Consider the following 52627-nt stretch of genomic DNA (forward strand, 5'->3'; position numbering starts at 1 on the left):
CACCGGCGGGCCGTCGATGGCGGCGCCGGTGCCGTCCAGCCAGTCGGCCACGCGCTGCGCGACACCGCCCGACATCACACCGCCGAGCGCGCAGGCGAGGAGCACGACCGCCGGCCCGCCGAGTCCGCGCATCGCCGCACGCGGATCAGGGGCCGAGCGGTGCAGCAGGTGTGCCACCACAGCGAGCAGGACGGCCAGCAGGCCCTGGACGAGGGCGAGGCCCGCGAAGGCGGTGTCGCCGGGCAGGCGACCGGAGGAGTGCCATCCCGGCCGGGACCAGCCGGCGTACAGCATGACGAGGCCGAGCAGGAGGAGGGCGCCGAGCGGCAGCCGTCGTACGAGGTGCTCGTCGAGTTCCTGGTCGAGGCGGTTCTCGCTGCGGCCCCGACGGCACACCACGGCCACGGTGACGGCCGCCCAGGCGAGCAGCGCCACCGCCAGCAGCCGGCCCAGGGTGTCCAGGGCGGCGGGTCCGCCGGGCCGGCGGTCGAAGCCGGCCGCCGGGCTCAGCACCGCCGCGGCGACCGTGAGCAGGCCCGCGGCGGTGTGGGCGGCGCGCAGCCGGGCCACCAGGCGGCGGCCGTACCAGAAGCCGGGGCGGCCCAGCGAGGTGGGGCCGGTCTCCTCGTCGGGCTCGGGCGCGCGCTCGAGGGGCTTCTGGGACTCGTACGCGCTCCAGGTGCGGTGCGAGAGGTACCAGAGGAGGGCGGTGAGGGCGGCCGGGACCAGGGCGGCCACGGCGAGCCGCCGCCCGGGCCGGCTCCACCAGCCGGCGCCGGAGACGGCGGGCGAGAGGAAGCCCAGCCAGGAGTGCCGCCGGGCGCAGGGGCCGGTGCCCGCGCACTGCCAGGCCGCCAGGTCGAGGGCCACCTCGCAGGCCGCCGCGACCAGCAGCACGGTCAGGGTGAGCCCGGCCAGCCGCACCAGCAGCCCGTACAGCCGCACCGCGCGGGGCCGGCCGGGGGCGGCGGGGCGCATCCAGTGGGCGAGGTTGACGACCATGAACGGCAGCAGCAACAGCCACAAGGCGCGGGCGCCGTTGCCGGAGGTCAGGTTGCACCAGACGTACGCCTCCGGCACGGGTCCGGCCCGGTGGCCGCCGGGTCTCTCCCCGTCGGCGGCGTCGTCGGCGTCGGCGTCCTCCGCGCGCCGGAACACGGCCGCCGTGTCGTCGCCGGTGACCCGTACCGTGCGCGGGTCGCCGAGCATCTTCTCCGGCGTGGTGCCCCCGACTCCGTGGACCAGGAGTTCCAGGGCGGCGCCGGTGTCCTCGGGCCGCGCGGCGAGGCCGTTCGCCCCGCCCGCGGCGGCACGTTCCTGTGCACGTTCCACTGTTCGCACTTCCCCCGTGACGCGCCGATGGCTTGTGTCCGTGCATGCACCAGGATCACCCGTTGCACTGTGAGGTACACCACTCATCACGGAATCTCCCCGATCCATGTGAAGAGCGGCGGTACATGTGATGTCCGAATGACATGTGCGCGTCGATGCGGCAGTGGCGCCACCGGGGCCTTCCCGTGACAAGATGGGACGCCGCGCACCGGGGACGGACGGAACGTCCTGGTCGGAGCAGGTGCGAAGGCGAGGCGGACGGCTGAGGCGAAAGGACCGGAGCGTACGTGAGCGAGAATCAGAACCTCCTCGCGGAGCAGCGGCGCGCCCTGATCCTCGATGAGGTCCGGCGCCGCGGCGGCGTGCGGGTCAACGAACTGACCCGCAAGCTCGGCGTGTCGGACATGACCGTGCGCCGCGACCTGGACGCCCTGGCCCGCCAGGGCGTACTGGAAAAGGTGCACGGCGGCGCGGTTCCGGTGGTCGAGGCGAGCACGCACGAACCCGGCTTCGAGGCCAAGTCGGGTCTGGAGCTGACCGCCAAGGAGGACATCGCGCGGTCCGCCGCGGAGCTGGTCACGCCGGGCACGGCGATCGCGCTGTCGGGCGGTACGACGACGTATGCGCTGGCCCACCACCTGGTGGAGGTGCCCGACCTGACCGTGGTGACGAACTCGGTGCGGGTCGCGGACGTCTTCCACGCGGCGCAGCGCTCCTCGGGCCAGCGGCAGGGCGCGGCCACGGTGGTGCTGACCGGCGGCGTGCGGACCCCGTCCGACTCCCTGGTGGGGCCGGTCGCCGACCAGGCGATCGCGGCGCTCCACTTCGACATGCTGTTCCTCGGGGTGCACGGGATATCGGTGGAGGCCGGGCTGTCGACGCCGAACCTGGCGGAGGCGGAGACCAACCGCCGGCTGGTGCAGTCCGCACGGCGCGTCGTCGTGGTCGCCGACCACACCAAGTGGGGAACCGTGGGCCTGAGCTCCTTCGCCGCGCTGGAGCAGGTCGACACGCTGGTGACGGACGCGGGTCTGCCCGCCGAGGCGCGGACGGAGATCGCCGAGCACCTGCGACGGCTGGTGGTGGCGGGCGAGCCCGGCGAGAGTGCAGACATCTGACACGCCGTCAGCTAGGGTGACCGGCCGAGTGTCCGCTGCCCGCCGGGATCCCACGAGGGGGTCTGTGACCCATGGCTCACCGTCTGCGCCCGGTGGGGATCGACTTCACCGAGACCGCCCCCGTCCGGCTCGTGTTCGCGCGGGAGACGGCCGCGGCACCGGAGGCGGTCTTCCACGCGCTCGCCGAGGACGTGCCCGGCTGGCGGCAGTGGTTCTCGGCGGTGGCGTCCGCCCGGCCGACCGAGGGCGGACGGGAGATCCGGCTGCGGGGCGGTGTCCGCTTCGAGGAGTCGGTCCTGCTCGCGAAGGCGCCGGAGGTGTACGCCTACCGCGTCGACGTGACGAACGTTCCCGGCGCCCGGGCGTGGGCCGAGGAGTGGCACCTCACACCCGCCGGCACCGGGACCCGGGTGCGGATGACCTTCGCACTCGACGGAACGGCCCCCTTCCGCCTGGCATGGCCCCTGGCCCGCCCGGGCGTGGGCCAGGCGTTCCGCAGGGCGGTGACGGCGCTGGACCGGCGACTGGCCGGCCAGGGCCGGCCGTAGGGCTGGCTCCTCCTGGTCCTCGGCGACGCCGTGAGCGGGCGGGTCAGGCCGGCCACACGCCCGTCAGCAGCAGCGAGTCGATCGCCGCGGTGTACGGCATGATGTCCAGCCCCTGTTCCGCCAGCCACGCGTCGGAGTAGTACTTGTCGAGGTAGCGGTCGCCGGGGTCGCACAGCAGGGTGACCACGCTGCCCGTGCGCCCCTCGGCCACCATCTCGGAGACGATCTTCAGGGCGCTCCACAGGCCGGTACCGGTGGAGCCGCCCGCCTTGCGGCCGATGGACCGCTCCAGGGCGCGTACCGCGGCGACGCTGGCGGCGTCCGGGACCTTCATCATGCGGTCGATGGCGCCGGGCACGAAGCTGGGCTCCATGCGGGGACGGCCGATGCCCTCGATGCGCGAACCGCAGTCGCAGGTGACGTCCGGATCGCCGGTGGTCCAGCCCTCGAAGAAACACGAGTTCTCCGGATCGGCGACACAAATGCGGGTGTCATATTGCATGTAGTGGACGTAGCGCGCGAGGGTCGCGGAGGTGCCGCCCGTGCCCGCCGTGGCGACGATCCACGCCGGCTCCGGGTACCGCTCCAACCGGAGCTGTCTGAAGATGGATTCGGCGATGTTGTTGTTGCCGCGCCAGTCCGTGGCCCGTTCGGCGTAGGTGAACTGGTCCATGTAGTGGCCGCCGGTCTCCACCGCGAGGCGGGCGGACTCCTCGTACATCTTCCGGGAGTCGTCCACGAAGTGGCACCGGCCGCCGTGGAACTCGATGAGGCGGCACTTCTCGGCGCTCGTCGTGCGGGGCATCACCGCGATGAAGGGCACACCGATCAGCTTGGCGAAGTACGCCTCGGAGACGGCCGTCGAGCCGCTGGACGCCTCGATCACCGGGCGGTCCGGACGGATCCAGCCATTGCACAGGCCGTAGAGGAACAGGGAGCGGGCGAGGCGGTGCTTGAGGCTGCCGGTCGGGTGGGTCGACTCGTCCTTCAGGTAAAGGTCGATGCCCCACTGCTCGGGCAGCGGGAATCGCAGCAGGTGCGTGTCGGCCGAGCGGTTGGCGTCGGCCTGCACTTTACGGACGGCCTCTTTCAGCCAGTCGCGGTACGCGGTGTCACCGCGGTCGACGTCGAGGGTGGTGCCGGTCCGGGTCTGTGGGGTGGTGCTCACGGCGGGGCTCCTTACGCTTCGCTCCGACGGCGCCTCGCGCGGCCGACAATTCGATGATAGGCAGCTTCCGCACCGCTTCCCACCTGCATAAACGCATCTTTGAGTCACCCAAAGACGCCCCTGGGGCAAGCAGGTGCGGACCAAGCGCGGACCGCAGGGGGCGCATTCATGCGAGTGCTCCTGGCGCCGGTCGCACGCGCCCCGTGCGGACTGGTGCTCGGCGGCACACGCGGGCAGACTGCACCGACGGGACGGGGGCGCACACTGGATCACACGGATGCACGAAGGGCAGGGCCGGATCACGACCCGGAAGGGCTCGGGTCCGGCGAGCGACGCGCAAGGGGGCGGCGAGGGATGGCGGAGCCGGAGTTCACGGCCATGGGCGTGCGGATCGGAAAGCGGCTGCGTTCGCTCACGCGGGCCGGACAGGTCCGGATCAGCGACGGCAGGCTGGAGTTGCTCACCAGCTACGGCAGCGAGATCGACAGCGCGCCGGTGCAGGCGGTGCGCGCCTCCAAGCCCTGGTTCGCCCCGGAGGACCGGGCTCTGGCCGACCTCAACGGCAAGCGGTACCTGCTCACCCTGGGCGAGCACGACCCCGCTCCGGGCGAGCCGGGGCCGCCCGCGGCGCGCCGGTTCATCGACGCCGTACGCCGGGCCGCCGGACACGAAGGCTGAGCGCGGCGAGTTGCGGGACCGCACCCCTTGCGTCACTCTGGTTCCACGTCACTCTGGGTTTACCGGCGATAACGCTGCGAACCAGCCCGCCGGCCACAACAGCAGGCGGACGTTTGGACGCAAGCCCCCTGCTGGATCTGTTCTCCGTGTTCTCCGTGTTCTTCCGGGATCGACCGGACCTCACATCGGGGAGTCGCAGCCGTGATCAGTCATCCAAAGCACTGCACGGTGGAGCTCCAAGCCCTGCCGTCGCGGATCGGCCAGGTCCGCAGAATCGTATCTGCGCAGTTGCGCTACTGGCATCTGGACGCGTTGATAGACCGTGCCTCGCTCGGTGTGACCGAGCTGCTGAGCAATGTTCACCGGCACGCCCAGCCGGACAAGTTGTGCACGGTGGAGATGGAGCTGGTCCTCGGCCGGCTCATGGTGTCGGTGCGCGACCACGATCCGCGCCTCCCCGTGGCCGGGGACATCGCGGATCTCGGTCCGCTGGCCACCTGCGGGCGGGGGCTCGCGATGGTGGCCGCGGTGAGCGAGAGCTGGGGCGCACGGCCGGACGGCGACCAGGGCAAGGTCGTGTGGTTCACGCTGCCCGCGCCCTCGGCGACCGACCGGCAGCCGGCCCGTCCCCCGCGGCGCGCGACCGCCGAGGCACCCGTACGCCGTTTCGAGCCGGTCGCCGTGGAACCCGCGGCCTGTGCTCCCGTCCCGGCGCACACTCCGGCCCCGGTCCACACTCCCACCCCCGTCCGCGCTGCCGCGCCGGTGCACGCTTCCGCCCGGTCGACCGTCGCCGGTTGACCGGGCGGGGGAGCCCGGGCGGACTGACGGGGGGACGGTGGGACGGTTCGCGCCCTCAGCGTTGAGCCGTGGTGCTCGCCCCGTCCAGTGCCTCCCGGATGATGTCCGCGTGCCCGGCGTGCTGGGCCGTCTCCCTGATCAGGTGCAGCACGATCCGGCGCGCCGACCAGTGGACGGTCTCCGGCGGGGACCAGGGCGTCCTGGGGAGAGGCACGGTCGTACTCAGGTCCGGCAAAGCGGTCACGGCCTCTTCCAGCGTCCGCGCCGTGACCGCGTACAGATCCAGCAGCCCCGCGAGCGTCTCGCCGTCGGCCATGCGGTACTGGCCCGTGTCGAGCATGCCCTCCGGCAGCTCCCCGTCCCCCTCGGCGAGGATCCGCGCCCACACCCGCTGGCCCTGGGCCATGTGCTTGACGATGCCGCCCAGGGTGAGCTCACTGACAGTGGTGCGCCGCACGGCCTGCGCGTCGGTGATGCCGAGGACGGTGATGAGCAGGAGCTCCCGCTGCTCGGCGAGGGCCCCCAGCAGTTCACCGTGCTCGGTGGGACGGGGCGAGACGTTCTCCGGAGAAGTGGACATGGGCTGACCGTAGAAGACATGTAGGTCAGCCCATGACCTCGATCGGCCTCTACTCGTCGCGCGGCTGCACCTCGAGGCTGCCGAACCGCGCGGTCACCGCAGGGACCGCCGCCTTGCCCGCGTCCGGGCTCACACCGGACCTGAAGGTCACGGCGAGGAGGGGGTGAGCCGGGGCTCATGGTCGCTTTGAGCGAGGCGGTCGTCCAGCCCGCCGAGGCCGGTGTCGCCGACGTATGCGGCGCGTCGCCGCGGCCGTTCGCACGGTGGTGGCCATGGTCATGCCGCACCGCCCTTGCGGCCGAACTGCTCGTCCAGGACCGACAGCCGGCGCCAGTACTCGTCCTCGTCGATCTCGCCGGAGGCGAAGCGGCGGCCGAGGACGGCGAGGGGCGAGTCGCCGGAGGGGCGGGGGTCGTCGACCATGCGCCACGGTCCGCGGCGGCCGCGCCACACCGTGCGTCGCAGGACGCCGGCGACGCCGATCACGACGGCCGCCCAGATCAGCGGGAAGAAGAGGATCCAGGGGCCGGGGCCGCCGTTCCAGGCTGCGAGGGTGTGCATCTCGGGTCATCTCCTGAGTGGGTCCGGTGGTGATGTCCCGAGACTCGCGCCGGAGAGGGGTCCGGGTCGTCGTACGGCCAGCGGCACTGCGCGTACCTCCTGGGGAGTACGGGCGCCCCTCCGCGCTGCTCCGAACAAGACCTCGACTTCTGTAACTACCAGTATGTACAGTGGGCGCATGAGCACTTCGGACCGACTCATCGAGTCCACCCGTGAGCTGTTGTGGGAGCGCGGTTACGTGGGCACCAGCCCGAAGGCGATCCTGGAGCGCGCGGGCGCCGGACAGGGCAGCATGTACCACCACTTCAAAGGGAAGCCCGACCTCGCGCTGGCGGCGATCCGGCGGACGGCCGAGGAGTTGCGGGCTACCGCCGAGGGAGTACTCACCGGGCCGGGAACGCCGTACGAGCGCATCGAGGCGTATCTGCGCCGCGAGCGCGACGTGCTGCGCGGCTGCCCGGTCGGGCGGCTGACGATGGACCCGGACGTCATCGCGAGCGACGAGCTGCGCGCTCCGGTCGACGAGACCCTCGACGCGATCCGCGAGCTGGTCGCCGCAATCGTCGAGGAGGGCAAGGAGCAGGGCCAGTTCCCGCCTTGGCTGGACGGCGAGGAGATCGCGGCGACGGTCCTGGCCACCGTGCAGGGCGGTTACGTCCTCGCCCGCGCCTCCGGCTCCCCCACCGCCTTCGACGCCGGTGTCCGAGGACTGCTGTCCCTGCTCGCCCCGCGATAGGAGCGCACGCACGTGCACATCACGAGGAAACGCCCCGACACACAGCAGGGCCCGGCCGAGAACTTCACCGGCACGGTGTGGCTCGACGAGGTGGCCGCGCCCGAACCCCCTTCCCGGCTGCGGATGTTCAACGTGCACTTCGCACCCGGTGCGCACACCGCCTGGCACCGGCACCCCCACGGCCAGGTGCTGCACGTCCTGGAGGGTGAGGGACTGGTCCGGCGCAGGGGCGGCCCCGTCGAGGCGATCCGGGCCGGAGACACGGTGTGGATCGAGCCCGGCGAATGGCACTGGCACGGCGCGGCCCCCCGCACCTTCATGACCCATCTCGCGGTCGTCGAGGCCGCCGAGGACGGCACCACCACCGAGTGGGACGCCCACGTGACCCCCGACGACTACCCGGCCTGAGGAAGGATCCCGGATGCACGCGCTCCAGTACGAGCTGACGTTCCCCGCCGACTACGACATGGAGATCATCCGTGAGCGGGTGGCCCGCATCGGGCACCGGCTCGACGACTGGGAGGGCCTCGGCCTCAAGGCGTATCTGATGCGTGAACGCGGCACGCACGGATCCCCGGTCAACCAGTACGCGCCGTTCTACCTGTGGAACACCGTGGAGGGCATGAACCGCTTCCTGTGGGGCGGCGCCTTCCAGGGGCTCGTCGACGATTTCGGGCGCCCGGCGGCACGGCGGTGGACGGGGCTGGCGTACGAGGAGGGGGCCGCCGCGGGCTCCCGGGCCGCCGTCGCCGTGCGCCGGCACGAACCGGTGCCGGACGGGGCCGAGTTGTCCGGTGTGATGGCGGAGGCGGTGCGCGAGACCGGACGGCTGGCCGCCGAGGACGGTGCCGTGCTGGCGGCGGCCGCCGTGGACACGCACCACTGGGAACTGGTCCACTTCTCGCTCTGGGCGCACGACACCCCCAAGGCGCCCGGGGACGTCTTCCAGGTGCTGCACCTGTCGGCCCCCGGAAGGGAACGGCTGCCGCGCGGACGGCAGTGGTGACGGCGATGGGGAACGCCGCGGTCCGCACGGTGCTCGGCGACATACGCCCCGAGGACCTGGGCGTGTGCGACGCGCACGACCACCTCTTCCTGTCCAGCCCCCAGCTGCCCGGCCAGGAGCTGAACGACGCCGCCGCCGCGCGCGCCGAACTGGAGGCGTTCCGCGCGGCGGGCGGGGCGAGCGTGGTGCAGTGGACGCCGTACGGGATGGGCCGCCGGGCCGCGGGCCTGCCGCCGCTGTCCCGGGCCACCGGGGTGCACCTGGTGTGCGCGACGGGACTGCACCAAGCGGCCCACTACACACCGGAGGCGCTCGGTGCGCTGCGCGGCCGGCTCGCCGCCGTCTTCGTCGCCGAACTGACCGAGGGCATCGGCACGTCCGGGGTCCGCGCCGGGCTGATCAAGGTGGCGGGCGGCTTCCACGCCCTCGACGCGCACACCCGCTGGACGATGACCGCCGCGGCCGAGGCGCACCACGCGACGGGCGCGCCGATCGCCGTGCACCTGGAGCTGGGCACCGGCGCGCTCGACGTACTGGACCTGCTGTGCGGCGAGTTGGAGGTAGCGCCGCACCGGGTGATCCTCGGGCACCTCAACCGCTCCCCCGACCCCGTGGTGCAGCGGCAGGCCGCGGACACCGGCTGCTGGCTGGCGTTCGACGGCCCGTCCCGCGCCCATCACGCCACCGACTGGCGGATGCCGGACGCCGTACAGGCCCTGGCCGAGGCCGGGTTCGGGCATCGGCTGCTGCTCGGCGGGGACACGGTGGTCGCCGGGGCCCGGTCGGCCGACGGCGGGCCGGGGATGCCGTATCTGCTGCGCCGGGTGCGGCCGCGACTTGAGGCCGTACTCGGCACGGAGCCGGTACGGGCGATCCTCACCGACAACCCGGGGCGGGCGTTCGCCGTCGACTGGCGGTGAGCCGCCTTGACCCGACGGATCTAGGCCCTGCCGTTTGGATCATCCCGGCGTCGCGGGGTCTGGCACGCACATCTGCGGCGTTGTCGTCGGTTGCCAACTCCCCCACTCTCGGCTTCGCTCGAGCGGGGGGACCCCCATCGCGTCGGCGCCCTCCTCCGCCTTGCAGCTGCACGCACCAGACCCCGCTCGGGTCGGCTGGAAGGCGCCGTGACCTACGGCCGGCCTGATCCAAACGACAGAGCCTAGGCGCTCGGCTCCGCCAAGTGCCGGACGACCGGCTCCAGATAGTCGACGTGCGGGCCGTCCAACGCGGCCAGTTCGTCCGGTGAGCGGATCAGCGCGATCCGGTCGAACTCGGGGCCGTGTCCCTCGGCCTTCTCCACGGCGGCCAGGGCCGTGTACCGCTCGTGCAGCACCGAGGCGGGGCACGGTGGGGCGAGGAACAGGACACCGACGGCACCGTTGCGGCCACGGGTGACGAGCCGCAGGGTCAGCGCGTCCGGCCCGGTGTCCGACCCGGTCTCCTCGGCCAGCTCGCGGGCCGCGTGCCGGCGCAGGGCGGCCAGGTCCAAGTCCTCACCGGGGTACGGTGGTTCGACATTGCCGCCCGGCAGCTGCCAGCGGCCCGGGGCGGCGGTCCACGGTGCCATCCGGCCCACCAGCAGGCCCCTGTCGTCGGTCGGCTGCGCGACGGACACGAACAGGGAGGGCAGCCAGGCGGTGGCTCCGGGGACCCGGCGCAGCGCGCGCGACCGGTAGGTGGTGCGGGTCCAGGACAGGACCAGGCCGTGCGGCTTCTCCACTGCCAGTCCGGTGAGGGCGGCCATGGGCCCGTCGAACAGGGTCGGGTTGGCCAGGACCGCCTCCTCCCACACGCGGTCCATCGCCGAGCGTTCCCCCGGGGACAGCTCGGGCGGTGGCGTCTCGACGAGCCGGACGTCCCGCGCCGGCAGGAGTTCGACGGCGGGCGGCTCGGTCACCGCAGCGCCCCCAGTGGATCGTCGAGCACCGGCTGCCAGGCCAGTTCGGCGGCGCCGACCAGGCTGCTGTGGTCGAGGGTGCAGGGCAGGATGGGGACGCCGCCGCTCTGGCCCCACAGGCTGCGGTCGGCGACGACCGCGCGCAGCCGGTCGGGGTCGGCGTCGAGCAGGGTGCGGTGCAGGCCGCCGAGGATGATGCGGTCGGGGTTGAGGATGTTCACCAGGCCCGCCAGGCCCAGGCCGAGGCGGTCGATCAGCGCCTCGGCGGCGGTGCGGACCGTCGGGTCGGCGTAGTGGTGGCGGATCAGGTCGATGGCCTGCTGGAGCAGGGACACCTCGGGGCCCGGGTCGCGGCCTGCCTCGATGAGCAGGGCCAGCGGGTCCGCCTCGACGTCGAGGCAGCCGCGGCTGCCGCAGTGGCAGGGGCGGCCCTCGGGGTTGACGGTGAGATGGCCGACTTCCAGGGCGAGACCCGAACTGCCCGTGTGCAGGCGGCCGTCCAGCACCAGGGCGCCGCCGACGCCCCGGTGCCCGGTGGCCACGCACAGCAGGTCCCGGGCGCCCCGGCCCGCCCCGTGCCGGTGCTCGGCGAGCGCGACGAGGTTGACGTCGTTGCCGGCGAAGGCCGGCCCGGTGATCCCGGCCGCGCGCACGCACTCGGCGAAGATCCGGCGCACCGGCGCGCCCACGGGCCAGGCCAGGTGCAGCGGGTTGAGGGCCAGGCCCTCCGGTTCGGCCACCGCCGACGGCACGGCGAGCCCGGCGCCGACACAGCGCCGGCCGGTGCGGCGAAGCAGCTCGGCGCCCGCCTGCACGACGGAGCCGAGCACCTTCGCCGGGTCGGCGTCGACGGTCTCGCAGCCGGGCGCGGTCGCCACGATCCGGCCGCCGAGCCCGACCAGCGCGGCCCGGAACCCGTCGGCGTGCACCTGCGCGGCCAGCGCGACTGGACCGTCCTCGGCGACCTCCAGCCGGTGCGAGGGGCGCCCCTGGGAACCGGCTGCCGCACCGGGGCGGGCGTCGACCCGGATCAGGCCGAGCGCCTCCAGTTCGGCGGCGACCGCACCGGCCGTCGCCCGGGTGACGCCCAGTTCGGTGGTGAGGACGGCTCGGGTGGGCGCCCGCCCGGTGTGCACGAGCTCCAACGCGGGCCCGAGCGCACCGCGCCCCCGGTCCAGCCGCGTCCTCGAGGTGGTCCCATCCCCCGCTGTCCGGGGGTCCGCCTTGCCGCTCATGAGGGCGAGTCTCCCATGATCCGCTCACGGGGCGTCCGGCGCCGCGACCTGGAAACCGCTCACCCGCAAAGTGATGTTCAGCCGCCCGGTCAGCCCGAGCGCGGGCGGTGCGGTGCCGGCGTGCACCCGGGGGACGCCGTGGTAGGCGAGCCGGGAAGGCCCGCCGAAGACGAACAGGTCGCCGCTGCGCAGCTCGACGTCGGTGTAGGGCCTGGCCCGGGTCTCGGTGTTGCCGAAGCGGAAGACGCAGGTGTCGCCGAGGCTGAGCGAGACCACCGGTGCGCCGGACTTCTCGTCGCTGTCGCGGTGCATGCCCATGCGGGCGTCGCCGTCGTAGAAGTTGATCAGGGCGATGTCGTACGCCGCCCCCGTGGCCGCATCCGGGCCGAGGGCGTCGGCGACCGCGCGGCGGCCCAGGTCGCCCAGCCAGGCCGGGAAGGGCTTCACAGGGGTGCCGTCGCCGTCGACGACCGTGCGGGCGTAGGAGTACGGGTACCAGTGCCAGCCCAGACAGACCTGCCGGGCGGTCATCGTGCCGCCGCCGGGCGTGCGGACGCTGCGCAGACCGGCCGGCGGGCGAGCCCATTCCCGGCAGGCGGCCAGCAGTTCGCGCTGTGCGCCGGCGTCCAGCCAGTCCGGGACGTGCACGGCGCCCGGCACGACGTGGGTGCGCCCCCTGGGAAACAGCTCCGCCTCCATACCCCCATCCTGCCCGACAGGCCCTGAGCTGCGGCTCGGCTAGCCTGGACGCACGATGAACGACCGTATGACGACTCCGTGGGGCGAACTCGAACTGTCCCGCTTCCCCGAGGATCCGCGCGACAGGCTGCGGGCCTGGGACGCCTCCGACGCGTACCTGCTCCGGCATCTGGCCGAGGAGCGGATCCCCCTGTCCGGCACGGTCGTGGTCGTCGGTGACCGCTGGGGCGCCCTGGTCACGGCGCTCGCGGCGCACCGGCCGACACAGATCACCGACTCGTACCTCAGCCAGGAGGCGACCCGCGCGAACCTCGCCCGGGCCGGTGTGGAGGCCGGCGCGGTGCGCCTGCTGACCACCCAGGATCCACCGCCCGGGCGCATCGACGTCCTGCTGGTCCGGGTGCCGAAGAGCCTGGCGCTCCTGGAGGACCAGCTGCTGCGGCTGGCGCCCGCCGTGCACGAGGGCACGGTCGTCGTCGGCACCGGCATGGTGAAGGAGATCCACACCTCGACCCTGCGGCTGTTCGAGCGGATCATCGGTCCCACAAGGACCTCACTGGCGCAGCAGAAGGCCCGGCTGGTCCTCTGCACCCCGGACCCGGCGCTGGAGCGCCCGGCCAACCCGTGGCCGTACAGCTACGACCTGCCCGACGGCATCGGCGCGGCCTCCGGACGCACGGTCGTCAACCACGCGGGCGTGTTCTGCGCGGACCGGCTCGACATCGGCACCCGGTTCTTCCTCCAGCACCTGCCGGGCACCGACGGCTCGCGCCGGGTGGTGGACCTCGGCTGCGGCAACGGCGTCGTCGGTACGGCGGTGGCGCTGGCCGACCCGGCCGCCGAGGTGCTGTTCGTCGACGAGTCGTTCCAGGCGGTGGCGTCGGCGGAGGCCACGTACAGGGCCAACGGGGTGCCCGGGCACGCCGAGTTCCGCGTCGGGGACGGGCTGGCCGGGGTGGCTCCCGGCAGTGTGGACGTCGTCCTCAACAACCCCCCGTTCCACTCCCACCAGGCGACGACGGACGCGACCGCCCGGCGCATGTTCACCGGGGCACGGCGCGCCCTGCGGCCGGGCGGCGAGCTGTGGGTGATCGGCAACCGGCACCTCGGCTACCACGTGCAGCTGCGCCGCCTGTTCGGCAACAGCCGGCTGATCGCGAGCGACCCCAAGTTCGTGGTGCTCAAGGCCGTGAAACGGGGCTGACCCGAGCGGCGGGTACGGACGAGCCACACTTGCACTTTCTTGCAACTTAATGCCACCTTTTGAGCACAATCAAGCATCGAGTTTCGGCCAGGGTGCGCTAGGGTCGCGGCATGTCGGGAAACGGAGGCCGCTGATGTCGCGCGACGCCCGCTGGAAGGCGCTGCTGGAACTGCTCGTCGAACGCGGCCGTCTGGACGTCGAGGAGGCGGCGGCCGAGCTGGAGGTGTCGCCCGCGACGATCCGCCGGGACTTCGACCGGCTCGCCGAGCAGCAGATGCTGGTGCGCACACGGGGCGGCGCGGTGGTGCACGGGGTGTCGTACGAACTGCCGTTGCGCTACAAGACGGCCCGCCACGCCCCGGAGAAGCAGCGCATCGCCGAGGCGGTCGCGGATCTCGTCGCGCCGGGCGAGGCGGTGGGCCTGACCGGTGGCACGACCACCACCGAGGTGGCCCGCGCCCTCGCTGTGCGCGGCGACCTCGCCTCGGGCTCACCCGCGCTGACCGTCGTCACCAACGCGCTCAACATCGCCAACGAGCTCGCCGTGCGGCCCCAGTTCAAGATTGTGGTGACCGGCGGGGTCGCCCGCCCGCAGTCGTACGAACTCGTCGGCCCGCTCGCCGACGGCGTGCTCGGCCAGATCACCCTCGACGTAGCGGTGATCGGAGTGGTCGCCTTCGACGCCGTGCACGGCGCGGCGGCACACGACGAGGCGGAGGCCGCGATCAACCGGCTGCTGTGCGAGCGCGCCGAGCGGGTGGTCGTCGCTGCGGATTCCAGCAAGCTGGGTCAGCGGGCCTTCGCCCGGATCTGCGCGGCCGATTCGGTGGACACGCTGGTCACGGACACGGCGGTGGGCCAGGACACCGTGCGCCGGTTCGAGGAGGCGGGGGTGCGGGTCGTCGCGGTGTGACCGCGGGCCCGGAGGTGGGACGCGGGACGAGCCGATCCGCCGTCAGATCCCGCCGGGAGCCGCTCGCACGAACCCGGCACCGCGCTGGTCGTTGCAGCCGAGCGTCGGCCGGTCGCCCGGGTCGGGCCAGGTCTGCTGGGCCTGGAGGGCGACGCTCACCAGCGTCAGCAGCAGGTCCACGTCGCTCGCGGCGTCGAGACGGATGGTCACCCACTGTGAACCCGGGACGATGCGGATCGCCCCCGAGCCGTTGAGGTTCTTGGCGAAGTGGCGGATGGCGCGGGCCGTCAGCCGGAGGTCGACATCCCGGTCCGAGTGGAAGTGGGCGATCTCGCCCCCGGCCGAACTCACCGCCTGCCCCAGGCCGCAGCTCGGCGCCGCCTGTCTCAGGTCCGGCCAGGTCGCCAGTTGCGCGAGCGCGCGCGAGGCCAACGTCATGGGCCCATCATGGCGCGCTCACTCTCCCGCAACCAGCGCGTGAGCGAGTATTAACCGATCCACATCGGCGACTTGTCCGCACTTGCGCCTTCTATACCCCGGAAAAATCCGACGACAATGCCGATCAAGTGGGCGATCGCCGGTCGCAGCCCGACAGGCGCGCCGAGAAGCGCAGTTGACACCTGGACACCCGGGGGGAGCGGGGCCTCGCCCTGCGCGTCTCGTCACCTCCCGTACCTCGTTCGTGTCATGGATCTTCGACTGCGCCCTCGCGTCCGGCTCACAACGGCTACATTCGCCCGTCACCTGAGCAAGCGTCACCAAGGGGGCGAAATGAGCCAGCAGTACCCGCACCAGCCCGGAGGAGCCCCACCACAACAGCAGTGGGACGCAGCACCGCCACCGCAGCCGAAGAAGAAGGGCAGGGCGGGCAAGATCGTGGGCTTCGGCTGCCTCGGCGTGGTTGCCCTGTTCGTCATCATCGCCATCGCCGCCGCCGGGGGATCCGGCAAGAGCGGCAGCGGCGCAACCGCCACGTCACAGAAGAACAGCGGCAGTCACGCCAAGTCCGGCGGCTCCCAGGCGGACAAGACGGCGGACACCGTCGTCTTCAAGGTGTGGGGAACCGCACCGAGCGGCGCGGCCGGCCCCCTCGACATCACCTACGGCTCGGACAGCGACAACCGGCAAGGGCACTGGAAACAGGACGGGTTCACCGCGACCCTGCCGCTGCACAAGGGGGCCCTGTACTACAGCCTGACGGCGCAGCTGGCGGGCTCCGGGGACATTCACTGCTCCGTCACCATCGGAGGGACGACGAAGAGCGGGCACGCCTCCGGGGGCTACAACATCTGCTCCGCCCAGCTGAACTCCGGATTCGACGGCGACTGGGCGGGATGACGGGACATCCATGAGGTCCGCCCCGCCGACCACACGATCGACGGGGCGGAAGAGCCGGACTGTCAGGGCTTCACGGGCTTCCCGCGGCCCCAGCCCCAGGCGAGCCGGTCGGCGCCGGACTGGTTGGTGGTCTCCAGCCAGGGCCGGGAGGCGTCGCCGACCAGCTTCTGCATCGAGTAGATGTCGTCGGTGCGCAGGCCGGGCCAGTACACGGACCCCATCCCGAGCTTGCGGAAGGTGTCGGTGTCGGCCTGGATGAAGTTGACGTAGTTGTTGTCGGCGGCCGGGTGGTCGTAGTCGAGGCCCGTGGTCATCGGGGCGCCGAACTCGTCGGCGACGGTGCGGTTCGCGCAGTCGCCGAGGCGCTCCTTGAGGTCGGACACCCACTGGTCGTAGGTGGCGTAGTCCTTCCAGAACCCGTAGTGGTGCAGCGACAGGTAGGTGCCCTTCAGCCGCGGGTCGGCGCAGACCGAGGTGACGTGGTCGTTGTAGCCGGCGCCGCTGACGAACACCCGGTCGCGCGGGACGGAGGGGTAGGTGGCCAGCCACTTCGCGGCTATGTCGGCCCACGCGGTGTCGGTGTAGCCGTGGGGCTCGTTCATCGGCTCGAAGTAGACGTGCCTGTCGTTCTTGTAGGCCTTCACCACCGTGTTCCACATGGGCCAGTAGGTGGCCTCGTCGTCGATGAAGCCGTCCTTCTTGTCTCCCGTGCCCTCCCAGTAGGACACGATCACCTTGAAGCCCTTGTCCGAGGCCGCGTCGATGACTCCGCGGTACGACTTCCAGTACGCGCCGTTGACGGTGTACGGGTTGATGGGCAGCCGGACGGTGTTGGCGCCGAGATTGGCGCGGAACGCCGAGATGATCCGGCTCGCCTTGGCGTAGGTCCGGGCGTAGTTGTCGGAGGTCGACAGGCCGGACAGCTGGAGGTAGTCGTCGGCGAAGTTGTCACGCGGATCCGCCCAGTTGACGCCCCTGAACTGGCTCGTTCCGGTCGGCGCGCCGGAGCTGGCGGACGCGGCGGGGCTGCCGGCCAGGGTCGCACCGCTGACCGCGGCGATCGCGACCGCCACGCAGGCGGCACGCAGTCGGGGGGTGAGGCGGTTGCTGGCGGGGGTCTTGCTCATCGACGTGCCCTTTCCAGAGGTGGCGACTCGGCGCCTCGCATGTTTACGTAAACATGACCTCCCGTCCTGCGGGATGTTTACGTAAACTCGGCGGCGCCGGAATCGTGGCATCCGCCCCAACGGGCGTCAAGGTTCCTCACGCGTAACATCTGGTGGATCGCGTAACAGGACCCGGGACCGGGTCGAGGGAGGCACGAGTGGTGGAGCGGGGCGGCTCGGGCGTGCCCGGCGGACGTCGCAAGCAGCGCGTCTCCATGGCCGACGTCGCCAAACTCGCGGGTGTCTCGTCCCAGACGGTCTCCCGGGTCTCCAACGGCCACCCGGGGGTGGTCAGTTCGACCCGGGAGCAGGTGCTCGCGGCGATGCGGGAACTGGGCTACCGGCCCAACAGCGCCGCGCGTGCCCTCAGGTACGGCCAGTTCAACACCATCGGCGTGATCCTCTTCAGCCTGTCCTCGACGGGCAACAGCCGCACGGTGGAGGCGATCGCCACGCACGCGGCGGCCGAGGGGTACGCGATCACGCTGATCCCCATCGACGTCCCGACCCAGGACAACGTGCGGGGGGCGTTCACCCGGATGGGAGAGCTGGCCGTCGACGCCGTCATCGTCATCATGGAGATCCACCTCCTCGACACCGGCACGGTGCGGCTGCCGCCTGGCGTGCACGTCGTCGTCGTGGACTCCGACGCCGGAGACCGCTACAGCGTGGTCGACACCGACCAGGCGGACGGCGCCCGGAAGGCCGTCCGGCATCTGCTCGACCTGGGCCACCGGACCGTGTGGCACCTGACGGGCCCCCCGACGTCCTTCGCCGCCCAGCGCCGCACCCAGGCCTGGCGTACGGTGCTGGAGCAGGCCGGGCGCCCGGTGCCGCCGCCCCTGCACGGCGACTGGTCGGCCGAGTCGGGCTACGCGGCCGGCCTCGCGCTCGCCCGGGAGCCGGACTGCACCGCCGTGTTCGCCTCCAACGACCAGATGGCCCTCGGTCTGCTGCGCGCCTTCCACGAACTCGGCCGCTCCGTGCCCGGGGACATCAGCGTCGTCGGCTTCGACGACATCCCCGACGCCGCGTTCTTCGTCCCGCCCCTGACCACCGTCCACCAGGACTTCGCGGAGGTGGGCCGCCGCTGCGTCGGCAAGGCGCTGGAGCAGATCCGGACCGGCGGAGGGGCGCGGGCCGGGACGGACCTCGTGCCGACGAGTCTGGTGGTGCGGCGGAGCACGGGGGCGCCGCGGGGGTGAGTTCGAGGCGGTCCGAGCCGTCGGTCACATGCGTGCCACCGTCGCAGGACGTCGTCGCACGACACCCGTCGCAGGACGTCGGCGCAGGACGTCGTCACAGGACGTCGGCGAGGCGGTCCCCCTGGTCCGGGTCGAGGCCGTAGCAGTAGAGCATGACCTCGTCGGCGCCGAGGTCGTCGAAGCAGCGCCCCGCGTCGGCGCGCCGGGCCCAGGTGAGCAGGGCGCCGGGGTCGCCGATCGGCAGACCGATGCCGACCTGCGTGATCAGCCGTCCACCTCGTACTGCCCGACCTCCAGGAAGTAGCGCATCTCTTCCGGCGTGCCGTCGACGGCCTTCTCGGCCGCCGCCCGCAGGGCATCGCTGATCCCGGGCTTGGCCAGGATCTTGAAGATGGCGACCCGGTCGTCCTCGGCCTGGGCGAGCCGGCGGCCCGTCTGCAGGAAGCGGCTCCTGTCCTCGGCCGTACCGTCGAGGGCCTTCTGCGCCTCCCGGCGCACGGCCTTGCCGGTTGCCGGGTCGGCCAGGATCTTGAAGATGGCGGCGGAATTGTCCTCGTCCTGCGCGATCCAGCGGCCCGTCTCGAGGAAGTAGCGCATGTCCTCCGCGGTACCGTCGAGGGCCTTCTGCGCCTCCCGGTACACGGCCTTGCCCGTGGCCGGGTCGGCCACGATGCGGAGGATCGCGATGCGGAGGTCGTCCTCCGACATCGAGTCGTACGGGGAGCCCGCGTCCGTTGCCACACCGGTCACCGCCGACGCGGTGACCGTCGAGGCGGCCGTGCCGGCGGCGAAGGACGGCGTGGAGAGCAGCAAGGCCGGAGCCAGGGCGCTCGCGGCCACGACGAGCGCCGCACGGGTCAGTTTCATGCAGTCCCCCATGGATCGAAGAGTGGCTGGTTGTTCCGCGCGGGTTGCGAGGAGATCGTTCCAGGGGCCCGGACCGCGATGTACTGCCCGCGACCGGCAGACTTCACCGCCGTTTCGTTGCCGGGCGGTGATCCTGCCTGCGGCACGTGCCCGGCCGTCGTCGCGAGGCCTCTTGCTCGCCATCACCCACCCCCCTACCCTGCATTTGTGCCGCAAGTAAACAAAACCCGAACGCACAACGCCGTGCCGGGCACCGGCAACCCGCTCACGCGGCTCCGCATCGCGCTGACCGTCTTCTTCGCCCTGGACGGCTTCATCTTCGCCGGCTGGGTCGTCCGCATCCCCGCCGTCAAGCACCAGACGCATGCCTCGGCCGGCGCCCTGGGGCTCGCCCTGCTCGGGGTGTCCGCGGGGGCGGTCGTCACCATGATGCTCATCGGGCACCTGTGCCGCCGTTACGGCAGCCATCCCGTCACCGTGGTCTGCGCCGTCCTGCTCTCCCTCAGCGTCTCGCTGCCGCCGCTGGCCCACTCGGTGATCGTGCTGGGGGCCGTGCTGGTGGTGTTCGGGGCGGCGTACGGCGGGATCAACGTCGCCTTCAACAGCGCCGCCGTCGATCTGGTGGCCGCGCTGCGGCGACCGGTGATGCCGAGCTTCCACGCCGCCTTCAGCCTGGGCGGCATGCTCGGCGCCGGTCTCGGCGGGCTGGTCGCGGGGCACCTCTCCCCCACCCGCCATCTGCTGGGCCTGACCGTGATCGGGTTGCTGGTCACGGCAGTCGCGGGACGTACGCTGCTGCGACTCGAACCTCCGGTACCGCAGGCGCCACAGGCACCACAGAAACAAGAGGCACAACACATGCCACAGGTGCCGAGAGATCTCCCGGCGCCCGACGAGGACGGCCCGCGACACCCCCACCGCCCCGACCCCCGCACCCGCAAGCTCGTCGCCGTCTTCGGTCTGATCGCCCTGTGCACCGCCTATGGCGAGGGAGCCATGGCCGACTGGGGCGCGCTCCACCTCCAGCAGGACCTGGACGCCTCGGCCGGGGTCGCCGCGGTCGGCTACTCGTGCTTCGCGCTCGCCATGACCCTCGGCCGGCTGACCGGTACGGCCCTGCTGGAACGCCTCGGCCGGACCCGGACCGTGATCGCCGGGGGTGGCACCGCGGCCGCCGGGATGCTGCTCGGCTCACTCGCCCCCGCCGTCTGGGCGGCGCTGATCGGCTTCGCCGTCACGGGGATCGGGCTCGCCAACCTCTTTCCGGTCGCCGTGGAACGCGCGGGCCGCCTGGCCGGCCCCTCCGGCGTCGCCGCGGCCTCCACCCTGGGGTACGGCGGCATGCTCCTCGGGCCGCCCGCTATCGGGTTCATGGCCGACTGGTTCTCGCTGCCCGCCGCGCTCACGAGCGTGGCCGTGCTGGCGGCGGTGGCGGCGCTGATCGGTTGCGTGACGCGACGGTCGGCCGCGGGCTGACGCCCACCGCGGCCGCCCTCAGAGGGCGTCGACATCGACGCCGGTCAAGTGGCAGCTGACGTCCCACAGCCGCGCGGCGGTGGAGTGGTCGGCGAGCTGACTCCACACGGGTTCGCGGCGGGGCCTGCCGCGCAGGCCGAACACCCGCGGGCCCCATACCTGCCCTCCGCGCGCGGCCGGGTCGAGGACCGCCCGCACCACCGGCCACGCGCCGGCGTCCTTGCCCTGGACGAGAAGAGCGGCGGGTGCCGCGCGCAGCCCCTCGCCGGTGGTCCGCACATGTACCGGGGACCGCGACGGAGTGAGAGAGTCCAGGGCGCCTCCCGGGTGGGCCACGACACTCGCCACCGTGCTGCCCACGGCCCGCAGACGGCGGTCGAGTTCGAGTCCGAAGTACATCTGCGCCAGCTTGGAACGACCGTAGGTGCGCTTGGGCCGGTAGTCCCGCCGGGACTGGAGGTCGTCGAGGTCCAGCCGCTCGGACTTCGCCGCGAAGCTGCCCACGGTCACGACACGGGCCGCCGGTGCGGCCGAGAGCAGGGGCATCAGGTGGTGGGTGAGCGCGAAGTGCCCGAGGTGGTTCGTGCCGAACATGAGCTCGTGGCCGTCGGTGGTCTCCCGGCGCGGCGGGACGTCGAGCGCCACCCCGGCGTTGTGGACCACCGCGTCCAGGCGGTCCGTGTCCAGGGAGTCCACCGCCGCCCCGAGCGTCGACAGGTCGGCGAGGTCCAGCCGTACGGCACGCACCCGTGCGCCGGGCACGCGCGCGCGGATCGCGGCCAGGGCGGCCTCGGCCCTCGCGGGATCGCGGGAGCCCAGCACCACGGCGGCCCCGGTGGCCGAGAGCTGCTCGGCGGCGAAGTACCCGATGCCGGCGTTGCCCCCGGTGATCAGGAAGACCCTGCCGTCGGCGCGGGGCAGGCGCCGTACGTCCCAGGGCGCGGCGGAGGATTCGGACGGCATGGCGGCAGGCTCCCTTGCTGCTGGCGGACGTGCGGGGCGAGGACGCTCCCGCGGGAGCGGCTCGCCGCCCAAACTCCCAGCGATCACCGACACATCACCTACGGATCACCGACAGCCCCGGGGGACGGCCGACGAAAATGCGGTGCCGGCCCGCCCGGCCCGTGCGGCACACTCACCCCATGGACACAGCCGACCACCTGAAGACCCTGGACCGCGAAGGCCACCTGCTCGCCGCGGCCGCCGCCGAGGCGGGGACCGCGGCCCTGGTGCCGACCTGCCCGGATTGGCGGGTGCGGGACCTGCTGCGGCACACCGGCGAGGTGCACCGCTGGGCGGCGGGGTTCGTCGCCGACGGGTACGGCGAGCCGCGGCCGCTGGGCGAGGGGCCCGATCTCGACGGGGACGAACTGGTGAGCTGGTACCGGGACGGTCACCGGCGGCTCGTCGAGACCCTGGGCGCCGCGCCGGCCGACGTGGCTTGCTGGACCTTCCATCCGGCGCCCTGCGCCTCGCCGCTGGCCTTCTGGACCCGGCGGCAGGCGCACGAGACGGCCGTGCACCGGTACGACGCGGAGTCGGCGGCCGGCGGCCCGGTGTCCCGGATCGCGACCGACTTCGCGGTGGACGGCATCGACGAGTTGCTGCGCGGCTTCCACGCCCGCCCCAGGAGCCGGGTCCGGACCGGGACGGCGCGCGTGCTCCGGGTGCGGACCCTGGACGCGGACGCGGTGTGGACCGTACGGCTGTCCGACCAGCCGCCCGTCACCAGCAGGGGTGTCTCCGGGGACGCGGAGGCCGAACTGGCCGGTCCGGCCGATCAGTTGTACCTCGCGCTGTGGAACCGGCTGCCCGTGCCCAAGGTGACCGGGGACGCCGCGCTGGCCGCGCTGTGGCGCGAGACCTCAGCGATCGGCTGAGCCGGTCAGCATCCGGGTCAGCACCGCGCGTTGCACCGGCCGCACCTCGCCGTGCAGTGCGCGCCCCTTCTCCGTGAGTCCCACGCGGACGCCCCGACGGTCCTCGGGGCACATGGCCCGCTGGAGGAGTCCGTCCTTCTCCAGGCGGGCGATCAGACGGGACAGGGCGCTCTGGCTGAGGTGGATGCGGTCGGCGATCTCCTGTACGCGGTAGGCGCAGCCGCCGTCCGTCGCGGAGTCCTCGGAGAGCAGGTCGAGCACCTCGAAGTCGCTGGCGCACAGGCCGTGTTCGTGCAGGGCGCGGTCGAGTTCGCACTGGGTGCGGGCGTGCAGCGCCAGGATGTCCCGCCACTGGTCCACGAGCTCCTGCTCGGCCTTCTTCGCCGCCATGAGCGCACCGTAGCAGAGAAATCCATTTGTTGCATCGTAATTAAATGCGTTTGCATTTCATGCATGTGCATGTACTGTCTTCCGCATGACCTCTCCGCTCACCATCCCCGCGGCCCCGTCCCCGGCGGTCCGCTGGACCCCCCGGCTGTGGGGCACCCTGCTGGTGCTGTGCGCCGCGATGTTCCTGGACGCGCTCGACGTGTCGATGGTCGGTGTGGCCCTGCCCTCCATCGGCTCCGACCTCCACCTGTCCACGTCGACGCTGCAATGGATCGTCAGCGGCTACATCCTGGGATACGGCGGGCTGCTCCTCCTGGGCGGCCGGACCGCCGACCTGCTCGGCCGGCGCCAGGTGTTCCTGGTGGCCCTCGGCGTGTTCGCCCTCGCCTCGCTGCTCGGCGGACTGGTCGACTCGGGGCCGCTGCTGATCGCAAGCCGCTTCATCAAGGGCCTGAGCGCCGCGTTCACCGCGCCCGCGGGCCTGTCCATCATCACCACGACCTTCGCCGAGGGCCCGCTGCGCAACCGGGCCCTGTCCATCTACACCACCTGCGCGGCCACCGGCTTCTCGATGGGGCTGGTGCTCTCCGGCCTGCTCACGGAGGCCAGTTGGCGTCTGACCATGCTGCTGCCCGCGCCCATCGCGCTGGTCGCGCTGCTCGCGGGACTGAAGCTGCTGCCGCGCAGCACACGCGAGAAGGACCACGACGGGTACGACATTCCCGGCGCAGTCCTCGGTACCGCCTCGATGCTGCTGCTGGTCTTCACCGTCGTACAGGCGCCGCAGGCCGGCTGGGCCTCGGCCCGTACCCTGCTGTCCTTCCTGGCCGTCGCCGCGCTGCTGACCGTGTTCGTCGCCGTCGAGCGACGCTCTCCCGGCCCGCTGATCCGGCTCGGCGTGCTGCGCTCGGGCCGCCAGGTGCGGGCGCAGCTCGGCGCGATGGCGTTCTTCGGCAGCTACGTCGGCTTCCAGTTCCTGGTGACGCTGTACATGCAGTCCCTGCTGGGCTGGTCGGCGCTGCACACGGCGCTCGCCTTCCTGCCCGCCGGTGCGCTGGTGGCGGTGTCCTCGACCAAGGTCGGCTCGATCGTGGACCGGTTCGGCACCGCACGGCTGATCGCGGCGGGCTTCGCGCTGATGGTCGCCGGGTACGCGCTGTTCCTGCGCGTCGACCTCCACCCCGTGTACGCGGCGGCCATCCTGCCGTCGATGCTGCTGATCGGCGCGGCCTGCGCGCTGGTCTTCCCCTCGCTCAACATCCAGGCCACCAACGGGGTCGAGGACCACGAGCAGGGCATGGTCTCCGGTCTGCTCAACACCTCGGTCCAGGTGGGCGGCGCGATCTTCCTGGCCGTCGTCACGGCGGTGGTCACCGCCCACGCCCCAGCCCACGCGACCCCGCAGGCCGTGCTCGACAGTTACCGTCCTGGCCTGCTCGTGGTGACGGGCATCGCCCTCGCGGGGCTCCTCATCACCCTCACGGGACTGCGCGGCCGGCCTGCCGCGCAGCAGACCGTCGTGGTCGCCAGGTCCACGGTGGAGAAGGAGGCGGACGCGGAGCCCGTGGCGGTCCGCGACTGACGGGGAACGCCTCCCCGCGTGTGCCCGGCCGGAGTTGGTTGCTCCGCCGGGCACACGCCTGTGAAACTCGACGGATGGACGGTTACGGGGGACGGCGGACCAAGGCCGAGCAGGACGCCTGGACCGTCGAGATCGGGTACGCGCTGGTCAGCGCGGTGTTCGTGGCGGCGCTCACGTTCGGGGCCGTCGGCGGGCCGGCGTTGCTCTTCGATCTGCCGCGCATGCTCTCGGCGGTGCTGCTGCGCGCCGGCGGCATTCTGGCGGCCGTCGCCTTCGTGGCCCGGGTGGTGGGCGTGCTGGTGAGCTTCCGGCAGCGGGCTCAGCCCAGCCAGCCCGGCCGCACCAGCCCCGACTCGTAGGCCAGGACGACCAGTTGGGCCCGGTCCCGGGCGCCCAGTTTGACCATCGTGCGGCTCACGTGGGTCTTCGCGGTGAGCGGGCTGACCACCAGGCGGCGGGCGATCTCCTCGTTGGACAGGCCGATGCCGACCAGCGCCATCACCTCCCGTTCCCGCTCGGTGAGCGCCGCGAGGGCGTCGGCGGCCGCGGGCTCCTTCGAGCGGGCCGCGAACTCGGCGATCAGCCGGCGGGTCACCCCGGGCGACAGCAGCGCGTCGCCGTCGACCACGGCCCGTACCGCGCGCAGGAGTTCGTCCGGCTCGGTGTCCTTGACCAGGAAGCCGGAGGCGCCCGAGCGGATCGCCTCGAAGACGTACTCGTCGAGTTCGAAGGTGGTGAGCATGACCACCTTGACGTCCTTCAGGCCCGGGTCGCCGGTGATGCGGCGGGTCGCGGCCAGGCCGTCCAGCAGCGGCATGCGGATGTCCATCAGGACGACGTCCGGGCGCAGTTCGCGCACCTTGGCGACGGCCTCCTCGCCGTCCGCCGCCTCCCCGGCGACCTGGATGTCCGGCTGCGCGTCGAGCAGCGCCCTGAAACCGGCCCGCACCAGCGACTGGTCGTCGGCGAGCAGTACCCGGATCACTGATCCTCCCTGGGGTGCAAAGGCAGTACGGCGAGCACCCGGAAGCCGCCGTCGGGGCGCGGGCCGGCCTCGATCGTGCCACCCAGCGCGGCGGCCCGCTCCCGCATTCCGGCCAGGCCGTTCCCACTGCCGCCCGCGTCCGCGCCGGTCGCCGGACCGTCGTCGTCGATCACGAGCCGCAGCGCGCCGCCCTCGTGGACGAGGCGCACGCGCGCGTGCCGTGAACCGGAGTGCCGCACGACGTTGGTGAGGGCTTCCTGGACGATGCGGAAGGCGGCCAGGTCCGCGCCCGGCGGCAGTCGCGGCGGTGCCCCCTCGACCTCGACGGTGAGGCCCGCGCTCGCCGCCTGTTGGACCAGTTCGGGCAGCCGGTCGAGGCCGGGCGCGGGAGCGCGCGGCGCGTCTCCGGGGGTGCGCAGAGTGTCGAGGACCTGGCGCACCTCGCCGAGCGCCTCCTTGCTGGCGTCCTTGATGGTGGTGAGCGCCACCCGCGCCTGCTCCGGGTCGCTGTCCAGGAGGGCGAGGCCGACGCCCGCCTGCACGTTGATGACGGAGATGCTGTGCGCGAGGACGTCGTGCAGTTCGCGGGCGATGCGCAGCCGCTCCTCGTCGGCGCGCCGCCGGGCCGCCTGGGCGCGGTCGGCACGCTCCCTGGCCCACTGCTCGCGCCGGACCCGGCCCAGCTCCGACAGCGCGACGACGGCCAGCACCCAGGTGGCGACGACGATCTCGGCACCGATGCTCGTACCCTTGTCGTGCGGCGGCGGCAGCCAGCGGTACAGCCAGAGCGCCACCAGGGCGTGCCCGGCCCACAGCAGCCCCAGCGACGTCCAGGCGGCCCGGCGGTGCCCGGTGACGACCGCGCTGAAGCAGCTCACGGCGACGGCCAGGAAGACCGGCCCGTACGGATATCCCGCGGCCAGGTAGACCAGGGCGGCCGTCGCGGTGCCGAACGCGACGAACACCGGGTGCCGCTTCCGCCACAGCAGCAGCCCCGAGGCCACGAGCAGCAGCACACGCCCGGAGACGTCCAGCGGCTCGCGGCCCGGCTGCTGGTGTGCGGTGAAATTGGAGCCGATCACCACGAAGGCGGTGATCAGCGCGGTGGAACGCCACGGCAGGCGCGGACGCCCCGCCTCGTTGTCGTCGAGCCCGTACCACCGGCGCCCGTGCCACCGTCGCGGCCCGTGCCACCGGCGTGACTCGGGCCACCGCCGTGACCGGTCCCCCCGTGCCGGCCGGTCCCCCCGCCGCGACCGGTTCCGGCGTCCGTACTGCTCTTCCATGACGGCCACGCTAGACGCGGGCGGACCCCGTCGGCGTCCGCCGGGCGAGGTGATCACACGTACTCCCCGGGAAGTACGGCGCCCCGCTCCACGGGGACCTACCTCAGCCCCACTCCGTGCGCCAGCCCGGTCACCGCGTGCCGGAAGAACGTCTCCCGGTCCTCGACCACCCGGTGGAACTGCCCGAACAGCTCGAACCCGACCAGTCCGAACAGCTGGGCCCAGGCCGCCACCAGCGCGGTGGCCGCCTCGGGGGGCAGGTCCGGGGCGAAGTCGGCGACCATGCGTTCGGCCTCGGGGCGCAGTTCGGCGGGGAGCGGCAGGTCGGCGAGGCCGGGGCCCTGGTGGGTGTCCCGGACGATGCCGATGAGCAGGAGGCCGACGCGGGAGGCGGCCCGGACGGTGGTCTCGGGGGCGGAGTAGCCGGGCACGGGCGAGCCGTAGATCAGCGCGTACTCGTGCGGGTGGGCCAGCGCCCAGCCGCGCACCGCCTCGCACACGGCCGTCCAGCGGGCCACGGGAGTTTCGGCGGAGGCGGAGTCGTGGGCCTTCTCCGCGGCCTCGCCGAGGGAGTCGTAGGCGTCGATGATGAGCGCGGTCAGCAGGTCGTCGCGGCTGGGGAAGTAGCGGTAGAGCGCGGAGGAGACCATGCCGAGTTCGCGGGCCACCGCGCGCAGCGAGAGCTTGGCCGCGCCCTCGGCGGCGAGCTGTCTGCGCGCCTCGTCCTTGATGGCCGCGGTGACTTCGATCCTGGCCCGCGCGCGGGCGCCCTGTGCAGTGCTCATGCTTCTCAGTGTGCCACGGAACGAGAGCACCGCACACAAAAGAGAGCACTGCTCTTGCTCCGGGTGCCGAACTCGTGCACACTCTTCTCAGGCGAGAGCACCGCTCTCCCGACAGTGAGAGCACCCGCTCTCCCATACACAGGGGGTCTCATGTCCACGCACGTCAAGAAGCCCGGCTGGTTCACCGTCAACGTCTTCAACCGCTTCGTCGCATGGCTGACCCGTCGCGGTGTCAGTGTGTGGGGCTCCCGGGTCCTGGCGGTCCGCGGCCGCAAGAGCGGCGAGTGGCGGACCACCCCGGTGAACCTGCTGACCGTGGACGGACAGCAGTATCTGCTCGCCCCGCGCGGCCACGTCCAGTGGACGCACAACATGCGCGCGGCCGGCGGCGGCGAACTGCGCCTGGGCCAGAACGTGGACGTGTTCACCGCGGTCGAGGTCGCCGACGAGGAGAAGGTCCCGCTGCTGCGCGCCTACCTCAAGCGCTGGAAGGCCGAGGTCGGCGTCTTCTTCGACGGAGTCGGCCCCGACTCCCCCGACGACGAGATGCGCCGCATCGCCCCCGACCACCCGGTCTTCAGGATCGCCGTCAAGAACTGACGGCGTCCCCGGCCGCGGAGGTCCGCCGGTCCATCGCGGTCAGGGCGCGCTGGGCCATCGGATGCGTGCGGACGAGCTCGCCCAGCGACGTGGAGCCCTGCGTGATCTCCTTGAAGGCCCGCCAGGCGGGCCGGAAGCCGGTGAGGGCCGCGTGGAACAGGCCGGGCCGGCGCTCGAAAGCGGTCAGCATCCGCTTGCCCACGCTCATCTCGACGCCGAGCCCCGCCTTGATCGCGAACGCGTAGTTCAGCGCCTGCCGGCGGGTGTCCACGGCGTCGTGCGCCTCGGCGATCCGGACCGCCCACTCCCCCGCGAGCCGCCCCGACCGCAGGGCGAAGGAGATGCCCTCCCGGGTCCACGGCTCCAGCAGTCCCGCCGCGTCCCCGCAGACCAGGACCCGGCCGCGCGATAGCGGGGAGTCGTCGGCGCGGCAGCGCGTCAGGTGCCCGGAGGAGATGCTCGGCTCGAAGCCGGCCAGCCCGAGGCGGGCGACGAAGTCCTCCAAGTACCGCTTGGTGGCCGCGCCTTCGCCGCGGGCCGAGATCACGCCGACCGTCAGTGTGTCGCCCTTGGGGAAGACCCAGCCGTAACTGCCGGGCATCGGCCCCCAGTCGATCAGGACCCGGCCCTGCCAGTCCTCGGCGACCGTCTCCGGCACCGGGATCTCCGCCTCCAGGCCGAGGTCGACCTGCTCCAGCTTCACCCCGACGTGCGCTCCTATGCGGCTGGCGCTGCCGTCGGCGCCGACCACCGCGCGCGCGAACAGGGTCTCTCCGCCCTGGAGGACGACGGCGACCGTACGGCGGTCCGGCACCGCCGAGCCGTGCTGCTCGACCCGCGTCACGGTGACACCGGTGCGCAGCTCGGCGCCGGCCTTCTGCGCGTGCTCGACCAGCTGCTGGTCGAACTCGGGCCGGTTGATCAGTCCGAACAGCATCTGCTTGGAGCGGCGGGTGCGTGTGAAACGCCCGTTGTTCGAGAAGGTGACCGCGTGGACCCGGTCGCGGAAGGGCAGCTCGAAGCCGGGCGGCAGCGCGTCGCGCGAGGGGCCGATGATGCCGCCTCCGCAGGTCTTGTAGCGCGGCAGCTCCGCCTTCTCGAGCAGCAGCACGCGCCGCCCCGCGACCGCCGCCGCGTAGGCGGCCGAGGCCCCCGCGGGTCCCGCGCCCACCACGACGACGTCCCACACCCGCTGCATGTCGTCCGTCGAAGAGTTCTCGCCGCTCACGATGGTCCGCTGCTCCGATCAAGCCGTCTGCCGCACCTGTCCCCCGCATCCTACGGCGGACGTCGCCGCAGGTTGCTGTGGGAGGATCGGTGCACTCACCGGTACAACGTCGCACCCACGAGGAGCGTGCCCATGTCGTCGAATCCGCTCGCCGAGACCGTCGCCGCCCTGATGCCCAGGGCCAAGGCGGAGCTCACCGAGCTGGTGGCCTTCAAGTCGGTCGCGGACTTCGGCCAGTTCCCCCGGAGCGAGAGCGAGGGCGCCGCGAACTGGGTCGCCGACGCGCTGCGCGCCGAGGGCTTCGAGGACGTCGCACTGCTCGACACCCCGGACGGCACTCAGTCGGTGTACGGGTACCTGCCGGGCCCGGAAGGTGCGAAAACGGTTCTGCTCTACGCCCACTACGACGTGCAGCCGCCGCTGGACGAGGCCGCCTGGACCACCCCGCCCTTCGAGCTGACCGAGCGCGACGGCCGCTGGTACGGCCGCGGGGCCGCCGACTGCAAGGGCGGCGTGATCATGCATCTGCTCGCGCTGCGCGCGCTGAAGGCGAACGGCGGCGTCCCGGTGCACGTCAAGGTGATCGCCGAGGGCTCGGAGGAGCAGGGCACGGGCGGTCTGGAGCGGTACGCCGAGCAGCACCCCGAGCTGCTGGCGGCGGACACGATCGTGATCGGCGACGCGGGCAACTTCCGCGTGGGCCTGCCGACCGTCACCACCACCCTGCGCGGCATGACCCTGGTCCGCGTGCGCATCGACACCCTCGAGGGCAACCTCCACTCGGGCCAGTTCGGCGGAGCCGCCCCGGACGCGCTGGCCGCGCTGATCCGCGTCCTGGACTCGCTGCGCGCCGAGGACGGCTCGACCACCGTCGACGGGCTCGAGCCCGAGACCCGCTGGGAGGGGCTTCAGTACGACGAAGGGCAGTTCCGTGCCGACGCCAAGGTGCTGGACGGGGTCGGCCTGATCGGTGACGGTACGGTCGCCGACCGGATCTGGGCCCGCCCGGCCGTGACCGTGCTCGGCATCGACTGCCCGCCGGTCGTCGGTGCCACCCCGTCCGTGCAGGCCAGCGCCCGCGCCCTGATCAGCCTGCGGGTGCCGCCGGGCGTGGACGCGGCCGAGGCGGGCAAGCTGCTCCAGGCCCACGTGGAGGCGCACACGCCGTGGGGTGCGCGGGTGCAGGTCGAGCAGGTCGGTCAGGGCCAGGCCTTCCGCGCCGACACCACCAGCCCGGCGTACCAGGCGATGGCCGACGCGATGGCGGTGGCCTATCCGGGCCAGGAGATGCAGTACGCCGGGCAGGGCGGCTCCATCCCGCTGTGCAACACCCTCGCCGCCCTCTACCCGCGGGCCGAGATCCTGCTCATCGGCCTGAGCGAGCCGGAGGCCCAGATCCACGCGGTCAACGAGAGCGTCTCCCCGGACGAGCTGGAGCGCCTGGCAGTGGCCGAGGCCCACTTCCTCACGCTGTACGCGGCGGGCTGAACCACCCCGCTCCACGACAGCGACGAGCCGACACCGAACGACACCGCAACGGCCGCTCCGGCATGACGATCACCGGAGCGGCCACGGCCCTCGCCCATAACCCGCCGGCCAGACGACGGCTCCCACCGCGACCGAGGCCCTGCACCGCCCGCGGTCGCCGAGGCGCACACGCTGTACGCGGCCGGCTGAACCGCTCTGCCCACGGCAGAGGAACCTCGCCCCTGGGCGGGGGCCCTGCCTACCGTCGGCGCATGGATGTCATCGAGCTGCTTCCCCGGCTGCACCTGCTGCGCTTCCCGGTCGGGCAGGCCTATCTCTGGTGCGACGACGACGAGTTGACGCTGCTCGACGCGGGGGTGGTGGGCTCCGGCCAAGTGATCGCGGACGCTGTGACGGCCCTCGGGCGGAAGCCGTCGGCCGTGCGGCGGATCGTGCTGACCCACTTCCACGAGGACCACGTGGGCGGGGCGGGTGAGTTCGCCGCGCTGAGCGGCGCCGAGGTGCTGGCGCACCGCCTGGACGCGCCGGTCGTCCGGGGCGAAGTACCCGGCCCGCCACCGGTGTACCAGGACTGGGAGCGGCCGGTCCACGCGGAAGCCCTGCGGAAGCTGCCGCCGGGCGAGCCCGTCCCGCCGGAGCACGTCATCGAACTGGACGACGGTGACGTCCTCGGCTTCGGCGGCGGCGCCCGCGTCGTGCACGCCCCCGGTCACACCCACGGCAGCATCGCCGTTCATCTCCCAGAGCACCGCGTGCTGTTCACGGGGGACGCGGTGGCCGCGGCGCCGGTCACCGGGGCGGTGATGCTGGGCGTCTTCAACGTCGACCGGGCCCGGGCCGTCGCGTCCTTCCACCGGCTGGCGGACCTCGACGCGGACCTGGCCTGTTTCGGCCATGGCGATCCGGTCCGCGGGCAGGCTTCGGCGGTCCTTCGCAAAGCGGCGGACGGATACGGGGTCCCGGGCTGACCATGGCGGCATGACCCTCGCCGCCCGCCTGGCCGCCCAGCGCGTAGCGGTTGCCGTGCTCCGGGTTGAGGCCGACCAGCCGCAGCAGCTCGCGCACCTCGTCCTTCGCTGCCGGGCCGTAACGGCCGTGGATCCGCAGCGGCGCGGCGACGATCTCGTGCACGGTGATCCGGGGGTCCAGGGAGGCGTAGGGGTCCTGGAAGACGACCTGCAACTCACGGCGCACGGGCCGCATTTGCCCTCTGCTCAGCTCGGTCGGTTCGCGGCCGCGGTAGCGGACCTGCCTTGAGGTGGCGCTCTCCAGGTTCAGCACGGTACGGGCGAGGGTGGTCTTCCCCGAGCCGGACTCCCCCACCAGGCCCAGGGTCTCGTTCTCGTACAGGTCGAAGGAGACCCCGCACACGGCGTGCACGTCTGAGACACGACGGCGGACGACCCCGCGGGACATCACGGGGAAGTGCTTGACCAGGTCGCGGACCTGAAGGACCGGTTGTCGATTCACCCTCGCTTTCCCCTCGGAACCTCCCTTGGCGGGCAAAGTCCACTGCTCTCAACCCCGTAACGGCAAAATTCGATCCAGAATGGCCAAATCACGTCTGTGACATGGCGTCAACCGATCGGGACACCGGCCTCCAGGTACAGGGCCGCGCCCCGCTCCCGCGCCCGCAACGCCCACCGCAGCCGCTCGTAGCGGACCGGTGGCAGCATGTCGGCGGCCTCCTGCTCGGTGACGAAGCGCCAGTCGCGCAGCTCGGGCCCCGGCAGCAGCAGCCGACCGGTCTCGGCGGAGTCCAGCCGCCCGCCGTCGAACAGGAACCGCAGGCCGCCGTAGCCGGGCGGCACGGGCCGCTCCCAGTCCACGACGAGCAACCGCGGTACGTCCTCCAGCCGTATCCCGGTCTCCTCGGCGACCTCGCGCACGCCGGCCCGGGCGGGCGCCTCGCCGGGCTCCACGACCCCGCCGGGGAACTCCCATCCGGCCTTGTAGGTGGGGTCGACCAGCAGCACCCGGTCCCGTTCGTCGAAGAGCAGGACGCCGGCGGCCAGCGTCTCGGCGGTGGGCTCCGGGGTCTGCACGATGTCGCAGACCGGCACCTCCCCGCCGCCGACGGCCTCGGCGAGCCGGGCGGCCGTCTCGTACGGGGTGAGGTCGCTGGTGTCGACCGGATGGGCGTCCGCCGCGAGCCACGAGGCCAGGGCGGTGCGGTAGGGCTCGATCTGGTCGTACGACCACTGCCGCACCCGCATCTCGCCGTCGGGGAGGTCCTGGGGTACGTCCCGCCCGGCTATTCGCTCACGCAGGATCGTTTCGGCCGGAGCGAGGAGGATGTGCCGTACAGCGATGCGGCGGGCGGCGAGGCCGCCGAAGATCTCGTCACGGTACTCCTGGCGCAGCAGGGTCATGGGCACCACGAGGGTGCCGCCGAGCTCGGCGAGCATCGCGGCGGCCGTGTCGATCACGAGCCGTCGCCAGATCGGCAGGTCCTGGAAGTCGCCGACCTCGGAGAGGCGCTTGGGCGGCAGCAGGTGCGTGAGCGCTCCGCCGATGACCTCGGGGTCGAAGAGCGTGCTGTGCGGGATCAGCTCGATCAGTTCCCGTGCGGTCGTGGTCTTCCCCGCACCGAAAGCGCCGTTGATCCAGACGACGGTCACGGACTCCCCCTCTTGTGTTGGCCCCCTGTGGCTTGCCCGCTCCACACTGCCACGGAAACCACCCCCAGGAGAGGGCACGCCCACGGCGGTGCCGCCGCCCCGGTGGCAGGGGCGCCGGCACCGCCTTCGACGGGCCGGCGCGCTACCGCTGGGCCGGCGTCTCGTCGTCGAGGGCGGGACCGTCCTCGCCGATGACGCCGTCGGCGGAATCGAGGGTGGCGGTCATGTGCGGGTCCCCGACGACCTCGTGGTGCGTCGCGTGGGACGGGGTGATGGCGGCCACGACGAATCCGGTGGCGAGGGAGGCGATGGCGAGCATGCTGCGCTTCTTCATGCCCGGATCAACTGCGTGAGCGGTCCGGGGTCACGCGGCTGTCGCCGAATCCCGTGGCCGGGTGATCGTTTCACCGCTATCGTCCGAGGCCACGGCCCGCCACGACCGCGGCGGCCCCCGACCCCGAAGGCGACTGTCATGACCGGCCCGCGACCGACGACGACCCTCTGGCGCCCCACCGGCCCCAAGGAGCTGGAGCTGGTCCGGGAACTGGACTGGCGGGCCTGGCCGCCCAGGCTGCCCGAGCAGCCGATCTTCTACCCGGTCCTCAACGAGGACTACGCGATCAGGATCGCCCGCGACTGGAACGTCAAGCACGACGGGGCCGGCTTCGTGACCCGCTTCGAGGTCGACTCCGGCTTCCTGAGCCGGTATCCGGTCCGCCAGGCGGGCGGCGAGACGATCCTGGAGCTCTGGGTGCCCGCCGAGGAACTGGACGAGTTCAACGCCCACATCGCCGGGCCGATCCAGGTGATCCACGAGTTCCACTGAGCCACCGCGAACGGCGCCGCGCGGCCGCCGGGGCGGACGTCGGCCACGCGGTGGACGGTGACCGCGCCCTCGGGGACCCCGACCGGATGCAACGGCCTGACGATCAGGTTCGGGCGTGCAGCGGTGACTCGGGCCGCGCGGTCCGGCCCTCGGGGCGGTGCATCGCCGCTCCCGGCCCGGAGCCCGGGTCGACGAGGCCCTGCCGCTCACGGGGTCCGTAGTGGTGCCGTCGCCCTCGCGGATGTCGCGCCTCCGTGAGCTGCCGTGGTTCACGGCCGCCGACGGCTGGGGCCGACGGACGGTGGCCGGCGGACCGTGGAGCGCGACAGGCAACGGCGAGAGCGCGGCGAAGGGCGCCGTCGCCCTCGGGGCGCGGGCGGTTTGAAGGCCGCCTCGGCCCGTGTGGCGGACGCGCGGCTCGGTTACCTGGGCCGTCGACCGGTTCCGCCCGGGATTGAACGTTCCTGCCCGGCCCGGTCACACCCCCGCCGCGGTCGCGTCCGGCCTCAGGGCCAGCGCGGCCGCGGCGGCGCCCACCAGGCCGGCGTCCGTGCCCATCTGCGCGGGCGTCACGGTGAGCCCCTGGGCGAAGGAGAGCGTGGCGTAGTCGGCTAGGGCCTTGCGGAGCGGCTCGAAGAGGATGTCGCCCGCCTTGCCGACGCCCCCGCCGATCACCGCGAGGTCGATCTCGACCAGGGTGGCGGTGGCGGCGATCCCGGCGGCCAGGGCCTGCGCGGCGCGTTCGAAGGACGCCACGGCGACCGGGTCACCGGCGCGGGCGGCGGCGGCCACAGCGGCGGCGGTGGTGTCGCCATCGGGACCCGGCCGCCAGCCGTTCTCCAGCGCGCGCCGGGCGATGTTCGGGCCGCTCGCGATCCGCTCCACGCAGCCGCGCGAGCCGCAGGGGCACAGGTCGCCGTCGAGGTCGACGCTGATGTGGCCTATGTGACCCGCGTTGCCCGTCGGGCCGGGGTGCAGCCGCCCGTTGAGGATCAGACCGCCGCCGACCCCGGTCGAGACGACCATGCACAGGGCGTTGTCGTGGCCCCGGGCGGCGCCCTGCCAGTGCTCGGCGGCGGCGATCGCCACCCCGTCGCCGATCAGTTCCACCGGCAGACCCCCGGTGACCGCGCGCACCCGGTCGACCAGCGGGAAGTCACGCCAGCCCGGCACGTTCACCGGACTCACCGTGCCGGTGGCGGCGTTCACCGGGCCGGCGCTGCCGATGCCGACGGCGCCCGCGCGGGCCCACAGGGGCGAGCCGGTCAGATCGCCGAGCACCTCCGCCACGGCCCGCATGATGGTGTCGCCGTCCTCCTGCGCGGGCGTCGCGCGCTGCGCTCGCACCAGGATTGAGCCGTGGGCGTCCACCAGCGCTCCGGCGATCTTGGTGCCGCCGATGTCGAGCGCGGCCACGAGGTCGGTGTGCATCAGTGTGATATCTCCCCGTCAACCAGGTTAAAAGGGCTGGCCGGTCGCGGTGGGGGCGCGGGCCGGAGATTGCGGTGGACAGTCTCTCGCGGGCATGACAACGTTGTCCAGGCTCTATGCTCGACGCCACATCCTCATACAAACCGATGAGCGACGCATTACCCCCTGGACAACAAGGCCGACAGGACAGGACAGCGCATCGTGCCCGAGACCATCCGCCGAGCAGACCGCCTCCCCGGAAGCCGCTACGGCAACCGTCCGACCATGAAGGACGTGGCCGCACGGGCCGGCGTCGGCCTGAAGACGGTCTCCCGCGTGGTCAACGGCGAGCCGGGCGTCACCCCGGACACGGAACGCCGGGTCCAGGAGGCCATCGAGGCGCTGGGCTTCCGCCGCAACGACAGCGCCCGGGTGCTGCGCAAGGGCCGCACCGCGAGCATCGGCCTGGTCCTGGAGGACCTCGCCGACCCGTTCTACGGTCCCCTCAGCCGCGCGGTGGAGGAGGTGGCCAGGGCGCACGGCGCCCTGCTGATCAACGGCTCCAGCGCGGAGGACCCGGAGCGCGAGCAGGAGTTGGCGCTGGCGTTGTGCGCGCGGCGCGTGGACGGGCTGGTGATCATCCCGGCCGGGGACGACCACCGGTATCTGGAACCGGAGGTCAAGGCCGGCGTCGCGACCGTGTTCGTGGACCGTCCGGCCGGGAAGATCGACGCCGACGTGGTGCTGTCCGACAACTTCGGTGGCGCCCGCTCCGGCGTCGCCCATCTCATCGCCCACGGCCACCGCCGGATCGGGTTCATCGGCGACATGCCCCGCATCCACACCGCGGCCGAGCGGCTGCGCGGCTACCGGGCGGCCATGGAGGACGCGGGGATACCCGTGGCGGAGTCCTGGATGTCCCTGGGCGTCACCGATCCGCGGCGGGTGCGCCGGGCGGCCGAGGAGATGCTCTCCGGGCCCTCCCCCGTCACGGCCGTCCTCGCGGGCAACAACCGGGTGACGGTGACCGTGATCCGCGTCCTCGCCGAGCACCGCCGCCGCGTGGCCCTCGTCGGCTTCGACGACTTCGAGCTCGCCGACCTGCTCCAGCCGGGCGTCACGGTGGTCGCCCAGGACGCGGCCGCCCTCGGCCGTACCGCCGCCGAACGCCTCTTCCGCCAGCTGGACGGCACCCTCGTCGCCCCGGAGCGCATCGAGCTGCCGACCCGGCTGATCACCCGCGGCTCGGGCGAGCTGCCACCGGCGGACTGAGCCGCCCATGAGAGGCCGCACGCTGGAGGAGCTCGGGCTCGCCGAGGTGCCGCGCGAGAACCCGCTGAGCTATCCGGGCGCCCGGCCCGTCGGCTCCGGGCTGCTGCTCGGAGACCGGATGCTGCCGCTGGACCGGCTGGTGCACGAGGACCGGACGCCGGTCGTGGCGGTCGGCTCCAACGCCTGCCCCGGCCAACTGCGCCACAAGCTCACCGAGTTCGGGATCACCTCGGCGCTGCCGATGGTGCACGCGTGGGTGCGGGGCCTCGACGTGGGCGTCTCCGCGCACGTCAGCCGCATGGGCTATGTGTCCGCCTCGCCCGTGGGCGCGCCCGGGGTGTCGCGGGAGTTGTTCGTCATCTGGCCGGACGCGGAACAACTGGCCGTGATCGACGCCAGTGAGCTCAACTTCGACCGTGCCTGGCTGCCCGCGCCGGACGTGCGGATCGAGCTGGCCGACGGCTCGACGCTGCCCGGCGCGTACGCGTACGTCAACCGGCACGGGGTCCTGCACAACGGCGACGGCGCGCCCCGCGCGCACCCGGGGCAGCGGGCCCTGATCGGCGAACTGCTGGCGCGGTCGGCCGAGTTGCGGGAGCTGTTCGGGATCACGCCCGAGCAGTTCTGCGCGCGGGCGCGCGCCGACGTCGAGCTGTGCGCGCGGGGCACGAGGTTGTTCGCCGAGCGGAAGTGGGTGACGGCGTCCGGGCTGGAGGCGTACGTCGCCTGAGGCGTACGCCATCTGAGGCGGGCGGTCCTCGGGCCCGCTATTCGGCCGACGCCGTGAGCTCACCGCGCCGTGGCGCCGCGAAGCCCTCCAGGCCGGCCCGGGTCAGTCCGCTCAGCCGGGCCACCTCGGCGGGGTCGAGGGCGCCGCAGTCCAGGCCGCGCAGCAGATAGCCGCTGAGGGCCTTGGCGGTGGCGGGTTCGTCCATGACGTCGCCGCCCGTCCGGTCGGCGTACCGGGCGAGCCGGGCCGCCGCCTGTTCGAAGCCCTCCCGGTAGAAGGCGAAGACGGCCGCGTAGCGGGTGGGCAGGTGGCCGGGGTGCATGTCCCAGCCCTGGTAGTAGGCGCGGGCCAGGGCGCGGCGGGTGAGGCCGTAGTGCAGCCGCCAGGCGTCGTGGACCTTCTCGGTGGGGCCGACCGGGAGGACGTTCGTCGAGCCGTCGGAGAGGCGTACGCCGGTGCCGGCCGCCGCGACCTGCATGACCGCCTTGGCGTGGTCGGCGGCGGGGTGGTCGGGCGCCTGGTGGGCGGCCGAGACGCCGAGACAGGCGCTGTAGTCGAAGGTGCCGTAGTGCAGTCCGGTGGCGCGGCCCTCGGCGGCCTGGATCATGCGGGCGACGGTGGCCGTGCCGTCGGTGGCGAGAACGGCCTGGCTGGTCTCGATCTGGATCTCGAAGCCGATCCGGCCCGGCTCCAGGCCGTACGTCTCCTCGAAGGCCTCAAGGAGGCGGACCATGGCGGTGACCTGCTCGGCGTACGTCACCTTGGGCAGTGTCAGCACGAGCCCGCCGGGCAGACCGCCGGCCTCCATCAGGCCGGTGAGGAAGATGTCGAGGGTGCGGATGCCCCGGTCGCGCACCGGCGCCTCCATGCACTTCATGCGGATGCCCATACAGGGGGCGGCGGTCCCCTTCTCGTACGCCTCGGCGATCAGGCGGGCCGCGCGGGCCGCCGCCTCGTCCTCCTCCGCGTCGGGGCGGCGGCCGTAGCCGTCCTCGAAGTCGACGCGCAGGTCTTCGACCGGCTCGCGCTCCAGCTTGGCGCGGACCCGGGAGTGGACCGGCTCGGCGAGGTCGTCGCCGAGGCCGAGGACGGCGGCGAAGGAGGCGGCGTCCGGGGCGTGTTCGTCCAGGGCGGCGAGGGCCTGGTCGCCCCAGGAGCGGATGGTGCCGGCAGCGAAGACGTCGCCGGGGACGTACACGGTGTGCACGGGCTGGCGGGTGCCGGGGTCGCCGGGGTAGCGGCGCTCCAGTTCCGCGTCGACCGGGGCGAGGGAGGCGCTGATCTCCTCGCTGACGGCGCCCGCGAGGCTCGTCGACACCTTCTCCTGCCGGCCCTGGCCCATTCCACACCTTCCAACAGATTTTCCGCTTTACGGAATCAACAATCCGTAGAACGAAGTTATCCGTGTGGCTTCCCGCTGGTCAACACCCCGTCCACAGCCCGAGCCGCCGTGTTCACTCCCCGTGCCAAGAACCTCTGGGCCCTCTTTCGCGCAACGGTTCGCACCTTCATCCTGATCCGTCGGGAGGGAATCACATGCCGGAGACCACCAGAATGACCCGCCGCACGGGCCTGAGAACGGCGCTGGCCACCGCGATCACCGTGCCCCTGCTCGGCACGGTGACGGCCCCGGCCGCCACATCGGCCCCCACGGTCGAACCGACCCCCGCGGCGGAACCGGCCGCCGCCGGACCGGCCGGCCGCCGCCTGGGCGTCATGACGTTCAACCTGCGCTTCGCGAGCACCACCGAACCCAACAGCTGGGCCGTCCGCCGCCCGGTGATGCGGGCGCTGTTGCGCCACGAGGCGCCCGACGTCCTCGGCACCCAGGAGGGCCTCTACCAGCAACTGCGCGACATCCACACCGACCTCGGGCCGACTTACGACTGGATCGGCACCGGCCGTGAGGGCGGCAGCCACGACGAGGCCGTGGCGGTCTTCTACAACACCCGACGCCTGGCTCCGGTGGAGCACGACACCTTCTGGCTCTCCGACACGCCGAAGGTGATCGGTTCGAACACCTGGGGCGCCGCACTCCCCCGCATCGCCACGTGGATCCGGTTCCGCGATCTGCGCGACGACGGACGCGAGTTCCACCTCCTCAACACCCACCTCGACCACCGCGTCCAGTACGCCCGCGAGCGTGCCGCGGCGCTCATCGGCCGTCGGATCGCGGAACTCGGTCCCTCCCAGCCGTTCCTCGTGACCGGCGACTTCAACTCGGCGGCCCACGACAACCCGGTCTACGACACCCTGCTGGACGCCGGACTCGTCGACACCTGGGACACGGCGGCCGGGCGGAGCAAGCTGTACGCGACCTTCCACGGCTACCAGCCGCTCGTCGCGGACGGCGACCGCATCGACTGGATCCTGGCCACCCCGGGCGTCACGACGCACCGGGCCACGGTCAACACCTACGCGCAGGACGGCCAGTTCCCGAGCGACCACCTGCCCGTGCAGGCGTCCGTGACCCTGGGATGAGCCGAGGCCCCCGTGACCGGTGCGGTCACGGGGGCCTCGGTCAGCCCGGTGGCGATCAGCCCTTGCGAGCCTTGATCTCCTCGGTGAGCTGCGGGACCACGTCGAACAGGTCGCCCACGACGCCGTAGTCGACCAGGTCGAAGATCGGGGCCTCGGCGTCCTTGTTGACGGCCACGATCGTCTTCGAGGTCTGCATGCCGGCGCGGTGCTGGATGGCGCCGGAGATGCCGTTGGCGATGTACAGCTGCGGCGAGACCGACTTGCCGGTCTGGCCGACCTGGTTGGTGTGCGGGTACCAGCCGGCGTCCACCGCGGCACGCGAGGCACCGACGGCCGCGCCGAGGGAGTCGGCGAGCGCCTCGATGATCGAGAAGTTCTCAGCGCCGTTGACGCCACGGCCGCCGGAGACCACGATCGCGGCCTCGGTCAGCTCCGGACGGCCCGTCGACTCACGGGCGGTGCGGCCGGTGATCTTCGTGCCGGTCGCCTTCTCGGAGAAGGACACGGACAGGGCCTCGACCGCACCGGCGGCGGGGGCGGCCTCGACGGCGGCCGAGTTCGGCTTGACCGTGATGACCGGGGTGCCCTTGATGACACGGGACTTGGTGGTGAAGGACGCGGCGAACACCGACTGGGTGGCCACCGGGCCCTCGTCGCCGGCCTCGAGGTCGACGGCGTCGGTGATGATGCCCGAGCCGATGCGCAGCGCCAGACGGGCGGCGACCTCCTTGCCCTCGGCGGAGGACGGGACCAGCACGGCGGCCGGGGAGACGGCCTCGACGGCGGCCTGGAGCGCGTCCACCTTCGGGACGACCAGGTACTCGGCGTACTCCGAGGCGTCGTGGGTGAGGACCTTCACCGCGCCGTGCTCGGCGAGGGTGGCGGCGGTGTCGGCGGCGCCGTTGCCCAGCGCGACGGCCACGGGCTCGCCGATGCGGCGGGCCAGCGTCAGCAGCTCCAGGGTCGGCTTGCGGACGGCACCGTCCACGTGGTCGACGTAGACGAGGACTTCAGCCATGGGATTGCTCTCCTGCGAAACGAAGTTGAGGGGCGGTCAGCGACTCAAGGGGCCTTAGATGAACTTCTGGCCCGCGAGGAACTCAGCGAGCTGCTTGCCGCCCTCGCCCTCGTCCTTGACGATGGTGCCGGCCGTGCGGGCCGGGCGCGCGTTCGCGGCCTCGACCTTGGTGAAGGCGCCGTCCAGGCCGACCTCCTCCGCCTCGATGTCGAGGTCGGACAGGTCCCAGGACTGAACCGGCTTCTTCTTGGCGGCCATGATGCCCTTGAAGGACGGGTAGCGCGCCTCACCCGACTGGTCGGTGACGGACACGACGGCCGGGAGCTGCGCCTGAAGCTGCTCGCTGGCGGCGTCGCCGTCGCGGCGGCCGGTGACCGTGCCGTCCTCGACCGAGACCTCCGACAGCAGGGTGACCTGCGGGACGCCCAGACGCTCGGCGACCAGCGCGGGTACGACGCCCATGGTGCCGTCGGTGGAGGCCATGCCGGAGATCACCAGGTCGTAGCCGGCCTTCTCGATGGCCTTGGCCAGCACCAGGGAGGTGCCGATGGCGTCGGTGCCGTGCAGGTCGTCGTCCTCGACGTGGATCGCCTTGTCGGCACCCATGGACAGCGCCTTGCGCAGCGCGTCCTTGGCATCCTCAGGGCCGATGGTCAGCACGGTGACCTCGGCGTCGTCGGCGTCATCGGCGATCTGGAGCGCCTGCTCGACCGCGTACTCGTCCAGCTCGGAGAGCAGACCGTCCACGTCGTCCCGGTCGACGGTCAGGTCATCGGCGAAGTGCCGGTCGCCAGTGGCGTCGGGCACGTACTTCACAGTGACAACGATCCTCAAGCTCACGCCGGCTCTCCTACTGCGTCGACATTTCCGGTCTGCCTCTTGCAGGCAGCATAGGCGCCTCAAGCGGCCGATCCCGGTCGGGGCGACCGCGCGCTCCGAACGAAATATTACTCGTCAGTACACCCAGTTCGTTCCCGCTAAGCAAGCGCTTTGAACTGTGACCTTCGCAACGCAGCGTAACCGGAATCAGACCACTCCGCAGGAGAGACGGCGCGTGATCAATCCCGCAGACCGCCGAAGCGGCCCTGGTGGTACAGCAGGGGGCGCCCGGTGCCGGTGGTATCGCCGAGGACGACTTCGGCGAGGACGATGCGGTGGTCCCCGGCGGGCACCCGTCCGACGACCCGGCAGACCAGCCAGGCCAGCACCTCGTCCAGCACCGGAACGCCTTCCGGGCCGTCGCGCCAGGCCGTGGCCGGGCCGAAGCGGTCGGCGCCGCTGCGGGCGAAGGTGGCGGCCAGCTCGCGCTGGTGCTCGCCGAGTATGTGCACGCCGACGTGGTCGGACTCCGCTATCGCGGGCCAGCTCGAGGCGCCGGTGCTGATGCCGAAGGAGAGCAGCGGGGGCTCGGCGGAGACGGAGGTGAGGGAGGTGGCGGTGAAGCCGACCGGGCCGGCGTCACCTCGGGCGGTGATCACCGCGACACCCGCGGCGTGCCGGCGGAAGGCGGAGCGCAGGAGGTCGGGGGAGGCGAGCTGGAAGGTGCCGAGATCGGGTGTGGCCGTCATGGAGTTGTCCTTCTCCGGGAGGTGGCGTGGGTGTCCGTCGCTGCTCAAGAGCCGGGACAGCGCGCGCTCGCGGTGCGGGCCAGGTCGACGTGGACCCGTCCGTAGAGAAGGAGTTCCGAAGGCATACGGTCAGGCTGACGATAGGTGGTGCGCCCAGTCAAGTACGTTCCGCGATCTGGGAGCTGCCTCACCGTCACCGTCACGTCCGTCACACGGCCTCGCCGAGCGCCGCGATGACATCGGCCTTGCGCGGCTGGCCGGTGGCGCGCCGCACGACCCGCCCCTGGGCGTCGAGGACCAGCACGGTGGGGGTCTTGAGGATCTCGAGCTCGCGTACGAGGTCGAGGTGGTCCTCGGCGTCGATCTCGACGTGGGCGACGCCGGGGACCATCCCGGCGACCTCGCCGAGCACCCGCCGGGTCGCCCGGCAGGGGGCGCAGAAGGCGCTGGAGAACTGCACGAGGGTGGCCCGCTCGCCGAGTTCGCCGCCCAGCTCGGCCGCCCCGAGCCGCTTGCCGTCGTCCCGCCCGCGCACCCGTACTCTCCCGCTCCGCCGCCGTTGCAGCACTCCGTAGGCGCTCGCCACGGCGAGCACCGCCACGCACACCACCATTCCGGTCATCATGTGCACAAGCATTCACGAGACTGCAAAGATTCCCGCCTCCCCGAGGGGTGCCCTGTCCGGAATGCTTGATTCATGGACATCGACGTGAGGGGGCCGCGCTTCGGGGCGGCCGTGACGACGCTCGTGCTGGCGGCGGTACTGGTCACCGGGAGCGCGTGGCTGCTCGCCTGGCAGACCCTGGCGTTCGCGCTGGGCGCCGCCGGGGGCGTGGGCCGGTCACCGTACGGCCTGCTCTTCCGGAAGGCGGTGCGCCCGCGGCTCGGCCCGCCGACGGAGTTCGAAGCGCCCGAACCGCCGCGTTTCGCACAGGCGGTGGGGCTCGTCTTCGCCGGGCTCGGTCTGGTCGGGTACGCGCTCGGACCCGAGTGGCTGGGGCTCGCGGCCACGGGGGCGGCACTCGCCGCCGCCTTCCTGAACGCGGCGTTCGGATACTGCCTGGGCTGCGAGTTGTTCCTGCTCGTCCGGCGGGTGACGGTACGTACGCAGTAGAACGGGACGTAACGGGCAAAAGGGCCTTGAAAGACCAAGGTGGAGAATAGGCCGACGTGACGAGGATCTCGCCGTGGCGGGGCACCAGGGCTGGCTCCGCGTCCGTTCTTCGGGCACGATCTGCGAGACGCCGTAAACCTACGGCTGCGTAACTTTCGCGCCGGGAGCCCCTTCCCCAGGCTGACAGAAAGGGTCCACCCCGACCATGGCAGAGCTGGTCTACCGTCCCGTCATCGGTCTCGCCCTGACGATGTTCAAGGCCTGGGACCTGAAGATCGACTGCAAGGGTTCGGAGAACATCCCGCGCTCGGGCGGCGCCGTGCTGGTGAGCAATCACATCAGTTACCTGGACTTCATCTTCAACGGTCTGGCGGCACTCCCGCAGAAGCGGCTGGTGCGCTTCATGGCGAAGGAGTCCGTCTTCCGCCACAAGGTCTCCGGCCCGCTGATGCGCGGCATGAAGCACATCCCGGTGGACCGCAACCAGGGCGAGACGGCGTACGCGCACGCGCTGGACTCGCTGAAGTCCGGTGAGATCATCGGGGTCTTCCCGGAGGCGACCATCTCGCAGTCCTTCACGCTGAAGAGCTTCAAGTCCGGTGCCGCGCGCCTGGCCCAGGAGGCGGGCGTGCCGCTGGTCCCGATGGCGGTGTGGGGCACCCAGCGGCTGTGGACCAAGGGGCATCCGCGCAACTTCAAGCGCAGCCACACCCCGGTCACCATCCGCGTCGGCGAGGCGCTCGAAGCCTCCCGCGAGCAGTACGCGGGCGCCATCACCCGCCGGCTGCGCGAACGCGTCCAGGACCTCCTGGACACGGCCCAGCGTGCCTACCCGGGCCGCCCCAAGGGCCCTGAGGACTCCTGGTGGCTGCCCGCCCACCTCGGCGGCACGGCCCCGACCGCGGAGCAGCTCAAGGCCGCCGAGGCCCACTGACACCCCGTCCCCCGAGTACCCCCGGCCCCGTCGCCTCAGAGTGCGGCGGGGAGCGTCCGCCACAGGTACGGGCGGACGGGCGCGGCCTTCAGCGCCGCGAGCACGACCGGGTGAGGTTCGGCGTAGAGGACCGGATAATCCAGTTCGCCCGACTCCGCGTCGGGTTCGAAGGCCAGCCGCTCCCCGTCCAGGGAGAACCGCGCGTCCACGCCCGGCTTGTTGCCGCGCGGGTCCTGCCGGTGCCAGGCGCCGTTGAAGCGCACGGCGACCAGGCCGTGCACCACGTCGAACTTCTGGTAGCAGAGCGCCGTCGGGATGTCCTCGGCGCGCAGCAGCGCGGCCAGCGCGTGGGCCTTGGCGTAGCAGATGCCGGTGCCCTGCTCCAGTACGTCCGAGGCGCGCCAGGTGACGCGCGGGTCGCCCACGTCCTGGGAGTGCGGGATGGTGTCGCGCACGAACTCGAATGCGAGGCGCGCATAGGAATACGAGTCGTCGGCGTCTGCCGCGAGACGCGCGGCCGTTTTCCTGACCACCGGGTGATGGTGGTCGATGACCTCGTCGGCGGCCAGATAGGCGGACAGGTCGGGTGTCTGCTGGATCATCTCCATGCCCGCAGAGCATAGGAATGCGATCACCCGAGAGTCAATGACTTTTCAGGTGACCGCATATCTATGCACACATGAAGGGGGCGGCACTCAGCGCGCCATCTCCTCCTTGACCGCCGCCACGAACGCGTCCACGTCCTCCGCGGTGGTGTCGAAGGAACACATCCACCGGACGACACCTGCGGCCTCGTCCCAGAAGTAGAACCGGAACCGCTTCTGGAGGCGCTCGCTCACGTCGTGCGGGAGCCGGGCGAAGACCCCGTTGGCCTGCACCGGGTAGAGGAGCTCCACCCCGTGCACCGCCCGCACGCCCTCCGCCAGCCGCTCGGCCATCTCGTTGGCGTGGCGGGCGTTGCGCAGCCACAGATCCCTGGCGAGCAGGGCCTCGAACTGCACCGACACAAAGCGCATCTTGGAGGCGAGCTGCATGGACATCTTGCGGATGTGCTTCATCCGACGCACGGCGTCCTGGTTGATGACCACGACCGCCTCGCCGAACAGCGCGCCGTTCTTCGTCCCGCCCAGCGAGAGGATATCGACGCCGACCGCGTTGGTGAACGTCCGCATCGGGACGTCCAGGGAGGCGGCCGCGTTGGCCAGCCGGGAGCCGTCCAGGTGCACCCTCATGCCGTGGGCGTGGGCGTGCTCGCAGATCGCGCGGATCTCGTCCGGCGTGTAGACGGTGCCCAGCTCCGTGCTCTGGGTGATCGACACCACCTGCGGCATGGCCCGGTGCTCGTCCTCCCAGCCGTACGCCTGCCGGTCGATCAGCTCGGGGGTGAGCTTGCCGTCCGGGGTGGGCACGGTGAGCAGCTTGAGGCCGGCCATGCGTTCGGGGGCGCCGCCCTCGTCGACCTGGATGTGCGCGCTCTCGGCGCAGATCACCGCGCCCCAGCGGTCGGTGACCGCCTGGAGCGCGACGACGTTCGCGCCGGTGCCGTTGAAGACCGGGAACGCCTCCGCCGTGGCGCCGAAGTGGCTGCGGATGATCTGCTGGAGGTGCTCGGTGTAGTCGTCCTCGCCGTACGCGACCTGGTGACCGCCGTTGGCCAGGGCTATGGCGGCGAGCACCTCGGGGTGCACGCCCGCGTAGTTGTCACTGGCGAAACCGCGGACCTGCGGGTCGTGATGACGACGGGCATCGGTCTTCGGGGGGTTCACGGCTTCTCGGTCAGCCACAGGCGGTGTCCGTTCACTTCGGCGGCGGGCTTGCTCCAGACGCCGGTGATGGCCTCCGCCAGGTCCTTGACGTCGGTGAAGCCCGCGAACTTCGCGTTGGGGCGTTCGGCACGCATCGCGTCGTGCACCAGCGCCTTCACCACCAGGATGGCAGCCGCCGACGTCGGGCCCTCGGCGCCCCCGGCCTTCTTGAAGTAGTCGGCCAGAGCCAGCGTCCAGGCCTCGGCGGCGGCCTTGGCCGAGGCGTAGGCGGCGTTGCCGGCGGTGGGCTTGCTGGCGCCCTCGGCGCTGATCAGCAGGTACCGGCCGCGTTCGCTGCGCTGAAGCGCCTCGTGGAAGGCCAGGGAGGTGTGCTGCACGGTCTTGACGAGCAGCAGCTCCAGGAAGTCCCAGTCGTCGAGGCTGGTCTTGGTGAAGGTCTCGCTGCCGCGCCAGCCGCCGACGAGGTGGACGAGGCCGTCGACGCGGCCGAAGTCCTTCTCGATGTGCGTGGCCCAGTCGCGGGTGGACTGGAGGTCGAGCAGGTCCACCGTGTCCCCGGTGACGGTGGCGCCGCCGCCGGCGTAGCGGGCCGCGTCCACGGCCTCCGACAGCCGCTGCGGGTCGTTGTCCGCGCCGACGACGGTCGCGCCCGCCTCGGCGAGCCTGCGCAGCGTCGCACGGCCGGCGGGTCCGCCCGCGCCGGCGACCGCGATCACCGCTCCGTCGAGAGCCCCGTTCCTCATCTTCGCCTCCTGCTGAGCGGTGTTCGTACGGTCGCTCACGCGGCCACCTTCTGGGCGCCGTCCGCCGTGATGCCCTTGGTGGAGGCGATCACGTTCTTCAGCTTCTTGGACAGTGCCTCATAGAACATGCTCAGCGGAAACTCGTCCGGAAGCACGTCATCCACCAGCTTGCGCGGCGGCTGCGTGAGGTCCAGGGCGTCGGGGCCCTTGGCCCACTTGGAGCCCGGGTGCGGAGCGAGGTAGGTGGAGACCAGTTCGTACCCGGCGAACCAGTGCACGAGCTTCGGGCGGTCGATGCCGTCCCGGTAGAGCTTCTCTATCTCGGCGCACAGCTGGTTGGTGACCTGCGGGGCGCGCTCCCAGTCGATGGCGAGCTTGTTGTCGGTCCAGCGCACGACATCGTGCTTGTGCAGGTAGGCGAAGAGCAGCTGGCCGCCGAGGCCGTCGTAGTTACGCACGCGCTCACCGGTGACGGGGAAGCGGAACATCCGGTCGAAGAGCACCGCGTACTGCACGTCACGGGCCTGCGGGACGCCGTCCGCCTGGAGCTTCACGGCCTCCTTGAAGGCGGTGAGGTCGCACCGCAGCTCCTCCAGGCCGTACATCCAGAACGGCTGGCGCTGCTTGATCATGAACGGGTCGAAGGGCAGGTCGCCGTGGCTGTGGGTGCGGTCGTGGACCATGTCCCAGAGCACGAAGGCCTCTTCGCAGCGCTTCTGGTCGTGGACCATCGCGGCGATGTCCTCGGGCAGTTCGAGGCCCAGGATGCCGACGGCGGCGTCGGTGACCCGGCGGAAGCGGGCGGCCTCACGGTCGCAGAAGATGCCACCCCAGGAGAAACGTTCCGGCGCCTCGCGGACGGCGATCGTCTCGGGGAACAGGACGGCGGAGTTGGTGTCGTACCCGGCCGTGAAGTCCTCGAAGGTGATGCCGCAGAACAGCGGGTTGTCGTAGCGCGTGCGCTCCAGCTCGGCCAGCCAGTCCGGCCAGACCATGCGCAGCACGACCGCCTCGAGGTTGCGGTCGGGGTTGCCGTTCTGCGTGTACATCGGGAAGACGACGAGGTGCTCCAGGCCGTCGGCGCGGTGCGCGGCGGGCTGGAAGGCGAGCAGCGAGTCCAGGAAGTCCGGCACCTGGAAGCCGGCGTCGGCCCAGCGGCGCAGGTCGGCCACGAGGGCCTCGTGGTAGGCGGCGTCGTGCGGCAGCAGCGGGGACAGCTCGACGACGGCGTCGACCACACGGCGGACGGCGGACTCGGCCTCGGCCGGGTCCGGGGCGCCGTCGGCGTCGAAGTCGATCGATCCGTCCTTGGACTGCCATGGCCGGATCTGCTCCACGGCATCCTTGAGCGCAGGCCACGCAGGGTGCTCAACGACCCTGGTCGCAGGAGGAACCTGCTCCTCCGGACTCACCTGCACAAGAATCTCCGTCATGTCCCATCCTTCACAGCAGAACCTCGCGTGGGCACACCGTAGGCATACGGCGTTTCTCCCAGCAAGTACCGTCTCCGAAAATTATCCTGCGTCACACCATGGTCACCGCTCTTTTTCCTGCCCAGGATCGCGTGGACGCACACTTCCGCTTTGAATGCAGGCATGGGGGACGCGGACGGGGGTAGGAGGAACCGCCGTACGGATCCAGCCGGTCAATCGTCAGGACCGGCCATCACCCCAAACGCGCGTGTACGTGCGGGTTCAACCCGAGACCCGGCCATTAGGCTGCGAGCCTGCCGCGTGGACAGCGACGTCCGTCCGGTCCGCGCGCGTGCCGAGCCGCCGTCGACGGAAGCGAGTTGAACCTTGAACTTCCTTACCATCGGTCACCGCGGGATCATGGGTGTGGAGCCCGAGAACACCCTCCGTTCCTTCGTCGCCGCCCAGCAGGCCGGCCTCGACCTGATCGAACTCGATCTGCACCTGAGCAAGGACGGCGCCCTGGTCGTCATGCACGACACGGACGTGGACCGCACGACCGACGGCAGCGGCGCGATCGCCGAGAAGACCCTCTCCGAGCTGCGCACCCTGGACGCGGGCCACGGCGAGCGGGTGCCGGTGTTCGAGGAGGTCCTGGACGCCGTGAAGGCGCCGCTCCAGGCCGAGATCAAGGATGTCGCCGCGGCCCGGGCGCTGGCCGATGTGATGCGCGGGCGGGACCTGGTCTCCCGGGTGGAGGTGTCCTCCTTCCACGACGAGGCGATCGCCGAGATCGCCCGCCTGGTCCCGGGTGTCCGCACGGCGCTCATCGCCAGCCGCTACGGCACCGACGTGGTGGACCGGGCCGTGGCGGTCGGTGCCGCGACCGTCTGCCTCAACATCCGGCGGCTCACCCTGGAGATCGTCGAGCACGCCCGCAAGGCGGACCTGAGGATCATCGGCTGGGTGGTCAACACCCAGGACCACCTGCGGCTCGTGCGGGCCCTCGGCCTGGACGGGGCGACCACCGACTACCCCGAGATCAAGCGCACCGGCCGCTTCACGGCGTGACGGTCACGCCGTGACGATCAGGCCGTGACGGTCAGACGAGCGGCTTGACCAGCAGCTCGAACTGGAGATCGGCGCGCTGCGGGATGCCGAAGCGCTCGTCGCCGTACGGGAAGGGCGTCATCCGTCCCGTACGGCGGTAGCCGCGGCGTTCGTACCAGGCGATCAGGTCGTCGCGTACGGAGATCACCGTCATGTGCATCTCCCTGACGCCCCAGCTCTCGCGGGCCTGCCGCTCCGCCTCCGCGATGATCACCTTGCCGAGGCCGGCGCCCTGGAGCGCGGGGCTGACGGCGAACATGCCGAAATAGGCGTGGTCGCCGCGGTGTTCGAGCTGGCAGCAGGCGACGATCCGGCCGTCCCGCTCGACCGTCAGCAGTCGGCTGTCCGGCGACTTGATGACCTCCAGCACGCCCTGCGGGTCCGTCCGCCGCCCCTGGAGGATGTCCGCCTCGGTGGTCCATCCGGCCCGGCTGTCGTCGCCCCGGTAGGCGGACTCGATCAGCGCGACCAGCGCGTCCACATCGGCGTCGGTGGCGTCACGGAAGGTCGGTCGGGCAGCGGCGGTGTCCATGGGGAGACGTCTCCGAATCTCTGGCGCGGCAGGGCAGGACGAGACTAACCCTGCCACTACCCTCCGGGTGCATGGTGCACGTACTCAGCAGCCGGACACTCCTGCGCCCCACCGACCCCGAACGCTCCCGGTCCTTCTACGGCGAACGGCTGGGGCTCGCGGTCTACCGCGAGTTCGGCACGGGTCCGGACCGGGGCACCGTCTACTTCCTCGGCGGCGGCTTCCTCGAGGTGTCCGGACGGTCCGAGACCCCGCCGTCCCCGGCGCTGCGGTTGTGGCTCCAGGTTCCGGACCTGGCCGCGGCCCACGAGGAACTCCGCACCCGGGGCGTCGAGATCGTCCGGCCGCCGGTGAAGGAGCCCTGGGGGCTGGTGGAGATGTGGGTCGCGGATCCGGACGGGGTGCCGATCGTGCTGGTGGAGGTACCGGACGATCATCCGATGCGGTACCGGCCGGGCATCTGACGCGGCCGTCAGGTCTGCGGCCGGTGCTCCCAGCCGCGGTCCGTGCGGGTCAGTTCGCGGAAGCCCGCGGTTCGCAGCGTGTCGAGTGCGCCGTGGTCGTCGGCGAGTTCGTAGGCGAGGAGGCGGTGGACGCCGGACAGCCCGAGCCAGTCGGCGGCGTCGGCCAGGAGCCGGTGCTCCCAGCCGGCTCCGTGCCGTGCCGGGTCGACGTGCAGGTTGCCGATGTCGGCGAGCCCGGCGGGGCGTGCGTGGCGCTCTGGGCGGGCCAGGACGGTGTCGACCTCGACGAAGCCGACCGGCTGTCCGTCCGCGTACGCGGTGAGCCGGGTGCCGCACTGTCCCAGCGTGCGCTCCACGGTGACACCGGGCCGGGGTTCGGGGCGGGGCAGCTCGGACACCTGGGCGAGGAGGATCACCTCGGTGTGCCCGGTGTGCCGGAAACCGGCGCGCTCGTAGACGGAGCGCACGTGCGGCCAGTTGCCGGGCAGTCCGTACACGGCGGGGGCGGGCAGATCGCCCGATGCGAGGCGGATCCGAACCTGCCAGCGGGCGAGCTGGGCGAGGCAGGCGGCCATCAGCAGGTCGGCGGCCTTGTCGGTGTCCGGCCGGAACGGGGCCGGCGGATGCCAGAGGAACCAGGCGATCTCACCGGCGTCCCGGTAGCCGGCGCCGACCTCGGCGTCGGCCCGGTAGCGCAGGAGGTGGGCCGCGGCGACGACGTGCCGGCGCAGTTCGGCGACGAGCGTGACCCGCTGGGCCACCCACGGGTCGGTGACGAACTCGCCGGACTGCCGGTCCAGGCTGCTGAGCACGGTGTTCACGGAGACGGAGACACCGGGGACGACGGCGGCGACATGGGCGTTGACCAGCTCGGTCAGCTGGTCGCGGTCGTCGCGGTGGAAGGGGCGTACCTGGGACATGCGTGACCTCCGGTCCGGAGCGTGATCGGGAGGCCGCCATGCGATGCGGTACGGGCCGAGCGTACGCCGGTACCGCCGACGTCCGCGAGGGGGTGTCGGATGGCCGCGGACCGGCGACGGGGCTAGCGTGCTGCCATGAAGCTCGACGGGCCGGTGACCGGTGGACCCTGCTGGACGGAACTGGGGACCAGTGACCTGGAGGGGGCCAAGCGGTTCTACGCCGAACTGTTCGGCTGGCGTCCCGAGACGGATCCGCGCCAGGAGGCGGGCGGCTACACGGTCGCGCACATGGGGGACGCGGCGGTGGCCGCGCTCACCCCGCTGTACCAGGAGTCCCAACCGGTCGCCTGGAACGTGTCGTTCGCGGTCCCGGACGCCGACGCGGCGGCACGGCACGTGGAGGAGGCGGGCGGCACGGTGATCCTCGGCCCGATGGACGTCTTCGACGCCGGCCGCTTCGCCGTCGCCCTCGACCCGACGGGGGCGGCCTTCCAGCTGTGGCAGGCGCGCACCTTCCCGGGCGCCGGGCTGTTCAACGCGCCGGGCGCACTGGGCTGGGTGGAGCTGGCGACCCGTGACACCGATCGGGCCCAGGACTTCTACACCACGGTCTTCGGCTGGAGCGTCAACGCCTCCGAGTGGTACACGCAGTGGGGCGTCGACGGCGCCGACTTCGGCGGGATGGCGGCGATGGGCGACCGGTTCCCGCCGGAGCTGCCCGCGCACTGGATGCCGTACTTCGCCGTGGCGGACGTGGACGCGACGGCGGAGGTGACGGCACGGGCGGGCGGCGATGTCGTCATGGAGCCGTCCTCCATGCCCGGCGGCCGGCGTCTCGCGGTGCTGCGGGATCCGCAGGGGGCGGCCTTCGGCGTGTACCGGCCGGGCGAGGAGAGCTGAGCCCCTGCGGACCGGTCACCTCAGCGGTGTCACCGTCACCCGGTCGAGGAC

The 52627-nt window shown here is 72.2% G+C and carries 60 protein-coding genes and 1 pseudogene (2 of these 61 running past the window's edge); 29 read left to right on the plus strand and 32 right to left on the minus strand.

The features are described 5' to 3' along the window. Positions 1-1332, minus strand: the 5' portion of a protein-coding gene (locus ACFY01_RS05415; protein ID WP_390734318.1) for a hypothetical protein. Its footprint begins 1047 nt before the window's first position; only the first 1332 of its 2379 coding nucleotides appear in the window; the start codon lies at positions 1330-1332; its stop codon lies beyond the left edge, outside the window. A gap of 287 nt (positions 1333-1619) precedes the next feature. Between ACFY01_RS05415 and ACFY01_RS05420 the strand changes: the two genes are divergently transcribed. Continuing rightward, positions 1620-2450: a DeoR/GlpR family DNA-binding transcription regulator gene (locus ACFY01_RS05420; protein WP_390734319.1), complete on the plus strand. Its 831-nt coding sequence runs from the start codon at positions 1620-1622 to the stop codon at positions 2448-2450. 71 nt (positions 2451-2521) lie between these two features. Next, positions 2522-2998, plus strand: coding sequence for an SRPBCC family protein (locus tag ACFY01_RS05425; RefSeq protein WP_390734320.1), 477 nt, complete (start codon positions 2522-2524; stop codon positions 2996-2998). 43 nt (positions 2999-3041) lie between these two features. On the opposite strand, the gene ACFY01_RS05430 is transcribed toward ACFY01_RS05425, so the two are convergent. Further along, positions 3042-4166, minus strand: coding sequence for a PLP-dependent cysteine synthase family protein (locus ACFY01_RS05430; protein ID WP_390734321.1), 1125 nt, complete (start codon positions 4164-4166; stop codon positions 3042-3044). Between the two features lie 354 nt (positions 4167-4520). On the opposite strand from ACFY01_RS05430, the gene ACFY01_RS05435 reads away from it, so the two are divergent. Beyond that, entirely contained in the window at positions 4521-4844 is a 324-nt protein-coding gene (locus tag ACFY01_RS05435; protein ID WP_390734322.1) for a hypothetical protein, read from the plus strand. A gap of 201 nt (positions 4845-5045) precedes the next feature. Further along, entirely contained in the window at positions 5046-5645 is a 600-nt protein-coding gene (locus ACFY01_RS05440; protein ID WP_390734323.1) for an ATP-binding protein, read from the plus strand. A 55-nt stretch (positions 5646-5700) separates the two neighbouring features. On the opposite strand, the gene ACFY01_RS05445 is transcribed toward ACFY01_RS05440, so the two are convergent. Both ACFY01_RS05445 and ACFY01_RS05450 read right to left on the minus strand, forming a co-directional pair. Further along, complete coding sequence (locus tag ACFY01_RS05445) at positions 5701-6225, minus strand: DinB family protein (RefSeq protein ID WP_390734324.1); 525 nt, start codon at positions 6223-6225, stop codon at positions 5701-5703. 276 nt (positions 6226-6501) lie between these two features. Further along, positions 6502-6786, minus strand: a complete 285-nt coding sequence (locus ACFY01_RS05450; protein WP_390734325.1) for an SHOCT domain-containing protein — start codon at positions 6784-6786, stop codon at positions 6502-6504. Positions 6787-6949: 163 nt separating this feature from the next. Here ACFY01_RS05450 and ACFY01_RS05455 point away from each other — a divergent pair, with 163 nt between their 5' ends. The 4 genes from ACFY01_RS05455 to ACFY01_RS05470 are packed head-to-tail and all read left to right on the plus strand — an operon-like array spanning position 6950 to position 9448. Further along, a complete protein-coding gene (locus ACFY01_RS05455) occupies positions 6950-7522 on the plus strand; it encodes a TetR/AcrR family transcriptional regulator (RefSeq protein ID WP_390734326.1) in 573 nt (190 codons plus the stop codon). Between the two features lie 12 nt (positions 7523-7534). Then, complete coding sequence (locus tag ACFY01_RS05460; protein WP_390734327.1) at positions 7535-7930, plus strand: cupin domain-containing protein; 396 nt, start codon at positions 7535-7537, stop codon at positions 7928-7930. Between the two features lie 13 nt (positions 7931-7943). After that, positions 7944-8528, plus strand: a complete 585-nt coding sequence (locus ACFY01_RS05465) for a DUF4865 family protein (RefSeq protein WP_390734328.1) — start codon at positions 7944-7946, stop codon at positions 8526-8528. A gap of 5 nt (positions 8529-8533) precedes the next feature. Beyond that, positions 8534-9448, plus strand: coding sequence for a phosphotriesterase (locus ACFY01_RS05470; protein ID WP_390734329.1), 915 nt, complete (start codon positions 8534-8536; stop codon positions 9446-9448). A gap of 242 nt (positions 9449-9690) precedes the next feature. On the opposite strand, the gene ACFY01_RS05475 is transcribed toward ACFY01_RS05470, so the two are convergent. The 3 genes from ACFY01_RS05475 to ACFY01_RS05485 are packed head-to-tail and all read right to left on the minus strand — an operon-like array spanning position 9691 to position 12362. Continuing rightward, entirely contained in the window at positions 9691-10428 is a 738-nt protein-coding gene (locus ACFY01_RS05475; RefSeq protein WP_390734330.1) for an NUDIX hydrolase, read from the minus strand. Next, positions 10425-11663 (minus strand): ROK family protein, encoded by a 1239-nt coding sequence (locus ACFY01_RS05480; protein ID WP_390734331.1) that lies wholly within the window; start codon positions 11661-11663, stop codon positions 10425-10427. The genes ACFY01_RS05475 and ACFY01_RS05480 overlap by 4 nt, the downstream gene beginning before the upstream one ends. Before the next feature lie 24 nt (positions 11664-11687). Further along, on the minus strand, positions 11688-12362 hold the full coding sequence (locus ACFY01_RS05485) for an alpha-ketoglutarate-dependent dioxygenase AlkB family protein (RefSeq protein WP_390734332.1): 675 nt from the start codon (positions 12360-12362) through the stop codon (positions 11688-11690). 67 nt (positions 12363-12429) lie between these two features. Here ACFY01_RS05485 and ACFY01_RS05490 point away from each other — a divergent pair, with 67 nt between their 5' ends. Together ACFY01_RS05490 and ACFY01_RS05495 are read left to right on the plus strand one after the other, a co-directional pair. Next, positions 12430-13566 (plus strand): methyltransferase, encoded by a 1137-nt coding sequence (locus ACFY01_RS05490; RefSeq protein ID WP_390734667.1) that lies wholly within the window; start codon positions 12430-12432, stop codon positions 13564-13566. Between the two features lie 133 nt (positions 13567-13699). Continuing rightward, positions 13700-14479, plus strand: coding sequence for a DeoR/GlpR family DNA-binding transcription regulator (locus ACFY01_RS05495; protein ID WP_390734333.1), 780 nt, complete (start codon positions 13700-13702; stop codon positions 14477-14479). A 42-nt stretch (positions 14480-14521) separates the two neighbouring features. On the opposite strand, the gene ACFY01_RS05500 is transcribed toward ACFY01_RS05495, so the two are convergent. Beyond that, the gene (locus ACFY01_RS05500) at positions 14522-14917 is read right to left on the minus strand and encodes a luciferase family protein (protein ID WP_390734334.1); all 396 of its coding nucleotides are present in this window, start codon (positions 14915-14917) and stop codon (positions 14522-14524) included. Positions 14918-15250: 333 nt separating this feature from the next. Here ACFY01_RS05500 and ACFY01_RS05505 point away from each other — a divergent pair, with 333 nt between their 5' ends. Then, complete coding sequence (locus tag ACFY01_RS05505; RefSeq protein ID WP_390734335.1) at positions 15251-15817, plus strand: hypothetical protein; 567 nt, start codon at positions 15251-15253, stop codon at positions 15815-15817. Between the two features lie 62 nt (positions 15818-15879). Here the strand turns inward: ACFY01_RS05505 and ACFY01_RS05510 are convergent, their stop codons facing one another. Next, on the minus strand, positions 15880-16944 hold the full coding sequence (locus tag ACFY01_RS05510) for a cellulase family glycosylhydrolase (protein ID WP_390734336.1): 1065 nt from the start codon (positions 16942-16944) through the stop codon (positions 15880-15882). Positions 16945-17198: 254 nt separating this feature from the next. Here ACFY01_RS05510 and ACFY01_RS05515 point away from each other — a divergent pair, with 254 nt between their 5' ends. Further along, positions 17199-18188 carry a LacI family DNA-binding transcriptional regulator gene (locus tag ACFY01_RS05515; protein WP_390734668.1) on the plus strand — a complete coding sequence of 330 codons (990 nt, stop codon included), beginning with the start codon at positions 17199-17201 and terminating at the stop codon, positions 18186-18188. 264 nt (positions 18189-18452) lie between these two features. Here the strand turns inward: ACFY01_RS05515 and ACFY01_RS05520 are convergent, their stop codons facing one another. Further along, a complete protein-coding gene (locus ACFY01_RS05520; protein ID WP_390734337.1) occupies positions 18453-19055 on the minus strand; it encodes an ALF repeat-containing protein in 603 nt (200 codons plus the stop codon). Positions 19056-19298: 243 nt separating this feature from the next. Between ACFY01_RS05520 and ACFY01_RS05525 the strand changes: the two genes are divergently transcribed. Then, positions 19299-20531 (plus strand): MFS transporter, encoded by a 1233-nt coding sequence (locus tag ACFY01_RS05525; protein ID WP_390734669.1) that lies wholly within the window; start codon positions 19299-19301, stop codon positions 20529-20531. Positions 20532-20549: 18 nt separating this feature from the next. Here the strand turns inward: ACFY01_RS05525 and ACFY01_RS05530 are convergent, their stop codons facing one another. Continuing rightward, on the minus strand, positions 20550-21494 hold the full coding sequence (locus ACFY01_RS05530; protein WP_390734338.1) for an SDR family NAD(P)-dependent oxidoreductase: 945 nt from the start codon (positions 21492-21494) through the stop codon (positions 20550-20552). Positions 21495-21673: 179 nt separating this feature from the next. On the opposite strand from ACFY01_RS05530, the gene ACFY01_RS05535 reads away from it, so the two are divergent. Then, positions 21674-22411, plus strand: coding sequence for a maleylpyruvate isomerase family mycothiol-dependent enzyme (locus ACFY01_RS05535; RefSeq protein WP_390734339.1), 738 nt, complete (start codon positions 21674-21676; stop codon positions 22409-22411). Here the strand turns inward: ACFY01_RS05535 and ACFY01_RS05540 are convergent. After that, entirely contained in the window at positions 22397-22801 is a 405-nt protein-coding gene (locus ACFY01_RS05540; protein ID WP_390734340.1) for a MarR family winged helix-turn-helix transcriptional regulator, read from the minus strand. The genes ACFY01_RS05535 and ACFY01_RS05540 overlap by 15 nt on opposite strands. An 85-nt stretch (positions 22802-22886) precedes the next feature. Here ACFY01_RS05540 and ACFY01_RS05545 point away from each other — a divergent pair, with 85 nt between their 5' ends. Then, positions 22887-24383, plus strand: coding sequence for an MFS transporter (locus ACFY01_RS05545; protein ID WP_390734341.1), 1497 nt, complete (start codon positions 22887-22889; stop codon positions 24381-24383). Positions 24384-24457: 74 nt separating this feature from the next. Further along, the gene (locus tag ACFY01_RS05550; protein ID WP_390734342.1) at positions 24458-24742 is read left to right on the plus strand and encodes a DUF6332 family protein; all 285 of its coding nucleotides are present in this window, start codon (positions 24458-24460) and stop codon (positions 24740-24742) included. Here the strand turns inward: ACFY01_RS05550 and ACFY01_RS05555 are convergent. From ACFY01_RS05555 to ACFY01_RS05565, 3 genes are all read right to left on the minus strand, one after another. Then, positions 24703-25368 carry a response regulator gene (locus ACFY01_RS05555; RefSeq protein WP_390734343.1) on the minus strand — a complete coding sequence of 222 codons (666 nt, stop codon included), beginning with the start codon at positions 25366-25368 and terminating at the stop codon, positions 24703-24705. The two genes, ACFY01_RS05550 and ACFY01_RS05555, sit on opposite strands and share 40 nt — an antisense overlap. Next, positions 25365-26654, minus strand: coding sequence for a sensor histidine kinase (locus ACFY01_RS05560; RefSeq protein ID WP_390734344.1), 1290 nt, complete (start codon positions 26652-26654; stop codon positions 25365-25367). The genes ACFY01_RS05555 and ACFY01_RS05560 overlap by 4 nt, the downstream gene beginning before the upstream one ends. Positions 26655-26752: 98 nt before the next feature. Beyond that, on the minus strand, positions 26753-27439 hold the full coding sequence (locus ACFY01_RS05565; protein ID WP_390734345.1) for a TetR/AcrR family transcriptional regulator: 687 nt from the start codon (positions 27437-27439) through the stop codon (positions 26753-26755). A 150-nt stretch (positions 27440-27589) separates the two neighbouring features. On the opposite strand from ACFY01_RS05565, the gene ACFY01_RS05570 reads away from it, so the two are divergent. Next, positions 27590-28039: a nitroreductase family deazaflavin-dependent oxidoreductase gene (locus ACFY01_RS05570; RefSeq protein WP_390734346.1), complete on the plus strand. Its 450-nt coding sequence runs from the start codon at positions 27590-27592 to the stop codon at positions 28037-28039. Here ACFY01_RS05570 and ACFY01_RS05575 read toward each other — a convergent pair. Then, complete coding sequence (locus ACFY01_RS05575; protein ID WP_390734347.1) at positions 28029-29267, minus strand: geranylgeranyl reductase family protein; 1239 nt, start codon at positions 29265-29267, stop codon at positions 28029-28031. The genes ACFY01_RS05570 and ACFY01_RS05575 overlap by 11 nt on opposite strands. A 132-nt stretch (positions 29268-29399) precedes the next feature. Here ACFY01_RS05575 and ACFY01_RS05580 point away from each other — a divergent pair, with 132 nt between their 5' ends. Continuing rightward, positions 29400-30755, plus strand: a complete 1356-nt coding sequence (locus ACFY01_RS05580) for a dipeptidase (RefSeq protein ID WP_390734348.1) — start codon at positions 29400-29402, stop codon at positions 30753-30755. 251 nt (positions 30756-31006) lie between these two features. After that, entirely contained in the window at positions 31007-31723 is a 717-nt protein-coding gene (locus tag ACFY01_RS05585) for an MBL fold metallo-hydrolase (protein WP_390734349.1), read from the plus strand. A 109-nt stretch (positions 31724-31832) separates the two neighbouring features. Here the strand turns inward: ACFY01_RS05585 and ACFY01_RS05590 are convergent. From ACFY01_RS05590 to ACFY01_RS05600, 3 genes and pseudogenes are all read right to left on the minus strand, one after another. After that, a pseudogene (locus tag ACFY01_RS05590) lies at positions 31833-32171 on the minus strand (ATP-binding cassette domain-containing protein); the annotation flags it as partial. A gap of 161 nt (positions 32172-32332) precedes the next feature. Further along, a complete protein-coding gene (locus ACFY01_RS05595) occupies positions 32333-33376 on the minus strand; it encodes an NUDIX domain-containing protein (RefSeq protein WP_390734350.1) in 1044 nt (347 codons plus the stop codon). Positions 33377-33518: 142 nt separating this feature from the next. After that, complete coding sequence (locus ACFY01_RS05600; protein ID WP_390734351.1) at positions 33519-33710, minus strand: hypothetical protein; 192 nt, start codon at positions 33708-33710, stop codon at positions 33519-33521. A gap of 138 nt (positions 33711-33848) precedes the next feature. On the opposite strand from ACFY01_RS05600, the gene ACFY01_RS05605 reads away from it, so the two are divergent. Together ACFY01_RS05605 and ACFY01_RS05610 are read left to right on the plus strand one after the other, a co-directional pair. Then, positions 33849-34202 (plus strand): hypothetical protein, encoded by a 354-nt coding sequence (locus ACFY01_RS05605; protein ID WP_390734352.1) that lies wholly within the window; start codon positions 33849-33851, stop codon positions 34200-34202. Between the two features lie 241 nt (positions 34203-34443). Beyond that, entirely contained in the window at positions 34444-34587 is a 144-nt protein-coding gene (locus ACFY01_RS05610; protein ID WP_390734353.1) for a hypothetical protein, read from the plus strand. A gap of 92 nt (positions 34588-34679) precedes the next feature. On the opposite strand, the gene ACFY01_RS05615 is transcribed toward ACFY01_RS05610, so the two are convergent. After that, positions 34680-35633 carry an ROK family protein gene (locus ACFY01_RS05615; RefSeq protein ID WP_390734354.1) on the minus strand — a complete coding sequence of 318 codons (954 nt, stop codon included), beginning with the start codon at positions 35631-35633 and terminating at the stop codon, positions 34680-34682. A 201-nt stretch (positions 35634-35834) separates the two neighbouring features. Here ACFY01_RS05615 and ACFY01_RS05620 point away from each other — a divergent pair, with 201 nt between their 5' ends. Together ACFY01_RS05620 and ACFY01_RS05625 are read left to right on the plus strand one after the other, a co-directional pair. Continuing rightward, a complete protein-coding gene (locus ACFY01_RS05620) occupies positions 35835-36884 on the plus strand; it encodes a LacI family DNA-binding transcriptional regulator (RefSeq protein WP_390734355.1) in 1050 nt (349 codons plus the stop codon). 7 nt (positions 36885-36891) lie between these two features. Further along, positions 36892-37614, plus strand: coding sequence for a hypothetical protein (locus ACFY01_RS05625; protein WP_390734356.1), 723 nt, complete (start codon positions 36892-36894; stop codon positions 37612-37614). Positions 37615-37651: 37 nt separating this feature from the next. On the opposite strand, the gene ACFY01_RS05630 is transcribed toward ACFY01_RS05625, so the two are convergent. Beyond that, positions 37652-38956 (minus strand): DUF6986 family protein, encoded by a 1305-nt coding sequence (locus ACFY01_RS05630; RefSeq protein WP_390734357.1) that lies wholly within the window; start codon positions 38954-38956, stop codon positions 37652-37654. Between the two features lie 194 nt (positions 38957-39150). Here ACFY01_RS05630 and ACFY01_RS05635 point away from each other — a divergent pair, with 194 nt between their 5' ends. Beyond that, positions 39151-40095, plus strand: a complete 945-nt coding sequence (locus ACFY01_RS05635) for an endonuclease/exonuclease/phosphatase family protein (RefSeq protein WP_390734358.1) — start codon at positions 39151-39153, stop codon at positions 40093-40095. Positions 40096-40150: 55 nt separating this feature from the next. On the opposite strand, the gene ACFY01_RS05640 is transcribed toward ACFY01_RS05635, so the two are convergent. From ACFY01_RS05640 to ACFY01_RS05655, 4 genes are all read right to left on the minus strand, one after another. Then, the gene (locus tag ACFY01_RS05640) at positions 40151-41113 is read right to left on the minus strand and encodes an electron transfer flavoprotein subunit alpha/FixB family protein (protein ID WP_390734359.1); all 963 of its coding nucleotides are present in this window, start codon (positions 41111-41113) and stop codon (positions 40151-40153) included. A 54-nt stretch (positions 41114-41167) separates the two neighbouring features. Then, positions 41168-41953, minus strand: a complete 786-nt coding sequence (locus tag ACFY01_RS05645; RefSeq protein WP_390734360.1) for an electron transfer flavoprotein subunit beta/FixA family protein — start codon at positions 41951-41953, stop codon at positions 41168-41170. A 218-nt stretch (positions 41954-42171) separates the two neighbouring features. Further along, entirely contained in the window at positions 42172-42681 is a 510-nt protein-coding gene (locus tag ACFY01_RS05650) for a flavin reductase family protein (protein ID WP_390734361.1), read from the minus strand. 208 nt (positions 42682-42889) lie between these two features. Continuing rightward, positions 42890-43303: a TlpA family protein disulfide reductase gene (locus ACFY01_RS05655; RefSeq protein WP_390734670.1), complete on the minus strand. Its 414-nt coding sequence runs from the start codon at positions 43301-43303 to the stop codon at positions 42890-42892. 75 nt (positions 43304-43378) lie between these two features. Between ACFY01_RS05655 and ACFY01_RS05660 the strand changes: the two genes are divergently transcribed. Beyond that, the gene (locus ACFY01_RS05660; protein ID WP_390734362.1) at positions 43379-43795 is read left to right on the plus strand and encodes a DUF4395 domain-containing protein; all 417 of its coding nucleotides are present in this window, start codon (positions 43379-43381) and stop codon (positions 43793-43795) included. Positions 43796-44000: 205 nt separating this feature from the next. After that, positions 44001-44729, plus strand: coding sequence for a lysophospholipid acyltransferase family protein (locus tag ACFY01_RS05665; protein WP_390734363.1), 729 nt, complete (start codon positions 44001-44003; stop codon positions 44727-44729). Between the two features lie 35 nt (positions 44730-44764). Here the strand turns inward: ACFY01_RS05665 and ACFY01_RS05670 are convergent, their stop codons facing one another. The 4 genes from ACFY01_RS05670 to ACFY01_RS05685 all read right to left on the minus strand — a co-directional run bounded on the left by ACFY01_RS05670 (position 44765) and on the right by ACFY01_RS05685 (position 48671). Next, entirely contained in the window at positions 44765-45337 is a 573-nt protein-coding gene (locus ACFY01_RS05670) for a transglutaminase domain-containing protein (RefSeq protein ID WP_390734364.1), read from the minus strand. An 87-nt stretch (positions 45338-45424) separates the two neighbouring features. Continuing rightward, complete coding sequence (locus tag ACFY01_RS05675) at positions 45425-46495, minus strand: threonine aldolase family protein (RefSeq protein ID WP_390734365.1); 1071 nt, start codon at positions 46493-46495, stop codon at positions 45425-45427. After that, positions 46492-47238 carry an SDR family NAD(P)-dependent oxidoreductase gene (locus ACFY01_RS05680; RefSeq protein WP_390734671.1) on the minus strand — a complete coding sequence of 249 codons (747 nt, stop codon included), beginning with the start codon at positions 47236-47238 and terminating at the stop codon, positions 46492-46494. The genes ACFY01_RS05675 and ACFY01_RS05680 overlap by 4 nt, the downstream gene beginning before the upstream one ends. Positions 47239-47273: 35 nt before the next feature. Next, on the minus strand, positions 47274-48671 hold the full coding sequence (locus ACFY01_RS05685) for a DUF6421 family protein (RefSeq protein ID WP_390734366.1): 1398 nt from the start codon (positions 48669-48671) through the stop codon (positions 47274-47276). A gap of 366 nt (positions 48672-49037) precedes the next feature. On the opposite strand from ACFY01_RS05685, the gene ACFY01_RS05690 reads away from it, so the two are divergent. Next, positions 49038-49721, plus strand: coding sequence for a glycerophosphodiester phosphodiesterase (locus ACFY01_RS05690; RefSeq protein ID WP_390734367.1), 684 nt, complete (start codon positions 49038-49040; stop codon positions 49719-49721). Between the two features lie 31 nt (positions 49722-49752). Here the strand turns inward: ACFY01_RS05690 and ACFY01_RS05695 are convergent, their stop codons facing one another. Further along, the gene (locus ACFY01_RS05695; protein ID WP_390734368.1) at positions 49753-50292 is read right to left on the minus strand and encodes a GNAT family N-acetyltransferase; all 540 of its coding nucleotides are present in this window, start codon (positions 50290-50292) and stop codon (positions 49753-49755) included. A 71-nt stretch (positions 50293-50363) separates the two neighbouring features. Between ACFY01_RS05695 and ACFY01_RS05700 the strand changes: the two genes are divergently transcribed. After that, complete coding sequence (locus tag ACFY01_RS05700; RefSeq protein ID WP_390734369.1) at positions 50364-50756, plus strand: VOC family protein; 393 nt, start codon at positions 50364-50366, stop codon at positions 50754-50756. An 8-nt stretch (positions 50757-50764) separates the two neighbouring features. Here ACFY01_RS05700 and ACFY01_RS05705 read toward each other — a convergent pair whose 3' ends face one another. Beyond that, the gene (locus tag ACFY01_RS05705; RefSeq protein ID WP_390734370.1) at positions 50765-51676 is read right to left on the minus strand and encodes a GNAT family N-acetyltransferase; all 912 of its coding nucleotides are present in this window, start codon (positions 51674-51676) and stop codon (positions 50765-50767) included. A 135-nt stretch (positions 51677-51811) separates the two neighbouring features. Here ACFY01_RS05705 and ACFY01_RS05710 point away from each other — a divergent pair, with 135 nt between their 5' ends. Further along, positions 51812-52576, plus strand: a complete 765-nt coding sequence (locus tag ACFY01_RS05710) for a VOC family protein (RefSeq protein ID WP_390734371.1) — start codon at positions 51812-51814, stop codon at positions 52574-52576. Between the two features lie 15 nt (positions 52577-52591). On the opposite strand, the gene ACFY01_RS05715 is transcribed toward ACFY01_RS05710, so the two are convergent. Beyond that, on the minus strand, positions 52592-52627 hold the 3' end of the coding sequence (locus ACFY01_RS05715) for a cellulosome protein (protein ID WP_390734372.1). 2538 nt of this gene lie beyond the right edge of the window; only the last 36 of its 2574 coding nucleotides appear in the window; its start codon lies beyond the right edge, outside the window; it ends in the stop codon at positions 52592-52594.

The organism is Streptomyces sp. NPDC001480 (assembly GCF_042894725.1).
In the GTDB taxonomy this organism is placed as follows: Bacteria; Actinomycetota; Actinomycetes; order Streptomycetales; family Streptomycetaceae; genus Streptomyces.

Excerpts from the sequence above, each read along its gene's own strand:
- ACFY01_RS05450 (WP_390734325.1), bottom strand. The coding sequence starts at position 6,786 with ATGCACACCCTCGCAGCCTGGAACGGCGGCCCCGGCCCCTGGATCCTC.
- ACFY01_RS05565 (WP_390734345.1), bottom strand. The coding sequence starts at position 27,439 with ATGAGCACTGCACAGGGCGCCCGCGCGCGGGCCAGGATCGAAGTCACC.
- ACFY01_RS05685 (WP_390734366.1), bottom strand. The coding sequence starts at position 48,671 with ATGACGGAGATTCTTGTGCAGGTGAGTCCGGAGGAGCAGGTTCCTCCT.
- ACFY01_RS05455 (WP_390734326.1), top strand. The coding sequence starts at position 6,950 with ATGTACAGTGGGCGCATGAGCACTTCGGACCGACTCATCGAGTCCACC.
- ACFY01_RS05660 (WP_390734362.1), top strand. The coding sequence starts at position 43,379 with ATGGACATCGACGTGAGGGGGCCGCGCTTCGGGGCGGCCGTGACGACG.
- ACFY01_RS05655 (WP_390734670.1), bottom strand. The coding sequence starts at position 43,303 with ATGACCGGAATGGTGGTGTGCGTGGCGGTGCTCGCCGTGGCGAGCGCC.
- ACFY01_RS05705 (WP_390734370.1), bottom strand. The coding sequence starts at position 51,676 with ATGTCCCAGGTACGCCCCTTCCACCGCGACGACCGCGACCAGCTGACC.
- ACFY01_RS05550 (WP_390734342.1), top strand. The coding sequence starts at position 24,458 with ATGGACGGTTACGGGGGACGGCGGACCAAGGCCGAGCAGGACGCCTGG.
- ACFY01_RS05630 (WP_390734357.1), bottom strand. The coding sequence starts at position 38,956 with ATGGGCCAGGGCCGGCAGGAGAAGGTGTCGACGAGCCTCGCGGGCGCC.
- ACFY01_RS05505 (WP_390734335.1), top strand. The coding sequence starts at position 15,251 with ATGAGCCAGCAGTACCCGCACCAGCCCGGAGGAGCCCCACCACAACAG.
- ACFY01_RS05465 (WP_390734328.1), top strand. The coding sequence starts at position 7,944 with ATGCACGCGCTCCAGTACGAGCTGACGTTCCCCGCCGACTACGACATG.
- ACFY01_RS05480 (WP_390734331.1), bottom strand. The coding sequence starts at position 11,663 with ATGAGCGGCAAGGCGGACCCCCGGACAGCGGGGGATGGGACCACCTCG.
- ACFY01_RS05665 (WP_390734363.1), top strand. The coding sequence starts at position 44,001 with ATGGCAGAGCTGGTCTACCGTCCCGTCATCGGTCTCGCCCTGACGATG.
- ACFY01_RS05510 (WP_390734336.1), bottom strand. The coding sequence starts at position 16,944 with ATGAGCAAGACCCCCGCCAGCAACCGCCTCACCCCCCGACTGCGTGCC.
- ACFY01_RS05490 (WP_390734667.1), top strand. The coding sequence starts at position 12,430 with ATGACGACTCCGTGGGGCGAACTCGAACTGTCCCGCTTCCCCGAGGAT.
- ACFY01_RS05500 (WP_390734334.1), bottom strand. The coding sequence starts at position 14,917 with ATGACGTTGGCCTCGCGCGCGCTCGCGCAACTGGCGACCTGGCCGGAC.
- ACFY01_RS05585 (WP_390734349.1), top strand. The coding sequence starts at position 31,007 with ATGGATGTCATCGAGCTGCTTCCCCGGCTGCACCTGCTGCGCTTCCCG.
- ACFY01_RS05615 (WP_390734354.1), bottom strand. The coding sequence starts at position 35,633 with ATGCACACCGACCTCGTGGCCGCGCTCGACATCGGCGGCACCAAGATC.
- ACFY01_RS05520 (WP_390734337.1), bottom strand. The coding sequence starts at position 19,055 with ATGAAACTGACCCGTGCGGCGCTCGTCGTGGCCGCGAGCGCCCTGGCT.
- ACFY01_RS05650 (WP_390734361.1), bottom strand. The coding sequence starts at position 42,681 with ATGACGGCCACACCCGATCTCGGCACCTTCCAGCTCGCCTCCCCCGAC.
- ACFY01_RS05635 (WP_390734358.1), top strand. The coding sequence starts at position 39,151 with ATGCCGGAGACCACCAGAATGACCCGCCGCACGGGCCTGAGAACGGCG.
- ACFY01_RS05425 (WP_390734320.1), top strand. The coding sequence starts at position 2,522 with ATGGCTCACCGTCTGCGCCCGGTGGGGATCGACTTCACCGAGACCGCC.
- ACFY01_RS05695 (WP_390734368.1), bottom strand. The coding sequence starts at position 50,292 with ATGGACACCGCCGCTGCCCGACCGACCTTCCGTGACGCCACCGACGCC.
- ACFY01_RS05600 (WP_390734351.1), bottom strand. The coding sequence starts at position 33,710 with ATGAAGAAGCGCAGCATGCTCGCCATCGCCTCCCTCGCCACCGGATTC.
- ACFY01_RS05530 (WP_390734338.1), bottom strand. The coding sequence starts at position 21,494 with ATGCCGTCCGAATCCTCCGCCGCGCCCTGGGACGTACGGCGCCTGCCC.
- ACFY01_RS05640 (WP_390734359.1), bottom strand. The coding sequence starts at position 41,113 with ATGGCTGAAGTCCTCGTCTACGTCGACCACGTGGACGGTGCCGTCCGC.
- ACFY01_RS05625 (WP_390734356.1), top strand. The coding sequence starts at position 36,892 with ATGAGAGGCCGCACGCTGGAGGAGCTCGGGCTCGCCGAGGTGCCGCGC.
- ACFY01_RS05545 (WP_390734341.1), top strand. The coding sequence starts at position 22,887 with ATGACCTCTCCGCTCACCATCCCCGCGGCCCCGTCCCCGGCGGTCCGC.
- ACFY01_RS05570 (WP_390734346.1), top strand. The coding sequence starts at position 27,590 with ATGTCCACGCACGTCAAGAAGCCCGGCTGGTTCACCGTCAACGTCTTC.
- ACFY01_RS05710 (WP_390734371.1), top strand. The coding sequence starts at position 51,812 with ATGAAGCTCGACGGGCCGGTGACCGGTGGACCCTGCTGGACGGAACTG.
- ACFY01_RS05540 (WP_390734340.1), bottom strand. The coding sequence starts at position 22,801 with ATGGCGGCGAAGAAGGCCGAGCAGGAGCTCGTGGACCAGTGGCGGGAC.
- ACFY01_RS05580 (WP_390734348.1), top strand. The coding sequence starts at position 29,400 with ATGTCGTCGAATCCGCTCGCCGAGACCGTCGCCGCCCTGATGCCCAGG.
- ACFY01_RS05670 (WP_390734364.1), bottom strand. The coding sequence starts at position 45,337 with ATGGAGATGATCCAGCAGACACCCGACCTGTCCGCCTATCTGGCCGCC.
- ACFY01_RS05470 (WP_390734329.1), top strand. The coding sequence starts at position 8,534 with ATGGGGAACGCCGCGGTCCGCACGGTGCTCGGCGACATACGCCCCGAG.
- ACFY01_RS05700 (WP_390734369.1), top strand. The coding sequence starts at position 50,364 with ATGGTGCACGTACTCAGCAGCCGGACACTCCTGCGCCCCACCGACCCC.
- ACFY01_RS05560 (WP_390734344.1), bottom strand. The coding sequence starts at position 26,654 with ATGGAAGAGCAGTACGGACGCCGGAACCGGTCGCGGCGGGGGGACCGG.
- ACFY01_RS05435 (WP_390734322.1), top strand. The coding sequence starts at position 4,521 with ATGGCGGAGCCGGAGTTCACGGCCATGGGCGTGCGGATCGGAAAGCGG.
- ACFY01_RS05515 (WP_390734668.1), top strand. The coding sequence starts at position 17,199 with ATGGCCGACGTCGCCAAACTCGCGGGTGTCTCGTCCCAGACGGTCTCC.
- ACFY01_RS05445 (WP_390734324.1), bottom strand. The coding sequence starts at position 6,225 with ATGTCCACTTCTCCGGAGAACGTCTCGCCCCGTCCCACCGAGCACGGT.
- ACFY01_RS05680 (WP_390734671.1), bottom strand. The coding sequence starts at position 47,238 with ATGAGGAACGGGGCTCTCGACGGAGCGGTGATCGCGGTCGCCGGCGCG.
- ACFY01_RS05610 (WP_390734353.1), top strand. The coding sequence starts at position 34,444 with ATGTCGCGCCTCCGTGAGCTGCCGTGGTTCACGGCCGCCGACGGCTGG.
- ACFY01_RS05605 (WP_390734352.1), top strand. The coding sequence starts at position 33,849 with ATGACCGGCCCGCGACCGACGACGACCCTCTGGCGCCCCACCGGCCCC.
- ACFY01_RS05495 (WP_390734333.1), top strand. The coding sequence starts at position 13,700 with ATGTCGCGCGACGCCCGCTGGAAGGCGCTGCTGGAACTGCTCGTCGAA.
- ACFY01_RS05485 (WP_390734332.1), bottom strand. The coding sequence starts at position 12,362 with ATGGAGGCGGAGCTGTTTCCCAGGGGGCGCACCCACGTCGTGCCGGGC.
- ACFY01_RS05535 (WP_390734339.1), top strand. The coding sequence starts at position 21,674 with ATGGACACAGCCGACCACCTGAAGACCCTGGACCGCGAAGGCCACCTG.